Annotated in this window: 54 protein-coding genes and 2 pseudogenes (1 of these 56 running past the window's edge); 28 read left to right on the top strand and 28 right to left on the bottom strand. The window is 65.3% G+C overall.

Annotation, left to right across the window (positions count from 1 at the left end):
• The 7 genes from CSQ99_RS14265 to CSQ99_RS14235 all read right to left on the bottom strand — a co-directional run.
• Positions 1–997: the 5' portion of an ATP-binding protein gene (locus tag CSQ99_RS14265; protein WP_099039682.1), read on the bottom strand. The gene continues 1,757 nt to the left of window position 1, outside the view; 997 of the gene's 2,754 nt are visible here — the first part of the coding sequence; it begins with the start codon at positions 995–997; the stop codon falls past the left edge of the window.
• A 27-nt stretch (positions 998–1,024) separates the two neighbouring features.
• Positions 1,025–1,663 carry an HD domain-containing protein gene (locus CSQ99_RS14260; RefSeq protein WP_099039681.1) on the bottom strand — a complete coding sequence of 213 codons (639 nt, stop codon included), beginning with the start codon at positions 1,661–1,663 and terminating at the stop codon, positions 1,025–1,027.
• Between the two features lie 85 nt (positions 1,664–1,748).
• On the bottom strand, positions 1,749–2,222 hold the full coding sequence (locus tag CSQ99_RS14255) for an SRPBCC family protein (RefSeq protein WP_099039680.1): 474 nt from the start codon (positions 2,220–2,222) through the stop codon (positions 1,749–1,751).
• On the bottom strand, positions 2,219–2,581 hold the full coding sequence (locus tag CSQ99_RS14250; protein WP_099039679.1) for an ArsR/SmtB family transcription factor: 363 nt from the start codon (positions 2,579–2,581) through the stop codon (positions 2,219–2,221). Before CSQ99_RS14250 ends, CSQ99_RS14255 begins: the two co-directional genes overlap by 4 nt.
• A 158-nt stretch (positions 2,582–2,739) precedes the next feature.
• Entirely contained in the window at positions 2,740–3,237 is a 498-nt protein-coding gene (locus CSQ99_RS14245) for a nucleotidyl cyclase domain-containing protein (RefSeq protein WP_141562669.1), read from the bottom strand.
• A 162-nt stretch (positions 3,238–3,399) separates the two neighbouring features.
• Positions 3,400–4,728, bottom strand: coding sequence for a replication-associated recombination protein A (locus tag CSQ99_RS14240; protein WP_099039677.1), 1,329 nt, complete (start codon positions 4,726–4,728; stop codon positions 3,400–3,402).
• A gap of 20 nt (positions 4,729–4,748) precedes the next feature.
• Entirely contained in the window at positions 4,749–5,609 is an 861-nt protein-coding gene (locus CSQ99_RS14235; protein WP_099039676.1) for a DUF3097 domain-containing protein, read from the bottom strand.
• Positions 5,610–5,632: 23 nt separating this feature from the next.
• Between CSQ99_RS14235 and CSQ99_RS14230 the strand changes: the two genes are divergently transcribed.
• Genes CSQ99_RS14230 through CSQ99_RS14215 form a run of 4 tightly spaced genes read left to right on the top strand, consistent with a single transcriptional unit; the run spans position 5,633 to position 8,282 of the window.
• On the top strand, positions 5,633–6,208 hold the full coding sequence (locus CSQ99_RS14230; RefSeq protein ID WP_099039675.1) for a hypothetical protein: 576 nt from the start codon (positions 5,633–5,635) through the stop codon (positions 6,206–6,208).
• Positions 6,209–6,218: 10 nt separating this feature from the next.
• On the top strand, positions 6,219–7,010 hold the full coding sequence (locus CSQ99_RS14225) for an SDR family NAD(P)-dependent oxidoreductase (protein WP_099039674.1): 792 nt from the start codon (positions 6,219–6,221) through the stop codon (positions 7,008–7,010).
• Positions 7,011–7,026: 16 nt separating this feature from the next.
• Positions 7,027–7,506 (top strand): nuclear transport factor 2 family protein, encoded by a 480-nt coding sequence (locus CSQ99_RS14220; RefSeq protein ID WP_099039673.1) that lies wholly within the window; start codon positions 7,027–7,029, stop codon positions 7,504–7,506.
• Positions 7,503–8,282: an SDR family NAD(P)-dependent oxidoreductase gene (locus CSQ99_RS14215; protein WP_099039672.1), complete on the top strand. Its 780-nt coding sequence runs from the start codon at positions 7,503–7,505 to the stop codon at positions 8,280–8,282. The genes CSQ99_RS14220 and CSQ99_RS14215 overlap by 4 nt, the downstream gene beginning before the upstream one ends.
• Here the strand turns inward: CSQ99_RS14215 and CSQ99_RS14210 are convergent.
• The 4 genes from CSQ99_RS14210 to CSQ99_RS14195 are packed head-to-tail and all read right to left on the bottom strand — an operon-like array spanning position 8,279 to position 16,206.
• A complete protein-coding gene (locus CSQ99_RS14210; protein WP_099039671.1) occupies positions 8,279–9,304 on the bottom strand; it encodes a zinc-binding metallopeptidase family protein in 1,026 nt (341 codons plus the stop codon). The two genes, CSQ99_RS14215 and CSQ99_RS14210, sit on opposite strands and share 4 nt — an antisense overlap.
• Complete coding sequence (locus CSQ99_RS14205; RefSeq protein ID WP_099039712.1) at positions 9,297–10,229, bottom strand: transglutaminase family protein; 933 nt, start codon at positions 10,227–10,229, stop codon at positions 9,297–9,299. The genes CSQ99_RS14210 and CSQ99_RS14205 overlap by 8 nt, the downstream gene beginning before the upstream one ends.
• Positions 10,226–12,865, bottom strand: coding sequence for a circularly permuted type 2 ATP-grasp protein (locus CSQ99_RS14200; RefSeq protein WP_099039670.1), 2,640 nt, complete (start codon positions 12,863–12,865; stop codon positions 10,226–10,228). Before CSQ99_RS14200 ends, CSQ99_RS14205 begins: the two co-directional genes overlap by 4 nt.
• The gene (locus tag CSQ99_RS14195) at positions 12,865–16,206 is read right to left on the bottom strand and encodes a transglutaminase family protein (protein ID WP_099039669.1); all 3,342 of its coding nucleotides are present in this window, start codon (positions 16,204–16,206) and stop codon (positions 12,865–12,867) included. Before CSQ99_RS14195 ends, CSQ99_RS14200 begins: the two co-directional genes overlap by 1 nt.
• 195 nt (positions 16,207–16,401) lie before the next feature.
• Between CSQ99_RS14195 and CSQ99_RS14190 the strand changes: the two genes are divergently transcribed.
• Entirely contained in the window at positions 16,402–16,782 is a 381-nt protein-coding gene (locus CSQ99_RS14190) for an MmcQ/YjbR family DNA-binding protein (RefSeq protein WP_099039668.1), read from the top strand.
• Here the strand turns inward: CSQ99_RS14190 and CSQ99_RS14185 are convergent.
• Positions 16,779–17,249, bottom strand: coding sequence for a winged helix-turn-helix transcriptional regulator (locus tag CSQ99_RS14185; protein ID WP_099039667.1), 471 nt, complete (start codon positions 17,247–17,249; stop codon positions 16,779–16,781). The two genes, CSQ99_RS14190 and CSQ99_RS14185, sit on opposite strands and share 4 nt — an antisense overlap.
• Before the next feature lie 94 nt (positions 17,250–17,343).
• On the opposite strand from CSQ99_RS14185, the gene CSQ99_RS14180 reads away from it, so the two are divergent.
• Positions 17,344–18,525, top strand: coding sequence for a thiolase family protein (locus CSQ99_RS14180; RefSeq protein WP_099039666.1), 1,182 nt, complete (start codon positions 17,344–17,346; stop codon positions 18,523–18,525).
• Between the two features lie 52 nt (positions 18,526–18,577).
• Here CSQ99_RS14180 and CSQ99_RS14175 read toward each other — a convergent pair whose 3' ends face one another.
• A complete protein-coding gene (locus tag CSQ99_RS14175) occupies positions 18,578–19,009 on the bottom strand; it encodes a nitroreductase/quinone reductase family protein (protein WP_099039665.1) in 432 nt (143 codons plus the stop codon).
• A gap of 56 nt (positions 19,010–19,065) precedes the next feature.
• Here CSQ99_RS14175 and CSQ99_RS14170 point away from each other — a divergent pair, with 56 nt between their 5' ends.
• Complete coding sequence (locus CSQ99_RS14170; protein WP_099039664.1) at positions 19,066–19,860, top strand: SDR family NAD(P)-dependent oxidoreductase; 795 nt, start codon at positions 19,066–19,068, stop codon at positions 19,858–19,860.
• Here CSQ99_RS14170 and aspS read toward each other — a convergent pair.
• A complete protein-coding gene (gene aspS / locus CSQ99_RS14165) occupies positions 19,857–21,623 on the bottom strand; it encodes an aspartate--tRNA ligase (RefSeq protein ID WP_099039663.1) in 1,767 nt (588 codons plus the stop codon). The two genes, CSQ99_RS14170 and aspS, sit on opposite strands and share 4 nt — an antisense overlap.
• 73 nt (positions 21,624–21,696) lie before the next feature.
• Here aspS and CSQ99_RS14160 point away from each other — a divergent pair, with 73 nt between their 5' ends.
• Positions 21,697–22,578 carry an oxidoreductase gene (locus tag CSQ99_RS14160; protein ID WP_218014590.1) on the top strand — a complete coding sequence of 294 codons (882 nt, stop codon included), beginning with the start codon at positions 21,697–21,699 and terminating at the stop codon, positions 22,576–22,578.
• A gap of 19 nt (positions 22,579–22,597) precedes the next feature.
• Positions 22,598–23,104 (top strand): SRPBCC family protein, encoded by a 507-nt coding sequence (locus CSQ99_RS14155; RefSeq protein WP_099039662.1) that lies wholly within the window; start codon positions 22,598–22,600, stop codon positions 23,102–23,104.
• On the opposite strand, the gene CSQ99_RS14150 is transcribed toward CSQ99_RS14155, so the two are convergent.
• On the bottom strand, positions 23,101–24,606 hold the full coding sequence (locus CSQ99_RS14150) for a carboxylesterase/lipase family protein (RefSeq protein ID WP_099039661.1): 1,506 nt from the start codon (positions 24,604–24,606) through the stop codon (positions 23,101–23,103). The two genes, CSQ99_RS14155 and CSQ99_RS14150, sit on opposite strands and share 4 nt — an antisense overlap.
• A gap of 75 nt (positions 24,607–24,681) precedes the next feature.
• Between CSQ99_RS14150 and ypfJ the strand changes: the two genes are divergently transcribed.
• The 3 genes from ypfJ (at position 24,682) to CSQ99_RS14135 (ending at position 26,992) form a co-directional block, all read left to right on the top strand.
• Positions 24,682–25,569 carry a KPN_02809 family neutral zinc metallopeptidase gene (gene ypfJ / locus CSQ99_RS14145; RefSeq protein WP_099039660.1) on the top strand — a complete coding sequence of 296 codons (888 nt, stop codon included), beginning with the start codon at positions 24,682–24,684 and terminating at the stop codon, positions 25,567–25,569.
• Positions 25,570–25,638: 69 nt separating this feature from the next.
• Positions 25,639–26,175, top strand: coding sequence for a DinB family protein (locus tag CSQ99_RS14140; RefSeq protein ID WP_099039659.1), 537 nt, complete (start codon positions 25,639–25,641; stop codon positions 26,173–26,175).
• A complete protein-coding gene (locus CSQ99_RS14135; protein ID WP_099039658.1) occupies positions 26,159–26,992 on the top strand; it encodes a mycofactocin-coupled SDR family oxidoreductase in 834 nt (277 codons plus the stop codon). Before CSQ99_RS14140 ends, CSQ99_RS14135 begins: the two co-directional genes overlap by 17 nt.
• Here CSQ99_RS14135 and CSQ99_RS14130 read toward each other — a convergent pair.
• Positions 26,989–27,873, bottom strand: a complete 885-nt coding sequence (locus tag CSQ99_RS14130; RefSeq protein WP_099039657.1) for an acyl-CoA thioesterase — start codon at positions 27,871–27,873, stop codon at positions 26,989–26,991. The genes CSQ99_RS14135 and CSQ99_RS14130 overlap by 4 nt on opposite strands.
• Before the next feature lie 76 nt (positions 27,874–27,949).
• Here CSQ99_RS14130 and CSQ99_RS14125 point away from each other — a divergent pair, with 76 nt between their 5' ends.
• The 4 genes from CSQ99_RS14125 (at position 27,950) to CSQ99_RS14110 (ending at position 32,407) form a co-directional block, all read left to right on the top strand.
• Positions 27,950–28,615 carry a TetR/AcrR family transcriptional regulator gene (locus CSQ99_RS14125; RefSeq protein WP_099039656.1) on the top strand — a complete coding sequence of 222 codons (666 nt, stop codon included), beginning with the start codon at positions 27,950–27,952 and terminating at the stop codon, positions 28,613–28,615.
• 102 nt (positions 28,616–28,717) lie between these two features.
• On the top strand, positions 28,718–29,938 hold the full coding sequence (locus CSQ99_RS14120; RefSeq protein ID WP_099039655.1) for an amidohydrolase family protein: 1,221 nt from the start codon (positions 28,718–28,720) through the stop codon (positions 29,936–29,938).
• Between the two features lie 79 nt (positions 29,939–30,017).
• Positions 30,018–31,154, top strand: coding sequence for an acyl-CoA dehydrogenase family protein (locus tag CSQ99_RS14115; protein WP_099039654.1), 1,137 nt, complete (start codon positions 30,018–30,020; stop codon positions 31,152–31,154).
• A complete protein-coding gene (locus CSQ99_RS14110; protein ID WP_099039653.1) occupies positions 31,151–32,407 on the top strand; it encodes an acyl-CoA dehydrogenase family protein in 1,257 nt (418 codons plus the stop codon). The genes CSQ99_RS14115 and CSQ99_RS14110 overlap by 4 nt, the downstream gene beginning before the upstream one ends.
• A gap of 74 nt (positions 32,408–32,481) precedes the next feature.
• Here CSQ99_RS14110 and CSQ99_RS14105 read toward each other — a convergent pair whose 3' ends face one another.
• Entirely contained in the window at positions 32,482–33,498 is a 1,017-nt protein-coding gene (locus CSQ99_RS14105) for an Rv2578c family radical SAM protein (protein ID WP_099039652.1), read from the bottom strand.
• 829 nt (positions 33,499–34,327) lie between these two features.
• Here CSQ99_RS14105 and CSQ99_RS14100 point away from each other — a divergent pair.
• Both CSQ99_RS14100 and CSQ99_RS14095 read left to right on the top strand, forming a co-directional pair.
• A complete protein-coding gene (locus CSQ99_RS14100; RefSeq protein WP_099039651.1) occupies positions 34,328–35,593 on the top strand; it encodes a collagen-like domain-containing protein in 1,266 nt (421 codons plus the stop codon).
• Positions 35,594–35,674: 81 nt separating this feature from the next.
• A pseudogene (locus CSQ99_RS14095) lies at positions 35,675–35,963 on the top strand (gamma-glutamylcyclotransferase family protein); the annotation flags it as partial.
• Position 35,964: 1 nt separating this feature from the next.
• Here the strand turns inward: CSQ99_RS14095 and CSQ99_RS14090 are convergent.
• Complete coding sequence (locus CSQ99_RS14090) at positions 35,965–36,381, bottom strand: hypothetical protein (protein WP_099039710.1); 417 nt, start codon at positions 36,379–36,381, stop codon at positions 35,965–35,967.
• A gap of 246 nt (positions 36,382–36,627) precedes the next feature.
• On the opposite strand from CSQ99_RS14090, the gene urtA reads away from it, so the two are divergent.
• The 7 genes from urtA to CSQ99_RS14055 all read left to right on the top strand — a co-directional run bounded on the left by urtA (position 36,628) and on the right by CSQ99_RS14055 (position 43,149).
• On the top strand, positions 36,628–37,893 hold the full coding sequence (gene urtA, locus CSQ99_RS14085; RefSeq protein ID WP_099039650.1) for an urea ABC transporter substrate-binding protein: 1,266 nt from the start codon (positions 36,628–36,630) through the stop codon (positions 37,891–37,893).
• A 37-nt stretch (positions 37,894–37,930) separates the two neighbouring features.
• A complete protein-coding gene (gene urtB, locus CSQ99_RS14080) occupies positions 37,931–38,815 on the top strand; it encodes an urea ABC transporter permease subunit UrtB (RefSeq protein ID WP_099039649.1) in 885 nt (294 codons plus the stop codon).
• Complete coding sequence (gene urtC, locus CSQ99_RS14075) at positions 38,812–39,924, top strand: urea ABC transporter permease subunit UrtC (protein WP_099039648.1); 1,113 nt, start codon at positions 38,812–38,814, stop codon at positions 39,922–39,924. Before urtB ends, urtC begins: the two co-directional genes overlap by 4 nt.
• On the top strand, positions 39,921–40,754 hold the full coding sequence (urtD, locus tag CSQ99_RS14070) for an urea ABC transporter ATP-binding protein UrtD (protein ID WP_099039647.1): 834 nt from the start codon (positions 39,921–39,923) through the stop codon (positions 40,752–40,754). The genes urtC and urtD overlap by 4 nt, the downstream gene beginning before the upstream one ends.
• Complete coding sequence (gene urtE / locus CSQ99_RS14065) at positions 40,754–41,446, top strand: urea ABC transporter ATP-binding subunit UrtE (RefSeq protein ID WP_099039646.1); 693 nt, start codon at positions 40,754–40,756, stop codon at positions 41,444–41,446. The genes urtD and urtE overlap by 1 nt, the downstream gene beginning before the upstream one ends.
• 102 nt (positions 41,447–41,548) lie before the next feature.
• Entirely contained in the window at positions 41,549–42,076 is a 528-nt protein-coding gene (locus CSQ99_RS30990) for a hypothetical protein (RefSeq protein WP_176561023.1), read from the top strand.
• A 5-nt stretch (positions 42,077–42,081) separates the two neighbouring features.
• Entirely contained in the window at positions 42,082–43,149 is a 1,068-nt protein-coding gene (locus CSQ99_RS14055; protein WP_099039645.1) for an MBL fold metallo-hydrolase, read from the top strand.
• Here CSQ99_RS14055 and CSQ99_RS14050 read toward each other — a convergent pair.
• The 3 genes from CSQ99_RS14050 to CSQ99_RS14040 all read right to left on the bottom strand — a co-directional run bounded on the left by CSQ99_RS14050 (position 43,139) and on the right by CSQ99_RS14040 (position 46,142).
• Entirely contained in the window at positions 43,139–44,128 is a 990-nt protein-coding gene (locus tag CSQ99_RS14050) for an amidohydrolase family protein (RefSeq protein ID WP_099039644.1), read from the bottom strand. The genes CSQ99_RS14055 and CSQ99_RS14050 overlap by 11 nt on opposite strands.
• 62 nt (positions 44,129–44,190) lie before the next feature.
• The gene (gene hisS / locus CSQ99_RS14045) at positions 44,191–45,456 is read right to left on the bottom strand and encodes a histidine--tRNA ligase (protein ID WP_099039643.1); all 1,266 of its coding nucleotides are present in this window, start codon (positions 45,454–45,456) and stop codon (positions 44,191–44,193) included.
• On the bottom strand, positions 45,456–46,142 hold the full coding sequence (locus CSQ99_RS14040) for an MBL fold metallo-hydrolase (protein WP_099039708.1): 687 nt from the start codon (positions 46,140–46,142) through the stop codon (positions 45,456–45,458). The genes hisS and CSQ99_RS14040 overlap by 1 nt, the downstream gene beginning before the upstream one ends.
• A 102-nt stretch (positions 46,143–46,244) precedes the next feature.
• Here CSQ99_RS14040 and CSQ99_RS14035 point away from each other — a divergent pair, with 102 nt between their 5' ends.
• On the top strand, positions 46,245–47,123 hold the full coding sequence (locus tag CSQ99_RS14035) for a peptidylprolyl isomerase (RefSeq protein ID WP_099039642.1): 879 nt from the start codon (positions 46,245–46,247) through the stop codon (positions 47,121–47,123).
• Positions 47,120–48,139, top strand: a complete 1,020-nt coding sequence (locus tag CSQ99_RS14030; RefSeq protein ID WP_099039641.1) for a peptidylprolyl isomerase — start codon at positions 47,120–47,122, stop codon at positions 48,137–48,139. Before CSQ99_RS14035 ends, CSQ99_RS14030 begins: the two co-directional genes overlap by 4 nt.
• Before the next feature lie 13 nt (positions 48,140–48,152).
• On the opposite strand, the gene CSQ99_RS14025 is transcribed toward CSQ99_RS14030, so the two are convergent.
• The 7 genes from CSQ99_RS14025 to yajC form a co-directional block, all read right to left on the bottom strand.
• Positions 48,153–48,443, bottom strand: coding sequence for a DUF4333 domain-containing protein (locus CSQ99_RS14025; protein ID WP_099039640.1), 291 nt, complete (start codon positions 48,441–48,443; stop codon positions 48,153–48,155).
• 51 nt (positions 48,444–48,494) lie between these two features.
• Positions 48,495–50,870: a RelA/SpoT family protein gene (locus CSQ99_RS14020; protein WP_099039707.1), complete on the bottom strand. Its 2,376-nt coding sequence runs from the start codon at positions 50,868–50,870 to the stop codon at positions 48,495–48,497.
• 40 nt (positions 50,871–50,910) lie between these two features.
• Positions 50,911–51,483: an adenine phosphoribosyltransferase gene (locus CSQ99_RS14015; protein WP_099039639.1), complete on the bottom strand. Its 573-nt coding sequence runs from the start codon at positions 51,481–51,483 to the stop codon at positions 50,911–50,913.
• Positions 51,438–53,087, bottom strand: coding sequence for an ABC transporter substrate-binding protein (locus CSQ99_RS14010; RefSeq protein ID WP_099039638.1), 1,650 nt, complete (start codon positions 53,085–53,087; stop codon positions 51,438–51,440). The genes CSQ99_RS14015 and CSQ99_RS14010 overlap by 46 nt, the downstream gene beginning before the upstream one ends.
• Positions 53,088–53,140: 53 nt before the next feature.
• Complete coding sequence (gene secF, locus CSQ99_RS14005) at positions 53,141–54,418, bottom strand: protein translocase subunit SecF (RefSeq protein ID WP_099039637.1); 1,278 nt, start codon at positions 54,416–54,418, stop codon at positions 53,141–53,143.
• A 4-nt stretch (positions 54,419–54,422) separates the two neighbouring features.
• Positions 54,423–56,246, bottom strand: coding sequence for a protein translocase subunit SecD (gene secD, locus CSQ99_RS14000; RefSeq protein ID WP_099039636.1), 1,824 nt, complete (start codon positions 56,244–56,246; stop codon positions 54,423–54,425).
• Between the two features lie 72 nt (positions 56,247–56,318).
• Entirely contained in the window at positions 56,319–56,672 is a 354-nt protein-coding gene (gene yajC, locus CSQ99_RS13995) for a preprotein translocase subunit YajC (protein ID WP_099039635.1), read from the bottom strand.
• 140 nt (positions 56,673–56,812) lie between these two features.
• Between yajC and CSQ99_RS13990 the strand changes: the two are divergent.
• Positions 56,813–57,224: pseudogene (locus tag CSQ99_RS13990) on the top strand (VOC family protein).
• Positions 57,225–57,351 lie beyond the last annotated feature (127 nt).

Here is a 57,351-nt window from a genome sequence, read left to right as displayed (position 1 = left end):
ACAGCGGCGCACCGCGGTATACCGCAGAGCGGATGAGTGGGTGCCGGAATCGAACCCTGTTACCGAGCGAAACGAAGTCCTCCGCACGGGCGGCTTCCACCGCGTCCTCGGAGATGCCGAGTCGGCGGGCCGTCGCGGCGAGCCATTTCCGATCCCCCGTCGGATCTGCCGCGGCGACCAGCAGCAGGGTTTTCGTCTCCGTTGGTAACTCGGTAAGACGTTGGCCGAAAGCGCGTTCGAGGCGGTTTGTCAGCTGATGCGCTTGCGCCAACCCGAAACCACCCGCGAGCTCAGCCGGCGAAAGAACTCGGTGTAACTCCGTCAATGCCAGTGGATTCCCACCGGCCTCGGCGATGATGTTCTCGCGCACCTGCTCGTCGAGCTGACCGGGGACCGTCTTCATCAGCAGCGTGCGGGCGTCATGGTCACCGAGCCCGGCCACCTCGAGTTCGGGCAGATCGGAGATGAGGCGGTCGTCTCGGCGTCTGCAGGCCGCGAAGAGCATCACGATGGGATCGGCGAGAACCCTTCGCGCCACGAAGGCCAACGCCTGCAGGGACGCCGCGTCAACCCACTGCGCGTCGTCGATGACGCAGACCGTCGGCCGCTCGCCGGAAGCCGCCGAGAGCAAGGTCAGCACACCGAGACCGACCATCAATCGATCGGGGTGGTCCCCGTCTTCGAGTCCCAGCGCCACGCGAAGGGCCCGCTGCTGGGGTGCAGGCAGCCGATCAAGGCGCCCGAGGAATGGCGCGCACAGCTGTTGCAACCCCGCGTACGAGACCTCCATCTCCGATTCGAATCCGGCAATGCGAATCGTGCGGAAACCCGACGCCCGGGCCAATGCGTATTCGAGCAGCGACGTCTTGCCAATCCCCGCCTCGCCGCGCAGCACGACCACGCCGCTTCGGCCTTCTCGCGCTCGCGTCAGCAGGTCAGCGAGGGCCTGCTGTTCACGCTGCCGCCCCAGCAGGCGGCGTGGGCCGTTGTCATTCATACCAACGCAATTTTGGGCTTATCCAGATCAACCTGGCAATGCGTTCGCATCGATCAGGCTGACGAAGTCGGTCCGTTTGAACGTCGGGTCGAAGTGTGCCAGCACGTCATCGTTCATGGTTCCGAAGGTGGTGTCGGGCCGATTTTTCATGCCGTCGTGGAAGGCCTGCAAGATGCCTGCCTTGAAATCGACACGAGGATGGGCGGCGATCACCTCCTGAATCTCGGCGGACGAAAGCGCATCCAGATTGAGGCCGAGGACATCTGTCTCAACACCCGCAGTGACCAAGGCGATCTCCGGCCCGAGCCGGTCGGGAATGCCGGGCGTGGTGTGCAGGGCGATTCCCAGCCAGACGTTTCTGGCGTCGTGTTCGGAGATTCCGTGGGCGCGCAGAAAGGCCTGGGCCGCGTCGGCGCCGTCGAGTTCGAAACGCTGGTCGGTGCTGCAGTACTTCTCCGTCAGCCCGAGGTCGTGAAACATCGCCCCGACATAGAAGAGTTCAGGATCCGGCACGAGGCCGCGGCGGCTGCCCTGCAGGCTCCCCCACAGGTAGACCCGTCGGGAATGGTTGAACAACAGATCGTCTGCGACGTCCCTGACCAACTCGGTGGCTTCGCGGACCAGTTCGGTGTCGGGAATGACTATCCCGGCGATCTCTTCTGACATGACTCAATGGTCCGCGGCCCGCCACCCCCGTCGCACCCGTAAAACCCCCCGGAAAATGGCCCGGGGGCACGGGCACGTAGCTGATTTACAGGTTCTTGAGCAGCACGTCGAGCTTCTGGTAGCCCTCGGTCATTCCGCCCTCCATACCCGAGGACAGCAGTGCGTCGCGTGCGTCGGTGTTGGGGCAGATCGACCGGCCCCGCAGCCGGGAGCGGCCATTGCCGAGGTCCTCGAACCACATGTACTCGATGTTCACCATGTCGGGCGCGCCCTCGAATTCGAAGGTCTGCAGGATGAACTCGTTGTCGCGCACGGTGTGAAACGTGCCGTTGAAACCGAACGTCCCTTCGTCGTTGGAGTGGGTGTAGCGGTACCCGCCATGGCTTTTGAAGTTCCACTCGCTGATCTCCATCTCGAGACCGTGCGGACCGAGCCACTGCTTCATCAACTCGGGCTCGGCATGGGCGCGGAACAGCGCCTCGACGGGTGCGTCGAACTCCCGGGTGAACTCCATGGCCAGGGTGTCGACGGGAGCGTTGAGGTCCAGTGCGTTCGTCATTTCTTCTTTCCTTTCTCCGGTGTGTCGGTCATGCCAGCCAGCAGGGAGTCCAGCCGGCGGTAACTGCGTTCGGCATCGAGCCGATATCGGTCGATCCATGCGGTCAGCCGCTCCAGCGCGGCGGCGTCGAGATGGACCGGCCGCCGCTGTGCATCGCGGGTCCGGGTGACGAGACCCGCCTGCTCGAGCACCTGAATGTGCTTGGACACCGCCTGTTTGGTGATGTCGAACGGTGCGGCCAGCTCGTTGACCGTGGCCGGCCCCCTGGACAGCCGCGCCACGATGGCGCGCCGAATCGGGTCCGCCAGCGCCAGGAAGGCACGGTCGAGTCGCACATCCGCATCTCCATCACGCTCCATTATCAACCTTATATTTGATCAACGCATTGGTTGATTATCAATGTAGGGCGATGCGACACGGCTGTCAAGACCAGTGCTCGCCGCTATCCGACGGTGGTGGCAGAAGTGCGCGCTAGGTGCTGATCAACTACCGCACCTCGACCATCATGGAATACGCGTTAGAGCGGCAATTGCTTGTATTTGCGCAGGCCGGAATGGCACAGCTCGACAGGCCAGCACTGACCGTCGCGGTGGTCACCAAGCTCCTTGAACGACGCACCGGGCGGGAGGCGGTCGGCAGCCAACGACGCGGTCGCGGGCGACAGCACCGTCTGACCGCCGCAGGCCATGTCGCGCAGCCACGCGGCTCCCTTCATGGCGACAGGTTCGCCGCCGTCGGCCGAACCTGTATCGGCACTGTGCAGGCCGATCCGCAATGCGAACGGATCCAACGATTCCAATTGCAGGTACAGTGCGCAAGCCACCGCGTCGGACGCGCATCTGAATGCGACGACGAAACTGTCAGACGACCCCGGCCCTGCCTGCACGACACCGTCGTTCAGTGCCACAAAGTGGGCCACTGTCGCACGCAGCCATGGCAGCGCGGGGAACATTTCCTCGGGCTCGGCCTCCCACAGCGGTGCGGGCCCCTCGACGCCCGCTATCAGAAACGTCACCATTCCAGTTGGTAGCTTCTCGGCAACACCCACATCTCCCCCGGCCAGATTCCGTCGTGCTGCTCAGCACGCCCGCATCTTGATTCACGCGACTATCACAGTAGCTGCTTGCCAGAGGAGCACAGTCACCGTCGAACTGAGATGTCGGCGTGAATTCGCCAACTAGCGCTTCTTGCGGATGATCGCGCGCAGCTTGTCCAGGCGCGTCGCGATTTCACGTTCGGCACCGTGGGTGGTCGGCTGGTAATAGTCGACGCCGACCAGCTCGTCGGGTGGATACTGCTGGGGCACAACACCATCGGGGTCGTCGTGGGCATACTTGTAACCGATGGCGTTGCCCAACTTCTCGGCGCCGGAGTAGTGACCGTCGCGCAGATGCGTGGGCACCTGACCGGCTTTGCCCGCACGGATGTCACCCATCGCTTTGCCCAGCGCCGTGGTGACCGCGTTGGACTTCGGCGCGGTTGCCAGGTGAACGGTGGCATGGGCCAGCGTCAGTTGGGCCTCTGGCATCCCGATCAGCTGCACCGTCTGCGCTGCGGCGACCGCGGTCGGCAGTGCCGTCGGATCGGCCATGCCGATGTCCTCACTGGCCAGGATCATCAGGCGTCTGGCGACGAAGCGCGGATCCTCCCCCGCGACCAGCATTCGCGACAGGTAATGCAGGGCGGCGTCGACGTCGGAGCCGCGGACCGACTTGATGAACGCACTGACAACGTCATAATGCTGATCGCCGTCGCGGTCGTAGCGGACAGCGGCCTTGTCCAGCGACTGCTCGATGACCTCGACCGTCACGTCCTCCCCCGACTCGGCGGCGACCTCCAAGGCCGTCAGCGCGCGGCGGGCGTCACCCGCCGACAGCTGGACGAGGAGTTCAACGGCGTCGTCGGTGACTTTGACCTTGCCGCCGAGGCCACGCGCATCATCGATCGCCCGGCGCACCACGTTGCGCACGGCATCGACGTCGAGCGGCTGCAGCTGCAGGATCAGCGAGCGCGACAGCAGCGGTGCGACAACGGAGAACGATGGGTTCTCGGTGGTGGCCGCGACCAGCAGCACGACGCGGTTCTCGACGGCGGACAGCAGCGCGTCCTGCTGTGTCTTGGAGAACCGGTGCACCTCGTCGATGAACAACACCGTCTGCTCGCCGTGCGCGGCGGCCCGTCGAGCCACGTCTATGACGGCACGGACCTCCTTGACGCCTGCTGATAGCGCCGAAAGCGCCTCGAACCGGCGGCCCGTCGCCTGCGAGATCAGCGACGCGAGCGTCGTCTTACCGGTACCCGGCGGACCGTAGAGGATGACCGACGCTGCTCCGGAACCCTCGACCATCCGGCGCATGGGCGAGCCCGGCTGCAGCAGGTGGTCCTGGCCGACGACCTCGTCGAGGGAGGCGGGCCGCATCCGCACCGCCAACGGCGTCGACGCGCCGACGTGAGCAACCCCCGACGAGCGCTCTTCGCCGGGGACGTCAAACAGACCGTCGGCCACGCTCTCTGCTTACCACGCGGCTATGACGCGACGGTGGAACCGTCATCCAACGGAGGTTGGGTCACGAAGTCGATCAATTCCTCGACGCGACCGATGAGCGCGGGCTCGAGGTCGTTCCAGTCCCGCACGCGGCCCCTGATGCGCTGCCACGCCCTCGCGATGTCGGCCTGCTGGGCGTGTGGCCAGCCCAACTTGCTGCACACGCCCTTTTTCCAGTCGGTGCCCTTGGGGATGACCGGCCACGCCTGGACACCGATCCGGCCCGGTTTGACCGCCTGCCAGATATCGATGAACGGATGGCCGACCACGAGCGTGTGCGCACCACCTGGCCCGCGGCGAACCGCATCTGCGATCCGGGCTTCCTTCGAGCCGGTGACGAGGTGGTCGACAAGCACCCCCAACCGTCGGCCGGGCGCTGGCCGAAACTCCTCGACGATCGCCGCGAGATCATCGACGCCACCGAGGTATTCGACGACGACGCCCTCGATGCGCAGGTCGTCACCCCACACCTGTTCGACGAGTTCGGCGTCGTGGCGGCCCTCGACGTAGATGCGGCTCGCGAGCGCAACCTTTGCGCGGGCGTCGCGCACGGCCACCGAGCCAGATGCGGTACGGGATGCTTTCGGGGCAGGCCGCTTCGGCGGCGTGAGGATCACCGGCCTGCCGTCGATGAGATAGCCGGGGCCGACCGGGAACGGCTTCCGGCGGCCCTTGCGGTCCTCGAGTTCCATCCGGCCGTACTCGACGCGCATCACCGCGCCGACGAAACCTGTTTCGGCGTCTTCGACGACCATGCCGATCTCCACCGGCAGCTCGGTCGAGCGGGGTCGTTGGCGGTGCGGATTGGTCGCGAGAACGTCGGAGCCATAGCGGTCAGCCACCGGGCGATCGTAGGGTCAACTCCGTGCTGCTGAACCGCGACACGGCCGAGGGAATCGCTAACGGCAACATCACACTTGTGCTGCGCGCCTGGGACGTGCCCAGGGCCAAGGCAGGCGGTACGCAACGCACGGTCGCGGGCACGATCCGCATCGACGACGTCGCGGAGTATCCCGGCAGCCACCGCGTCACCGCCGCCCAGGCGCGCGCCGCCGGTTATCCCGACACTGCGACCGCGCAGCGGGACCTGGACCGCCGCCCGGCCCGGCACACGTATGCGATCGCGGTGTCCTTCCTGGCGCCCGACGAACGACCCGACCTCGCCGCCGACGACCGGCTGTCGGCCGCCGACGTGGCCGCGATCGCGGCGCGCCTGGACCGCTGGGACGCGGCCACCGAGCCGTGGACGCGCCAGTACCTGCAGATGATCGGGGCCAGCGAGGCGGTGCGTGCACCCGATCTGGCCGACCGCGTCGGGATGGACGTACGCCGGTTCAAACGCCGCGTCCGCCAACTCAAGGGGCTGGGCCTGACGATCAGTCTCGACGTGGGCTACCGCCTATCGGGACGCGGCAGAGCCTTTCTGCGGCTGTCAGGGTAGAGATAGGACCGTGACGGAACTAGCCAAGTACGGACCGTGGGCGGTGGTGGCCGGCGGCTCTGAGGGTGTCGGCGCGGAATTCGCGCGGCAGTTGGCCACCGCGGGAATCAACCTCGTCCTGATCGCCCGAAAGCCGGTACCCCTTGGCGAGACCGCGGATTCATGCCGCAGCCTTGGCGTCGAAGTACGAACGCTCACTGTCGATTTGGTCTCCGCCGATGCCGTGGCTCAGATCGCCGACGCCACCTCGGACATCGAGGTCGGCCTGCTGATCTACAACGCGGGCGCCAACACCTGCAGCGAGCCCTTCCTCGACGGCGAGTTGGGTGACTTTGCACGGGTGATCGATCTGAACATCGGCACCATGCTCGCGCTGGTGCAGCTTTTCGGTAGGCCCATGCGAGAGCGCCGGCGTGGCGGCATCCTGATGGTCGGCTCGATGGCCGGCTACCTGGGCTCGATGCGGCACACCGTCTACGGGGGGGTGAAGGCCTTCGGGCGCGTCTTCGCCGAGAGTTTATGGCTCGAGCTGCGCGAATACGACGTCGACGTACTGGAACTGGTGCTCGGTGTCACCCGCACGCCTGCCATGGAGCGCGTCGGGCTGAACTTCGACGTGCCCGGCATGCGTGTCGCCGAACCGGCGGACGTGGCGCGTGAGGGTCTGGAGCGACTACCCCATGGCCCGGTCCACATCGCTGGCGGCAACGGCGACGACGTAGCGCGCCGCAATGATCCCGATCGCGCCAAGGTGGTGCTCGGCACGCACAAGTTCATGCAGAAACTGATGGGATCCCGCTAGCCGATAAGGAGTTCGGATGAACGACGAGCGGATTTTCGAGCTGCAGCGACGGCTCGAACGCATCGAGGAGGAGCGCGCGATCGAGCGGGTCATCGCGTCGTATGGTCCGCTGGTGGATGCCGGAGAGGCCGACGCCGCGGCGGAGCTGTGGGCCACCGACGGAAGCTACGACGTCGAGGGCTGGCCGATGCGTAGTCGCGAGGACGTCGCCGCCATGGTGCGTTCGGATGCCCACCAGGGTCTGATCAACCGCGGGTGCAGCCATTTCCTCGGCCCGGCGGTGGTGACCGTCGACGGCGTCGACGCGGTGGCAGTGTGCGAGTCGGTCCTGCTGGTCCACCGCGGCGACGGCTTCGTCGTCGCACGGGCGGGCGCGAATCACTTCCGGCTCAAACTCATCGACGATCGATGGCAGATCGTGGAGCGGACGACGCGGACCCTGGATGGGAAATCCGAGGCGCGCGACCTGTTGGCTACGGGGGTCGCCGGTTCATGAGCGGACAACTCGAGGGCAAGGTGGCCCTGGTCACCGGCGCGGGCGCGGGCATCGGCGAAGGCATCGTCCGGCGCTTCGCCGACGAGGGCGCAAAGGTGGTGGTCGCCGAGATCGACTCGGCCGCAGGCGAAGCTGTCGCGGAGTCGGTAGGCGGCACCTTTGTATCCACCGACGTGTCCGATCGGCCCCAGGTCGAAAATGCGGTGCAGACCGCTCTTTCGACGTACGGATCCGTCGACATCGTGGTCAACAACGCGTGGGGCGGTGGCGGGATCGGTCGGGTCGAGAAGAAGACCGACGAACAACTGTCACAGGGCATCGCCGTCGGCTACTACGGTCCGTACTGGGCGATGCGCGCGGCGTTCCCGCACATGAAGGAGAAGGGCTGGGGGCGGGTCATCAACATGTGCAGCCTCAACGGTGTCAATGCGCACATGGGTTCACTGGAGTACAACGCGGCCAAGGAGGCGCTGCGCGCACTCACCCGTACCGCGGCCCGGGAGTGGGCGCCGACCGGAGTCACGGTCAACGCGATCTGCCCGGCAGCCAAGAGCCAGGCCTTCTTTCGTGCGATCGGCGAGTACCCGGAACTGGAAGCGCTCGCAGATGCGGCGAACCCCATGGGCCGCATGGGCGATCCCTACGACGACATCGCACCCATCGCGGTATTCCTGGCCGGCGACGGCTCGCGTTATCTCACCGGCAATACGTTGTTCGCCGACGGCGGCGGGCATATCAACGGCGCGCCATGGGCGCCCGATCTCGACGCCGACTAAGAGGTGACCTCTTCGATGACGGTGTGGACGAACCGCATCTTCTCCAGCACGGCGGCGGGCAGCACGAACGGGTAAAGGTCTTCTTTGCCCATCGAGCGGTTGATCATGTTCAACGACCAGGACAGTGGAAGCCACATGTCGATGATCGTTTGGAATCCACTCGGCCCCAGCACTCCTCGCTCGAATGTCGCGGACGCGGGAGCGAAGCTGAACGCAGCTGCGGTGTCCAACGTGTCGCGGATGTGTAGGTAGTGGGCGAAGGTCTCGGCCCAGTCCTCGGCGGGATGCATGGTGGCATAGGACGAAACGAACTTCTTCTCCCAGTTCGGTGGTGCGCCCTCGTTGTAGTGACGGTCCAGCGCTGCCTGGTAGTCGGCGTCGGCGTCGCCGAACAGCTTGCGAAACTGCTCTTTGTAGTCCTGCGACGGATCGACCAGCCGGTAATAGTAGTAGTGGCCGATCTCGTGGCGGAAGTGGCCGAGCATCGTCCGATACGGCTCGTCCATCGCCACTCTGAGTTGCTCTCGGTGCACGTCGTCACCCTCGGCGAGGTCCAGTGTGATCACGCCGTTCTCATGACCGGTGAACACCTTCTCGAACTCACTGGACAATAGATCGAATGCGAGTCCGTAATCCGGATCTTCGTCGCGCCCGACGATCGGTAGCTTCATCTCGTGCAGTTCGACGATCAGCCGTCGTTTTGCCTTCTCCGCGACGGCGAACGCCACCATGGCCTTGGTGTCGGACTCGTTCGGTCGGGTCCGCGTCAGGGCGCACGACGCGCACAGGCGTCGGGTCGGCGCCTTTTCAACCAGCCAGTTGCACTTGGCGATATATAGATTCGCGCACAACTGATACTCGCTCGAGTCGACGGCGCCGGCGTGTTCGCTCTCTTCGCCGGGTGCGATGACCAGGAGCGCCATATCCTCCAATGAGAAACCCAACGAACTCTTGCAGGACAGGCAGAGCGAGTTCTCAAACGACAGTCGCTGGCCACAGTTGGGACAGGTGAAGTCACGCATGCAAGACGCCACCCTCGAAGGGCGCCACGTCCACCGCGACGTCGATGACACTTTTCTCGGAGTCGGTGTAGATGATGCCGCGCAGCGGCGGCACGTCGGCGTAATCGCGACCGAAGCCGACGGTGATGTAACGCTCGTCGACCATCTGGTCATTCGTGGGATCGAAACCGAGCCATTGGTTCTGCGGCGTCCACACCGACGCCCATGCGTGAGTGGCGTCGATTCCCACCATGCGTTCCTTTCCCGGCGGCGGGTCGGTCGCCAGGTATCCGGATACATAGCTGGCGGCCAACCCATTGGCACGCAGGCAGGCGATGGCCAGCCGCGCGAAGTCTTGACATACCCCCTCCCGGGCTGTCAAAACCTCGCCTACCTGAGTCGACACCGTCGTCGAGCCGGACCGGTAGGTGAAGTCGGTGTAGATCCGCGACGTCAGGTCGCGCACCACCTCGATGAGTGGGCGTTCAGGCACGAAACTCGGTGCGGCATAGTCACGCAGCTCGTCGGTGATCTCGTGCGTCCGCAGATCGAGGGTGAACTCGGTGGCCAGGGCGCCGTCCGGGCCGACCGGCCGGGAAATCTCCCACGGCGCGCGGGCCGATCCGCCGTCGTAGAGGTCGGCCGGCGTCGGATCCACCTCAACCACCGAACTGCTCGTGATCGACAGGGTCTGGTGCCGCTCGGTGACATGGAAGTAGGAGCTGATGTTGCCGTAGGCGTCGCGGCTGGTGGAGCTATCCGCCGCCTCCGGGTTGATCGCCAACTCGTGCGAAAGACAACGTTGCCGCGCAGAGTCGCGCGGTGTGAGAAAGCCGCGCCCGTAGCTGCTGGTGACGACGTCGGAGTACCGGTACACCGTGCGGTGCGAAACCTGGTAGCTCCGGCTCGATCTCGACGCGGTAGGCCCGTCGGGGAACGCTGTCACGGCATCACCCGGCGTTCGTCGGGCCCCCACAGCGGCTGCATGCCGCCGGGCAGCGACAGGTGCGTCGCGGTGATGACGCGCGACAGGTCCCGCAGATCGGCGTGCATATCGCTGAGCAAGGAGGTGAGGTCTGCCCGGCGGCCGTCGGCCGTCACCTCTTCGAGGTCGGCGGGCTCGATGCGGCGCAATCGGGTGAGAATTTCCTCGACCAGCCGCTCGGGCCGCGAAGAGCCCGACGATCCCGGTAGCGACTTGAGTCCGATACGCAGCCGCTCGAGCTGGTAGGCCAGCGACCGCGGATTCTCCGCGTCGAACAACACCAGGTCGGCCATCGCGGCGACATCAACGATGCCCGGATTACGCCGCCGATAGATGACCGAGGACTCACAGGCCACCAGTGTGGATTCCGTGATGGTCTGCTCAGCCCCTGGGCTTCGGGCGGTGGCGAGTGTGGCACGCAACAATGCCGTCAATCCCAACCCTCGTTCGATGCGTTTACCGACGTCCATCATCGTCCAGCCGACGTCGTGCACCATAGACTCGGCGGCGACCCCCGACAAGGCCAGCATGCCCGCCAGTGTGAGGCTGCTCGTCGAGGAGAGGAAGGCCTCGCCCTCGGCTTTCGAATCTGGCGGTGAGTCGGGAGCATGCAGCAGCGCGCGCTCGACCGAAGCCAGAACCATCCAGGTGTCGTTGGACATCTGGTCGCGCACTGCACGTGCGGCAAGGCCGAGACGTTCGACGGATTGCGCGAGCGAGCCCGAACGGTGCCGGTCGGCGGTCAGCGACCACAGCGTCGACGGTGCCGTCGCCACCATCTCGGCGTAGTCGCCGTCGCCGGTACTGGTTCCGGTGATCGAGCCGAGGGCGGTCAGCAGCACCGGGACGCACTCGCTGCCTGGCAGCTCCCGGCGGTATCGGAACTCGTGGTAGCGCTCACGGGTCACGGTGAGCAACCGGGCCATGTTCTCTGCACGCTCGGCGTAGCGGCCCATCCAGAACAGATCGGACAGCACACGCGGCGAGCTGACCGCTCCAGTGGGGCTCGGCGTGATGGCGGGCAGGTCTACGGCCGGCCCGGTGGGGGTGCGTTCGGCTGTCACCCGCGACGGCGTACGCACCCAGATGTCTTTGCCTGCAACGGTGTTCAACGTGAATCCGGCGTTCCCTGGTGCAACCAGGTATCCCAGCCCGCCGATCATCGGCGCGTATCCGCTTCGCTGCGACACCGTGAACAACCGCATGCCCACACTGGCGGCCGACAGTCCGCCCGGGTAGTAGTCGGTCGGCGCCGAGGAGAATTGTGGCAGTTCCTGGCCGACCCATTGCCATGGCGTCGCTTCGATGCGCACCCCGAGCGCCTTGCGCTGTGCGGAGGTGAGGGCCGGCCCGACGATGGTGTCCCCGCCCGTGACCGGACGAAGCAGCAGCGACGATAGGTTGCTCAACAGGTGCGAACGTTCGGTGTTGATGCCGCCCCAGTACAGCGGCGCTGTGCGCAGCAGCGGTGTCTCCCCTAGTAGCCGCTCGGCAAGCTCAGGTAGAAACCGAAGCAGCCCAGGACTTTCCAGGATGCCGCTACCCAACGTATTGACGACGGTGACCGCGCCGCGTCGCAGCACCTCGACGAGTCCGACGACGCCCAGTCGCGAATCCGGGCGCAGGTCGAGTGGGTCCGCGTACTCGGCGTCCACTCTGCGCAACACCACATCGACGCGCTTGAGCGTTCCCATCGATCGCATCCACAGCTTGCCGTCGCGCACCACCAGGTCCGCGCTCTCCACCAACGGAAAGCCCAGCACACTGGCCACGTAGGCCTGGTCGAACGCTGTCTCGGAATGAATTCCGGGGCTGAGCACCACGACCACCGGTTCTTCCGCCGATTCAGGCGCGGCGTCGATCAGCGCGAGTCGCAGCGCCTGCGCCCATGGCGAGGCCGGACGCGGCCCGATGCGCTCGTACAAGTCGGGTATGGCGTGTGCCACCACCCGGCGATCGGCCAGCGCGTAGCCCGCGCCAGACGGTGCCTGCGTCCAGTCGGCGTTGACCACGAAGCTGCCGTCCCGCGCGCGACTCACGTCGCAGCCGTGCATGAACAGCTGGTGCCGCCCCGGCACCACGATGCCCCGCGCCGCTCGGATGTAGCCGGGGTGGGCGAACAGCAACTGCGGCGGCAGCACACCACTGGTCACCGATACGCGCGGGCCGTAGAGATCGGTCAGCACGGCGTCGAGCAGCCGCGAGCGCTGCAGCACACCGGCTTCCAGGATGTCCCAGTCGGGCGAGCTGATCACCAATGGCAACGCGTCGAGGTGCCACCGCCCTGGCTCCGACGAGCCGTGCCCATTGGTGACGGCGTCGCCGTTGCGATCGACTTGGACGTAGGTGATGCCGTCGTTGTCGACGAGGCTGCGCACCGTTGACCGAAGCTGGTTCAGACCGCCGCGTCCCCGTTCGCCGATCGCCTCGGCGAGCTCCAGCCAGGCCGGGCGGATACTGCCGGCCGGATCGACGAATTCGTCGTACCCGCTGACCGTGCCGCCGCGTACATCGAACAGCGCGTGCTGCGCTCGCGCGCTGCGATACCTGGATAGCAGATTGTCGATGTCGTGTGGACTAGCCGCGGGTAGGACCATCAGTGCAGAACGGTACGCACTCGGCGCAGATCCAAGATCCCCGGCGCGCCCACGTCGGTCGATTGGCGCGCCTGCTTCTCGCGGATGTCTGACATGTCGACCTTGCCCGGTGTGAAACCGGTGGTCTCGAAGCGGCGGCCGCGCCGCGACTCGGCCTCAACGGCGTTGACGGGCGGCCTTTCGTAGGAACGGCCACCCGGGTGTGACACGTGGTAGGTGCAGCCGCCGCGTGACGTGCCGGTGGCAATGTCGAGCAATTCGAACCGCAACGGTCCGTCGACGGTGATGCTCGGGTGCAGCGCGCTCGGCGGCTGCCACGCCCGGAACCTCACGCCGCCCACCTGAACATCGGGGTTGTCGGTGGCAAGCAGCGGCACCGGATGGCCGTTGGCGGTAACCACGTAGCGCTGGCGGTCAGCGCCGATGAGACGTACCTGGATGCGCTCGACGGACGAGTCGACGTAGCGCGCCATCCCGCCCGCGGTGGCCTCCTCCCCCAGCACATTCCACGGCTCGATCGCTCCGCGAAGCTCGATCTCCACGCCATCGAAGACTGCCGTTCCGATGCGGGGGAACCGGAACTCGGTGAACGGATCGAGCCAGCTGGTATCGAAGTTGACGCCGTGCGCCCGCAGATCAGCGGCCACGTCCGCGATGTCGTGAATCAGGAAGTGCGGCAACAGATACCGTCCGTGCAGATTGGCGCCGTGGCGGATGAGTGGTGCCCGCAGCGGTTCATCCCAGAACCATGCGACCAGCGCTCGCACCAACAATGACTGCACCATTGCCATCTGGTAGTGCGGCGGCATCTCGAACCCGCGCAGTTCGAGCAGACCCAGTCGGCCGCGCGGCCCGTCGGGGCTGTAGAGCTTGTCGATGCAGAACTCGGCCCGGTGGGTGTTGCCGGTGATGTCGGTCAGCAGGTGGCGCAAAGCCCGGTCGATGATCCACGGAGCGGAGCTTGCGGAGCGACCATGTGCCGGCGGAGCTTCTCCCGCCGACAGCCGCGCGATCTCGGCGAACGCGATCTCGAGTTCGTACAGTGCGTCGGCGCGGCCTTCGTCCACCCGGGGCGCCTGCGACGTCGTTCCGATGAACCGGCCCGAGAACAGGTAGGAAAGCGACGGGTGACGCTGCCAATACGTCAGCATCGACACCAGCAGGTCGGGACGGCGCAACAGGGGCGAATCCGCGGGCGTGATGCCGCCCAGGGTGATGTGGTTGCCGCCGCCGGTGCCCCCGTGGGAGCCGTCGACGTCGAATGACTCGGTCGACAGCCTGGCCAATCGAGCCTCACCGTAGAGCGTTTCCAGCTGCTGTTTCTGCTCGGCGAAACTGGCCGTGGGCGCCACGTTGACCTCGATGACCCCGGGGTCAGGGGTGACCGTCGTCGACGTGATACGCGGATCTGGCGGGGGGCCGTACCCCTCGAGGACGACCGGGCAGTCGGTTTTGGCCGCGGCGGCCTCGACCCGGCGGATCAGGTCGACGAAGTGCTCGGCCTCGTCCGTGGGCGGCAGATAGATGTAGAGAATTCCGTCACGAACCTCGGCAACGACCGCGGTGGTCGGCATGGCGTCGGCGTCCACGACTTCCGCGTCGTCGGTTTCGGATTCGACGGGCAGTTCGTCGCGGTGCGCCAGAGGATCTGCGGCGTGCGTCGGTTCCGGCGGATGCCAGCTGATCGACTTGAGCGGCAACCGGAGCCCGGCCGGCGAGTCGCCGTCGAGCAGCACGATTCGCCCGCGCCGCAGCCGCCAGTCGGCGCTGGCCCATCCGGAGCCGTCGTCGGCTCGATGCAGCGGCAGGACGTAGGCGGCCGGTTCGGCGACGGTTTCCTCCACCCGCGCGATCAGGGCGGCGCGGGCATCGGCGGTGTCGGCTTCCAAATCGTCTGCGGCGGCGACAGGTTCGCCCTCGGGCAGGCGCACCGCGGCGCCGAGTCGGCTCAACGCATCCTCGTACGCGGACCGCACCTGGGAGGCGGGCAGGCCGAGCCCGTCGGCGAGTGCACCGAGCACACGCAGCCCGGCATCGGGCGCCACCTCGATCGTCGGGGGCGTTGACTGCCACGGGTCGACAAGCAGCGCTTCGTCGCGCCACAACGGCTCACCATCGGTGCGCCAGTAGAGTCCAATCTGCCAGCGCGGCAACGGTTCTCCCGGATACCACTTGCCCTGATTTCGATGGACAAGGCCCTGCGGCGCCCACACCTTCTTCAGTCGCGCGGCAAGATCGGACGCCAGTCGGCGTTTGTGCGGCCCGTCGGCGTCGGTGGTCCACTCGGGGTCGACCTGGTTGTCGATCGAGACGAACGTCGGCTCGCCGCCCATCGTCAGGCGTACGTCACCCGCGGCCAGCCGCTCGTCGACGCGGCCGCCGAGCTCGCAGATGGCGCCCCAGGCGGCCTCGGTGTACGGGAGAGTGACCCGCGGGTCCTCGTGGATGCGCGTGACGATGTTGGCGAAGTCCAGCGTCGTCTCACACGGCCCGGTGGCTCCCGTGATGGGGGCCGCGGACTCCGGGTGTGGCGTGGCCGACAGCGGGATGTGGCCCTCGCCGGCGAACAGCCCCGATGTCGCGTCCAGCCCGATCCAGCCGGCGCCGGGGATGTAGACCTCGGCCCATGCGTGTAGGTCAGTGAAGTCGGCGGCCGGGCCCGACGGTCCGTCGAGCGCCTGGACATCCGAGGTGAGCTGCACCAGATAGCCGGACACGAAGCGGGCGGCGAGTCCGAGCTGACGCAGGATCGACACCAGCAGCCAGGACGAGTCCCGGCATGAGCCGATGCCCGTGCGCAGCGTGTGGTCCGGCGTCTGGACACCGGGTTCCATCCGCAGGCTGTAGCCCACATCGGCATTGATCGCACGGTTGAGCGCGACGAGGAAGTCGATGGTGCGGGTCCCCGGCGCGACGGAGAAGTTGCTCACCCACGCCTGGACGAGGTCGCCGGGCCCGGACCCCTCGTCGGCCTCGTCGACGGGCCGCAGGTAGGGCTTGAGGTCCTCGGCGAGAGCCTTGGGATAGGTGAAGCCGACGCGCTCGGCGTACTCCTCGATGAAGAAGTCGAACGGGTTGATCACCTTGAGGTCGGCGATCAGGCCGACGGTGATCGTCAGGCTGCGGGCACGTTCCGGAAAGACGAGCCGGGCAAGAAAGTTACCGAACGCGTCCTGCTGCCAGTTGATGAAGTGATCGGCAGGCTCGACAGTCAGCGAATACGCCTCGATCGGGGTGCGTGAGTGCGGCGCGGGGCGTAGTCGAACGACATGGGGATGCACCTCCACCAGCCGATCGAACGTGTAGCTGGTGCGATGCTCCAGCGCCACCTTGATGCCCATCGCAAGATCCCATCACAAGCTAGGAGGGTGCGCAGTGCGGCACTCAGGTCTGGGCCACGCGCGGTATGAGTGTGCCCTTCGGCCGCACCCCGAGCACGAGCACCCCGGCGATGACGATGCCTACCAGGTTCTCCCCGGGCGCTATCACCCGTAAATGCAGCACTGGAGAACCCTAACCGCGCACAATCGTCTCCCGTGGCCACCTGGAAGGACGTCGGACGAATCGTCGGCCAGTTGCCGGAGACCGCCGAAACCTCGCCGCGGAACTGGCGGGTGCGCAAGAAGCTGATGGTGTGGGAGCGGCCGCTGCGCAAGGCCGACTACGTGGCGCTCGGCGACGACGCTCCGGACGGCGACATTCTCGGAGCGCGCGTTGCGGATGAAGGGGTGAAATTCGCGCTCGTCGCCGACGACCCCGACGTGTACTTCACCACGCCGCACTTCGACGGCTACCCGATGGTGCTGGTCCGGCTTGCGACGATCGGAGTGCCCGAACTCACCGAACTCGTCACCGACGCGTGGCTCGCGCAGGCGCCCAAATCGCTGGCGAAGAAGTACCTCGCCGAGGAGCGTTAGCTTCGGACAGCCCTGACGATCAGCTCGTCGGGCGGCACGTGATGCCCCTTCTCGCAACGGATTTCGACGGTGGCCTCAGCGCCGCAATCCGCGTGCGCCAGGCGCAACCGTGAGCGGTTGGGCAGGTGGCGGCGCCCCCACTCGAACATCGCCCACACCACCGGCATGAACTCGGTGCCCGCCTCGGTCAGCACGTACTCGTCTCGGCTGCGCTGCCCCGGCTCCTGATACGGCCGCCGCTCGAGCAGGCCGGCCTCGACCAGTTCCGACAGACGTGCGGCGGCAGCGGCCTTGGTAACACCGACACGACGCCAGAAGTCGTCGAACCGGGTCGTGCCGTAGTAGGCCTCGCGCATGATCAGCATCGCCGTCTTGGTCCCCAAGAGCGCCATCGTCTTCTCGACCGGGCATTCGCCGATCGCCGACCAGGTCTCGCGGTCGGCCAACCGGCCCTCCAGCATCGTCATGGAATTCCCCCTCCCTCTGAGTTGTTCTAAGTATACCTAGGTGATATAGCTGGGTATAGGAAGCATTACTCAGTGGTGAGTACAGGAGGCTGAAATGGCTGGATATGCAGGCCGGGACGCGGTCATCGTCGAGGCGGTACGCACGCCGATCGGAAAGGGCAAGGCCAGCGGCGCACTGCACGACGTGCTGCCCGTCGATCTTCTGGCACACAGCCTGACCGAGCTGGTGAAGCGCACGGGCATCGACCCGGCACAGATCGACGACGTCATCACCGGCGCCGTCTCGCAGGTCGGCGATCAGGCCGTCAATATCGGGCGCAACGCGCTACTGGCCGCCGGCTTCCCCGAGACCGTGCCCGGCACCACCGTCGACCGCCAGTGCGGCAGCAGCCAGCAGGCGATCAGCTTCGCGGCACAGGGCGTGATCGCGGGCGCCTACGACATCGTCGTCGCCGCGGGCGTGGAGTCGATGTCGCGAGTACCGATGGGTTCGAGTGTGCTGCCGGGCAGCGACCCGTTCGGCGCCATGGCGCAGCGCTATCCGGAGGGGTTGGTGCCGCAGGGCATCAGCGCCGAACTGATCGCGGCCAAATGGGGCTTCTCGCGGCAACAGCTCGACGAGTTCTCCGCAGGCAGTCACGAAAAGGCCGCGCAGGCAACCAAAGAGGGCCGTTTCGACAACGAGCTGATTCCGATCGCGGGGCTGGCCACCGACGAGATCATTCGCCCCGGCACCACCGTGGAGACACTGGCGGGTCTCAAGCCCGCGTTCTACAGTCCCGCCTATGAGGCGCGGTTCCCCCAGATCAATTGGGAGATCACGCCCGGCAACTCGTCGCCGCTGTCAGACGGCAGCGCGGCGGTGATGATCACCACGAGTGAGGTCGCCAAGCGGCTTGGCCTGCGTCCGCTGGCTCGTATCCATACGACGACCGTGGTGGGATCCGATCCGCTGTACATGCTGACCGGCGTCATCCCCGCGACCGAAAAGGTGTTGCAGCGGGCCGGACTGACGCTGGCCGACATTGACCTGTTCGAGGTCAACGAGGCCTTCGCGCCGGTTGTGCTGGCGTGGGCACACGATGTCGGCGCCGACCTGTCGAAGACCAACGTCAACGGCGGTGCCATCGCGATCGGTCACCCGCTGGGTGCTTCAGGTGCACGCATCATGAGCACGCTGGTCAATGCGTTGGAGCAGCGTGGTGGTCGCTACGGGCTGCAGACGATGTGTGAGGGCGGCGGCATGGCCAACGCCACCATCATCGAGCGACTCTAGTCGGCGAATTCGGTGCGCAAACGCTCGCTCAGCGATTGTTTGCGCACCGAAATCACGCCTTCTGGAGCTCGAAGAGCGGGATGACGCGGCTGGTGTTGGCCTGGTAGTCACCGAAGACCGGCGACTGCTCGACGATCTTCGGGTACACGGCATCGCGCTCGGCGGGCGGCAACTCGCGGGCGGTCACGTCGTAGTCCGTGGTTCCGACTTCGACGTGCGCCCGTGGGTTGGCGCGCAGGTTGTGCACCCAGTCGGGATTCGTGTCGGCGCCGGCCTTCGACCCGATGATGATCATCTTGTCGTCGATGGTGAGGTACGCCAGCGGCGCGAGTCGCGGTTGGCCGGACTTCACGCCCGTGGTCGTGAGCAGTAGCAGGGTTCCGCCTTCGAACGGACCGCCGACCTTGCCGCCGTTGGCACGGAACTCGTCGACGATATTCGCGTTGAACGCCTTCATGGTCTCGGCGTCGGGTATCTCGGTCATGCTTGAACTATCCCCCGCCCGGCCGGATCTATTCCGCTTCCGAATAATCAGCAGACATGCGGGTGATCATCACGGGCGGCAACAGCGGTGTCGGCGCGGCGACAGCGACGGCGCTCGCCGCCGAGGGCCACAGCGTGGTGATCGCGTGCCGCACCATCGACAAAGCCCAGCGAGTCGCCGCCGAGATGCCGGGCGACGTCGAAGTGCGTGCGCTCGACTTGGCGGACCTGGCCAGCGTGCGGGCATTCGCCGAATCGGTGGAATCCGTTGACGTGCTGGTGAACAACGCCGGGGTCATGGGCATGCCGTTGACCCGCACGGTCGACGGCTTCGAGGCCCATATGGGCACGAACCACCTCGGGCATTTCGCCTTGACCTGTCTGCTCGGCGACCGGATCAAGGACCGGGTCGTCTCGGTCGCGAGTGCGACGTACCTGTTCACCCGGCTCGACCTGGCCGACCTCAACTGGCACACACGGAAGTACTCGAAGTGGAGCGCCTACGGCCAGTCCAAGCTGGCCAACCTGCTCTTCGTTCGCGAACTCGCCGCGCGCGGCGTCCGCGCCTACGCGTCGGATCCGGGTGCGACCGATACCGACATCACCAGGTCGATGGGAATGGGCGAGCACCGGGGAATGCGCAGATTTCTGCACACGCCGGCCCAAGGCGCACGGGCCAGCCTGCAGGCGGTGTCGACCGATCTGCCCAGCGGCACGTATCTCGCGCCGCGTTTCAATCAGTTCGGCCCGCCGAAGGTGACCAAGCTGCGGCCCAAGGCGAGCGATCCCGTGATGGCCCGCAGGCTATGGGAGCGCTCCGCCGAGCTGACGGGATGCGACTGGCCGACCTAGTCGGTCTTGGGCTTGGCGTCGATGCCCGATTCCTTGCGCTGTTGCGCGGTGATCGGCGCGGGTGCATCGGTCAGCGGATCGACACCACCACCGGACTTCGGGAATGCGATGACCTCGCGGATCGAATCGAAGCCGGCGAGCAGCGCAGTGATGCGGTCCCAGCCGAACGCGATGCCACCGTGCGGCGGAGCGCCGAAAGTGAAGGCGTCCAAAAGGAATCCAAACTTTTCCTGAGCTTCGTCGTGGTCGATGCCCATCATCGCGAACACCCGCTCCTGGACATCGCGACGATGTATACGGATCGATCCGCCACCGATCTCGTTGCCGTTGCAGACGATGTCGTAGGCGTTGGCCAACGCCGAACCGGGATCGGTGTCAAACGTCGCTTCCGATTCCGGCTTGGGCGAGGTGAACGCATGGTGCACCGCCGTCCACGCTCCGGAGCCCACCGCCACATCGCCGGCCGCAGCAGCCTCGTCGGCGGCCTCGAACAACGGCCAGTCCACCACCCAGGTGAAGGCCCACGCGTTGGGATCGATCATGTCGAGGCGCTTGGCGACCTCGATACGGGTCGCTCCGAGAAGCGCACGCGCCGCCTTCGTCGGGCCGGCGGAGAAGAAGATGCAGTCCCCCGGCTTCGCCCCGACATGCGCAGCGAGCCCGTCCCGTTCGGCATCGGTGAGGTTCTTGGCGACCGGGCCGCCGAGGGTGCCGTCGTCGGCGACGAGCACATACGCCAGCCCCTTGTGCCCGCGCTGCTTGGCGAATTCCTGCCAGCCGTCGAGGGTGCGCCGTGGCTGCGACGCGCCACCTGGCATGACGACGGCGCCGACGTACGGCGCCTGGAACACTCGAAAGGTGGTGTCGGAGAAGTACTCCGTGCACTCGACGAGTTCCAGGCCGAATCGCAGGTCGGGCTTGTCGGAACCGAACCGGCGCATCGCGTCGACGTAGCTGATCCGCGGGATCGGCGTCGGCAGGTCATAGCCGATCAAAGACCATAAAGCCCGCAGCACCTCCTCGGACACCGCGATCACATCGTCGGCGTCGACGAAGCTCATCTCCATGTCGAGCTGGGTGAACTCGGGCTGGCGGTCGGCGCGGAAATCCTCGTCGCGATAGCAACGGGCGATCTGGTAGTAGCGCTCCATGCCCGCCACCATGAGCAACTGCTTGAACAGCTGCGGGCTCTGCGGCAGCGCGTAGAAGTTGCCCGGCTGCAGCCGCGCGGGCACCAGGAAATCGCGCGCCCCCTCAGGTGTGGAGCGCGTCAGCGTCGGCGTCTCGATCTCGACGAAGTCATGGTTGGCGAGTACGCCGCGCGCCGCCGCATTCACCTTGGAACGCAAGCGGATCGCGTTTCCCGGGCCATCGCGCCGCAGATCGAGATATCGGTACTTCAGCCGGGATTCCTCGCCGGCCTGCTCGTCGAGCTGGAACGGCAGCGGTGCGCTCTCCCCCAGCACGGTCAGCGACGTGGCGTTGACTTCGATGTCGCCCGTGGAGATTTCGGAGTTCGCATTACCCTCGGGTCGGATCTCGACGACTCCGTCGACAGCGATGCAGTACTCCGCACGCAGCCGGTGCGCGTTCGCCAGCACGTCCGCCTCGCGGAACACCACCTGCGATACGCCGGACGCATCGCGAAGGTCGATGAATATGACACCGCCGTGGTCGCGACGGCGCGCAACCCAGCCGGCAAGCGTCACCTGCTGACCGGCATCGGTGGACCGCAACGAACCGGCGGCGTGACTGCGCAGCACGAACTCTCCTCGCAAACGGGGATGGACCGACTGCACAGTCTAGAGGTGCACCTCCACGGGTAATTTCGTCAGCGTGAGGATCGCAGTGGTTGGACCGGGCGCTATCGGCACCACAATCGCGGCTCTGGTCTACGCCGCTGGTCACGAGGTCATAGTGGGTGGGCGTACGCAGCGACCGTCATTGGAATTGCGTCCCGACGACGGCGACCCGATCGTGGTGCCTCACCCAGTCCACACCGACCCCGCCCAGGTCGACGGGCCCCTCGACGTGGTGCTGCTCGCCGTCAAGGACACCCAGAACGCGCAGGCCGCGGCCTGGCTGGCCCGATTGTGCGACGAACGCACGGTGGTATGTGCGCTGCAGAACGGCGTAGAGCAGGTCGAGCGCGTCGGAAGGTTCTGCCCCGAGTCGACCGTCGTCCCGTGCGTGGTGTGGTTCTCCGCCGAGACACAACCCGAGGGGTGGGTGCGGCTACGCACGCCAGTTCGGCTGGTCCTACCCGAAACAGTGGCTGCGAGGCGACTCGCCGAGGTGTTGCGCGGTCCCCGGCTTTCGGTCGACACGGATCCCGACTTCGTGACCGCAACCTGGCACAAGCTGCTGGTCAATGCCGTCGCAGGGCTCATGGTGCTCACCGGGCGCAAGTCGGGGATGTTCCGCCGCGAGGACGTCGCCGCCATGGCCCGCGGCTACGTCGCGGAGTGCGTGGCCGTAGCGCGCGCCGAGGGCGCCAACCTCGGCGACGAGATGATCGACCAGACGGTTCGCCTCTTTACCCAGGTGCCCGAGGACATGACGACGTCGATCCTCACCGATCGAGAGGCGCACCGCCCGCTGGAATGGGATATCCGCAACGGCGTCATCTCGCGCAAGGCCGCCGAGCACGGGTTGGCCACCCCGATCAGTGATGTCCTGGTTCCGTTGTTGGCCGCGGCCAGCGACGGGCCCGGCTAGACACAGTCGGCTACCGTGTATGGCCATGCATGCTTGTGAGCTGGTTGACCTCGACTTCATCGACGGTGCGCCGTTTCGGTTCGTCAGCACCGTAGACCTGAAGATCACGCCCGAGCAGCTGTTCGAGGTGCTCGCCGACGCCGAGTCCTGGCCGCACTGGGCGACCGCGATCACCAAGGTCACATGGACCAGTCCCGAGCCACGTGGCATCGGCACGACACGGACGGTGAACATGCGCGGCGGCATCGTCGGCGACGAGGAGTTCCTGGCTTGGGAACCCTGCACCCACATGGCTTTTCGGTTCAACAAGGCATCCAGCAGCTCCATCTCGGCTTTCGCCGAGGACTACCGGGTGGTGCCGACGGCCGACGGCTGCCACCTGACGTGGGTGATGGCGATGAAGCCCAAAGGCGCTTCGGGTCGCATCGGTATGACGCTGGGCAAGCCGCTTATGGCACGCACGTTCCAGAAGTTTCTGTACAACCTTCGCGACTACTCCGACAAGCGGTATGCAACCACCGCTTAGCCCAGGCGGGCCCAGACCTTCCGGCGCGCGGCGTCGGGGTCCTCGGTCACGGTGTCGCGGGCGGTCATGATGATGCGGGTGACGCGGCGGTCGGTGTCATAGGCCGGCCAGTCGTGGCCATTGGACCACTGGATCTCGCCGGTGTCCCACCCCTTGGTCGCGAAGTCCAGCCAGGCGCTCTGCATCCGCCGACCGACCGGCGGTTGTAGCCGACGCCCGAGCGGATGGAGCTTGCGCCCGATAAACGACGCATAGCTGTGCTGGATATGCACGATCTCGCTGCCGTGAGTGGCGCCCAGACCCAGCATCCGCAGACTCCAGCCGACATGGTCGAACCGGTACATGTGCGTCGGCGCGATCGCACTGTACGCGTCGGCGAACGCCCATGCCGGGCCGCCGAACATGACGTCGGAGCCGAACGCGATCAGCGCCCTCCGCTTCGGATACTCCGGATATGCGGCCAATACCTCGTCCCTGGCATCCGGTGCGACGCGATCGAGATAGGCGCCGATGGAGGCCGTGGTGGTCGGCAGCATCGGCGGCTTGGTCCACGCGAACATCGAAGCCTCGTGGCTGTTGGTACCGATGATCAGCGGCATCCGCTCAACCGCGCCCGCGCGCGCCGCCTCCACCGGATGGCTCGGCAGCAGGTCGACGCCGTAGGTCAATCCGTAGGCAAGGTTCGGTGTGCTCGACGCGCTCTTGAGCTGAAGCATGCCGGCCGCCCGGCGCAGCTGCCGCTGCGGCAGCTGCTTGACCTCGCCGACGTCAACGCCCAAGCGCTTGACGAATTCGTGCGCCTGCCTGGCCCGGGTTTCGCGTTCGCCGATCAGCGGCAACGCCGGACTCTGTGCGATCGCCCGGCTGAACAGTCCTTTGGCCGCGGGGCTGGCCAGTAGTGCCAGCACCGACGTGGCGCCCGCCGACTCCCCGAAAACGGTCACCCGGTCGGGGTCGCCGCCGAACGCGGCGATGTGCGCGCGGACCCAGTGCAGCGCCGCCATCTGATCGCGCAGCGCAAGGTTGTCATCGAATCCGTCGCCGATGTCGCTGAGCTCGAACCCGCCGAATACCCCGATCCGGTAGGTGATGTTGACGACCACGACGTCACCGTTGGCGGCCAGCCGCGAGCCGTTGTAAAGCTGAAACTGCCCGGCGCCGTATACGAACGCGCCGCCGGGAATCCACACCATCACCGGAAGCGAAGCACTGGTGTCCGGTGACCACACCGTCAGCGTCAGACAGGCTTCGTCGCGAACTTTCGGATCGTCGCGGCCGCCGCCGACGAACGATTTACTCTGCGGCGGCAGCGGCCCGTGTTCGAGCGCGTCGAGGGCACCGGTCCACGGCTGTTGCGGCACCGGAGCCAGGAATCGTCGATCCCCCACCGGCTGCTCGGCGTAGGGCACGCCACGCCAGACCCCGACACCGCCTTCGGTCGTACCGCGTATGTCCCCTAAATCCGTACGCACGACTGTCGAGTGTCCGACAACGACTGCCACGCCTAAATCGTAGTGTGCAAAGCTGAATGCAACTGGGTGCCAGACCCGTGCGGCGAGCGCAAACGAGGTAATGCGATGACCTTCAACGAAGGCATGCAGATCGACACGAGCACCACCTCCACCAGCGGTGGCGGTCGCGGGCCGGGACGCGGCATCGCGGTGGGCGGCGGCGTCGGTGGACTACTCATCCTCGTCGTCGCGCTGTTCCTCGGTGTCGATCCGAGCACGGTCATGCCGACGCAGCAATATGACGCCGGCGGCGTCGAGACGCCCGGCTTCGATACCAGCCAATGCAAGACCGGCGAGGACGCGAACAACATTGTGCAGTGCCGGGTGATCGCGACGGGCAACTCGGTGGACGCGGTGTGGCAGCAGCTGCTGCCGGGTTATCAGCGGCCGCGGATGGAGATCTTCACCGATCAGATCCAGACCGCCTGTGGGCCTGCGACAAGCGACGTCGGACCCTTCTACTGCCCCGGCGATCAGACCGCGTACTTCGATGTCGGATTCTTCGATGTGCTCAAGAACCAGTTCGGTTCCAGCGGTGGTCCGTTGGCCCAGGAGTACGTGGTGGCCCACGAGTACGGCCACCATGTGCAGAACCTTCAGGGTTCACTCGTCAACGCGCAACGTGATCCGGAAGGCGCAACGGGCGGCGGCGTGCGCACCGAGTTGCAGGCCGACTGCTACGCAGGCATCTGGGCCCACTACGCGACCATCACCAGGCAGGAGAGCACCGGGGTGCCGTTCCTGGAGCCGTTGAGCGACAAAGACATTGCCGACGCCCTATCGGCCGCGGCATCGGTGGGCGACGACCGCATCCAGCAGGCCGCCACCGGACGTGTCAATCCGGAGGCATGGACCCACGGCTCGTCAGAACAACGGCAGAAGTGGTTCACCCAGGGTTACCGCACCGGCGACGTCAACAGTTGCGACACGTTCTCCGCCGGCAATCTGGGGTGATTTCGCCGCCAGCTGATCCGGTTTGATCGCCGTGCGCCGGATCAGCGACACGGCTGCCACACTGAGAGGGTGACGCCCGAGCGTGACCCCATCGAGCCCGACACCAAGGACTGGACCTGGGTCCTTTCGCGCCCGTGCCCCGAGTGCGGCTTTGCCCCGAACTCCTTGCACCACACCGACGTCGCCGCCCACATCCGCGTCGACGCCAAGCAATGGGTGCCGCGGCTCTCCAAACCCGGTGTCAGCGTTCGGCCGCAGCTGACCGTGTGGTCGACACTGGAGTACGGCTGCCACATCCGCGACGTGCACCGCATCTTCAACCGTCGGGTCCGGCTGATGCTCGACGAGGACGTGCCGCTGTTTGAAAACTGGGACCAGGATGAGACGGCGCTGGCCGATGACTACGGTTCGCAAGACCCCGCCACCGTCGCCACCGAGTTGGTCGACGCCGCCGGTGTCGTCGCCGACACCTACGCCGGCGTACCGCCCGACGCGTGGTCGCGGCGCGGTCTGCGCAGCAACGGCAGCGAGTTCACAATCGCATCAATTGCGATCTACCACTTGCATGACATCGTCCATCACGCGCACGATGTCGGTCATGGCTGAAGACACACCGCTGGCGGGCAAGGTCGCCTACGTCACGGGAGCGGCGCGCGGACAAGGACGTTCACACTGCATTCGGTTGGCGAGGGCAGGTGCTGACATCATCGCGATCGACGCCTGCGCGCCGGTTGCCGAGCACAATGGCTATGCCCCGGCGCTGCCAGAAGACCTCGCCGAGACGGTGAGTCTGGTCGAGGGTGAGGGCCGCAAGATCCGCGCAGAGGAGGTCGACGTTCGCGACCTCGAAGGCCAGCAGCGGGTGGTGGCCGACGCGATCGAGCAGTTCGGCCGGCTCGACATCGTCGTCGCCAATGCCGGCGTCCTGAATTGGGGTCGACTGTGGGAGATTTCGGCCCAGCAGTGGCAGGACGTCATCGACATCAACCTGACCGGCGTGTGGAACACCATCAAGGCGGTCGTCCCGGCGATGATCGAAGCCGGAAACGGCGGGTCAATCATCAACATCAGCTCGGCGGCGGGCATCAAGGCCGTTCCCGGCGGCGGGCATTACTGCGCAAGCAAATTCGGTGTCGTCGCGTTGACCAACTCACTGGCGATCGAGCTGGGCGAGTTCGGAATACGGGTGAACTCGGTGCACCCGTATGGCACCGACACACCGATGGGCAACGACGTGTCGATGTACCAGATGTTCGCCGACCATCAGACATACATCCACAGCTTCTCGCCGGGCGCCCTGCCGACCGACTCGCTCGCCGCACCGGATCTGGTGTCCGACATCGTCGTGTGGCTGGCCGGCGATGGCGCGTCACTGGTGACCGCTGCTCAGATTCCCGCGGACAAGGGCTATCTCAAGATCTAGAGCCGCGACTGCTCCTTGATGCTGGTGTCGGTGGTGCGCAGCGGGCGGATCAACGCGTCCTGACCAAACGATGCGATGAGCTCACCGCTCTCGGTGTGAACGGCGCCGCGCACATACGACATGCCCGCACCCACCTGGGTGCTCTCGTGGGTGTAGAGCAGCCAGCCGTCCCACGTGAACGGCTCGTGGAAGCTGACCGTCACCGTCATCGGCGCCGTCGACACGGTCAGGTGCGCCTGCGCGGTCCCGATGCCCTCGTGTGCGCGCATCGTCGTCGAAATACCAAGGTGCCCGGTGAAATACGCGATCAGTGCTTTCGCCAGATCGTCCCTCGCGGGGATCGGGTCGTAATGCAGCCACGCATACAGTTCCGGCGGCCCGACCTCATCGGGGCTGTTCACGTCGACGACGTCGACCAGGCGCAGTTCCCGTCCGGTCATCGGCATCGACGCCACATTCGCGTCGGCGGGCCCTGTGACATCGGGCCGCGGCAGGTGGTGGCGGATGACGTCGGCGGTGGGAACGTCGGTCAGCACGGTCGCCGTGATGCATCGCTTGCCGTTCTGCTTGGCGGCGACGATCGCGGTCGCGGTCGACCGGCCTTCGTTGACCACGTCCAACTCGATCTCGACCGGTCCCGCGCCGACCAGGACCGCGCGAGCGAAGACCGCGGACACCGAGCGCACCGACTTCTCCGGAAAGCGTTTGGCCACAGCGACAATCGTTTGGGCAAGTACCTGCGTACCCTCGACTACCTGGCGATCGTCCTCCCCGGCGGGCCCGGTCTCGGCGATGAATCTGTTCTCACCGTCGGGCTGCACGTCGAACAGGTCGAGCAGGCTCTGAACGGTCCAGGGCGTCTGCGCTGAGTCTGTGGTCATGGGAGGGAACACTAACCGAGGCCGGACAAAAGCGGTAACGTCGTTACCGACATTGCACGCGACCAGGAAGGTGCCCATGGCGAAGCGCAGCGGTCGGCCGCCAGGTGGAGGAGCCCGCCCGGCGACGTCGGACGCTGCCGTCGACCTGGATCCGGAGTCGCGCCCGAAGCGATTCATGAAGTCGGCATTGGCAATTCTCGGCGAGACCGGACGCACCGACTTCACCGTGCTGGAGGTCGTGGAACGGTCCAAGACGTCCCTTCGATCGTTCTACCAGCACTTCTCCACCAAGGACGAGTTGCTGCTCGCGCTGGTCGACAAGATCATGTCGGAATCGACGCGCAAGTGGCGTGCGGATACGGCCGGCCTGCCCGCCGTCGATGCCCTGCGGATACTGATCGACCGCATCTGCACGCCGGCGGAAACCACGACACAGGACAAGGTCAACCGAGGCCTGACGTTCTACAACGACCGCCTGGCCGAGGCGCTGCCCAGCGAGTACGCGCGAGTGCTCTCGCCGGTGCACGAGCTGATCAAAGACATCATCCACGCCGGTATCGACGAGGGCCGTTTCCGGACCGACATCGACATCGACGCGACGGCGGCGCTGATCATGCAGTCGGCGCTCGGGGCCATGCGGTTGCGGGTGCTCGGCGCCGAACTCAGCGGCGTCCCCGTGGATGCCGACCACATCTACGACTTCTGCGTCAGCAGCCTCACCGGCCGTCGCGACCCCGTCTGACCTGCACCGGCACCCGGTGAATCCGGTGTGCTGTTTTCGCTGGTCCAGCCGTGGTAATGTCGTTACCACGACAGCCACGACGAGACTTCCAGGAGGCGGAATATGACCCGCGAGCTCCCCTATCCGGTGTTCGATGCCGACAACCACTTCTATGAGCCCAAAGAGGCGTTGACGCAGTTCTTGCCGGATCACCGCAAGGGCGTCATCGACTACATCGACGTCCGCGGCCGCACCAAGATCATGGTGCGCAACGTCGTCAGCGACTACATCCCCAACCCGACGTTCGAGGTGGTCGCCCGGCCAGGCGCGCAGGAGGAGTACTTCCGCCACGGCAGCGGCGGCAAGAGCTTCCGCGAGGTGATGGGAAAGCCGATGAAGGCGATTCCAGCCTTCCGAAATCCGGAGGCACGCATCGAGGTGATGGACAGCCTCGCGTTGGACTACACCCTGATGTTCCCGACGCTGGCCAGCCTCGTCGAGGAGCGACTCAAGGACGATCCCGACCTGATCCTCGACATCGTCCACGCGTTGAACCAGTGGATGTACGAGACCTGGCAGTTCAACTACGAGGACCGCATCTTCTCCACGCCCGTCATCAATCTTGGCAATGTCGATCGCGCTCTCGAGGAACTGGATTGGTGCCTGGAGCGCGGCGCCAAGACCGTCTTGGTCCGGCCCGCGCCGGTGCCCGGCTACCGCGGCACCCGCTCCATGGGAGTCGAGGAATTCGACCCGTTCTGGGACGCCTGCGTCAAGGCCGGCATCCCTGTCTCGATGCACGCCTCGGACAGCGGATACTCCGAGTACCTGAACGACTGGGAGCCCGGCGACGAGTTCAAGCCGTTCGCGCCCACGTCGTTCCGCATGGTCGCGATGGGTAAGCGGCCCATCGAAGACACGATGGCGGCGCTGGTGTGCCATGGTGCGCTGACACGCAACCCGGGCCTTCGCATCTTGTCGATCGAGAACGGCGCCGACTGGGTGCCCTACTTGTTCAAGCAGTTCAAGAACGTCTACTCGAAGATGCCTCAAGGCTTCCTCGAGGACCCGATCGAGGCGTTCCGGCGCTGCGTCTACGTCGCACCGTTCTGGGAGGACGACTTCGCCCAGATGGCCGAGCTGTGTGGTGTCGACCGCGTGATCTTCGGTTCCGACTGGCCACACCCCGAAGGCCTGTCGCAGCCGACGCACCTGATCGACGACCTCCAGGGCCTCGATGCCGAAGGACAGCGAAAGATCATGGGTGGCAACATGATCGACCTGTTCAAGATTCCGAACGAGATCGTCCACAAGCCTGGCGTTCCCGCGATGGAATTCGCCTGACCCCTACCGCCTCAATCGTGACGTGCGTGCCGGTACTCCGACACGCACGTTCACGCGTTATTGAAAGCGAGTTCGCGCCGTGACCGACGCCCCAAACCCAGAACGGCTGCTGTTCGCGTCCACTACCCAGTCGTTCCTCGAAAAGGGTGCCTCACTGGGTCGGCTGCGTGAAATGCAAGACGCCGGAACATCGTTCGATATGGACTGGTGGCGGCGCGCCACCGAACTCGGCTGGACCAGCCTGCTGGTGCCCGAGGAACTCGGCGGTGGCAGTGTGTCCGGCGATGGCGTCGCCGACCTCGCGCTCGTCGCCGAATTGTCCGGCCGGACCGTCGCACCCGGTCCACTACATCCGGTCAGCATCGTGCTGGCGGGTTTGGCGGAAGCCCCGGAGAACCACGAGCAGACAATCGAATCCCTGGTCTCCGGTGAGGTCGTGGCCTCGTGGGCGGTCTACGAACCGGGCAAGCAGTGGTCGCCTCTCGATGCCGCCGTGACCGCGACGCGCACCGACACCGGGTACCGCATCGACGGTGTGAAGGACCGTGTCGAGGCCGGCGCCGAGAGCGCGGTTCTGCTGGTGGTGGCGAATTGCGACGGCGCGGTGCGACAGTTCGTGGTTCCAACGGACGCACCGGGCGTCAGCGTCGAATCCCAGCGATCGATCGATATGGTGAAGACCTACGCCCGAGTGCAATTCGACGGCGTCGAGGTGGATGCGTCCGCCGTCGTCGGCTCCGCCGAACAGACCCCGGCCCTCATCGCGAGGCAGAGCCAGATCGCCGCGATTCTCCAGTGCGCCGAAATTGTCGGGATACTGGAGACGGTGCTCGACTTCACCATCCAGTGGGGGTTCGACCGGCATTCGTTCGGCAGGCCGATCGGCTCCTACCAGGCCCTTAAACACAAGTACGCCGACCTGAAGATCTGGTTCGAGTCGTGCCGCGCGACGACGAAGGCCGCGGTGATCGAGGTGGCCGCGCGCTCGGCCGGAGCCGGGATGGCGGTCAGCGTCGCGAAATCCTATGTGGGTGAACGTGCACCGGGCATGCTGCAGGATTGCGTCCAACTGCACGGCGGCATCGGCGTGACCTGGGAACACGATCTGCACATCTTTCTGCGGCGGGCAACGCTGTACCGCTCGATGTTCGGCACACCCGAGGATCACAATCTCCGCGTGTACGCGCTCACCAAGAACCTGGAGCACGCATCATGACCGACACCGCCTCCGCACCAACGGAAACAACCGAGTCGGTCGAAGAGTTCGCAACGCGGGCCCGAATCTGGTTGGCCGAGAACATGCCGCCGATCGATCCGGCCGACCCGCCCGAGCACGACCGCGGCGAAGAAGAACCATGGGATCGCGCCAGGGAGCTGCAGAAGAAACTGTACGAGGGCGGGTTCGCCGGGATCTGCTTCCCTCGCGAGTACGGCGGCCTCGGTCTGCCGATCGCCTATCAGAAGGCGTTCAACATCGAGTCACGCTGCTATGAACTTCCGGTCATCCTGAACACCCCGACCTTCACGATCTGCGCCGCGACCATCCTCGATACCGGGTCCGAAGAGCAGAAGCAGCAACACATCTCGGCCGCGCTACGCGGTGAGGAGGTGCTCGTACAACTGCTGTCGGAGCCCAGCGGCGGGTCGGATCTCGCAGGAGTCATCACCCGCGCCGACCGCAAGGGTGACACATGGGTGATCAATGGTGCCAAGACCTGGAGCACCAGCGCGTTCGCCGCCGACTACGGGCTGATGCTGGCCCGCACCGACTGGGACGTCCCCAAGCACGAAGGCCTGACGATGTTCCTCGTGCCGATCAACAGCGAGGGAATCACGCTGCGGCGCATCAAGCAGGTCAACGGGTCGGTCGAGTTCTGCGAGGAATTCTTCGACAACCTCGAACTCGCCGACGACGCCGTCGTCGGCGAGGTCAACGGCGGCTGGCACGTGGCGTCGAGGCAGCTGTACCACGAGCGCCGGGCCGTCGGCGGGGGTTCGGAGTTCGCGAGCGGCATTGGTGCCGAAGGCAAGTCCGACGTACCGATCGATTACGTCGCACTGCTGGAAGCGACCGGGCAGGCCGACAGCGAGCGAGCGCAGGAGGCCGCGGGCCGGGCGTTGGTGCACCGGGCGGTGCGCGAGCAGCTGATCGACCACGTGTATCACGGTGTCCTCGACGGCTCGCTGCCACCGGCCGCGGGTTCGATCATCCGCGTCACCCACGCCGAGGTACATCATCTGGAGTTCGACACCGTGCTGTCGCTCACCGGAAGTTCCGGCGTCGTCGATGCCGGCGACGACATGATCCGTTTCGGCGAGCGCTACCTGTCGCGACAGGCGGCGGCGCTCGGCGGTGGCACCACCGAGATCGCGCGCAACATCATTGGCGAACGCGTGCTGGGCTTTCCGCGTGAGCACGCCGCCGACCGTGGCGTGCCGTTCAATCAGGTCAGGCGCAACAAGGGTTAGGCGCCCAATACGCGAAACTGAATTCCAGCAGCGAAAGTTCGAGTGAAGCTGCTGGAATGCCATTTCGGCGACGATTAGAACAGCGTGGGCTGGAGCACCTCGGCGCAGTCGACCGCCGGAGCCGCCACCGCCCGGAACGGCCGACGGTCCGGTGCCAGGGCGTGCTTGGCGATCAACGGGGTCACCCGGTCGTGCAGCATCTTCTTGTAGTCCGACGGCAGATACGCTCCGCGCCTGTACAACTCGCGGTACACCCCAACCAGCTCGGGGTGGGACCGCGCCAACCACGCCATGAACCACCCGCGGGTCGAACCTCGCAGATGTAGCCCGAACGCGGTCACTCCCGTGGCTCCCGCCGCGGAGATCTGACCCAGCAATGCGTCCAGATGCGCCGCGGAATCCGTCAGGTGCGGCAGCACCGGCGCCACCATGACGTGGCAGTCCAGGCCCGCGTCGCGGATGGCGGAGATGAGCCCGAGGCGGGCCTGTGGTGTCGGTGTGCCCGGCTCGACGTCCTTGTGTAGCTCGGGGTCCCCGACGGCCAGCGACACCGCGACGCTGACGTCGACGCGCCCGGCCGCGGCGGTGATCAGCGGCAGGTCGCGGCGCAACAGCGTACCCTTGGTCAGGATCGAGAACGGTGTACCGGAATCTGCCAGCGCGGCAATGATTCCCGGCATGAGCGCATAGCGCCCCTCGGCGCGCTGATACGGGTCGGTGTTGGTACCCAGCGCAACCGTCTCCCGTTGCCACGACCGGCGAGACAGCTCGCGGCGCAGCACGTCGGCGACATTCGTCTTAACCACGACCTGGGTGTCGAAGTCGGCGCCGGAATCGAATTCCAGATATTCGTGGGTGGGCCGGGCGAAGCAGTAACGGCAGGCGTGCGAGCAACCTCGGTACCCGTTGACCGTGAATCGGAAGGGCAACATCGATGCGTTAGGGACCTTGTTGAGTGCGGATTTGCAGAGGATCTCGTGAAAGGTCATGCCCTCGAACTGCGGCGACCGCACACTGCGGACGAAGCCGATCCGCTGCAGGCCGGGCAGCGCTCCGTCGTCGACGCTGACGCCCTGACGATCCCACCGCATCCAGTTATTCGAACTTATGTTCGATGGCATGTCAAGGTGGTTACGCGCTCGCCACGGCGTCGATCAGCAGCTTCGCGGCCACTGCGGCTCCGTCGGCACCACCACACCGCGCAACGAAGACACCGCCCCGAACGGTAGCCAAAACTGTTGCAAGCTGATTATCGGCAAAGCAAGTCGCAGACGGTCTGCCCACCCGGGTGGCAACGAGACCCAGCTTGCACGCTAGAAATCCCGCATCGGAGCCTGTTCCAGCCTCCTCCGGGCGACGTCACAAAAAGTGTGACGAAGTTTGCAGAGACAGATTTTCGACACCGCCGAGCAAACATCGAGGCGGCGTCGGCCCGGCGTGACGACGGCCGACCGCCTGCGCACGTCGAACCTCCCCCTACCAGTCAGGATGCAGGTCCGGAGCACCAATGTCGGTGCTAGAACATAACTAGCAAAGTTGTTTTCTCGGTTACCGAAAACATCGAGGCTGGCTAATTTCTACGCATGCGTCGATTTCGTACTAGACGTAAATGGCCTTGAACTGCTGTCTTCCGGCGTGGATATTCGCGTGATAGCTTCCTGCAAGGCGGCGGGTCGAGCCAACAATGAAGGCTTCTGGCTATTGTCAAGATCGTTGCTAGATATGCCGGTGCACGCGGATTTGCAGTCACAAGGAGAAGCTGCGCAGCTCACTCAAAGAGGCGGGTGGCTGCGCAGGACTCCTCTATACGTCCTCGAAAGGGAGTCAGAAATGTTGGATCGCGCTGTAGCTGCGGGTCTAGAAGGAAGCGGTGGTCGACGTCGACGCGTCGCCGCGCGAGTCCGAAATGCTGCTCTAGGAATGGTTGCCGTGCCGCTCGCGGTGTCGGTACTCACTGCAGCCCCCGCCTCGGCGGGCGCGGTAATCCAATACGACCCGAACCCAACCGATATCTATGCGTTTCAGGCGGGCACCGTCCTGCCCTGGCTGATCGGAGATCCCGCAATCGGCGGTTCGAAGGGATCCATCGGAGGCTGGACTTGGGCCCACTCCGGACCGACCGGCACCCAGGCCGGCGTCAAGGGAGTCCTTCAGCAAAACACACACCTCGGGCCTGCCTTCTTCAACCTCGACGTGATCAAATCCGCCGTGTTCACTTACACGCCGGCCACAACCACGACTACGACGACGCCGGGTGGGCACGGGCCGTGCGACCACCCCGAACATCAAACGACGACAACGACCACGAAGGGCCCGAAGGCCGAACTCAACCTCGTCGACATCGGCAACTGGTCGGTGGGTGTGAAGGGGTTCGTCGAGTGGTATGGCCAACTCGGCTTCACATCTGACACCGTCGTCGATGAGAACGGCATCAGCTTCAACTGGAAGGGCGTCAACAAGCAATACCTCTCGATCGGTGGCGGGCTGCTCGTCCTCGGGTTCGATTTCCAGCCGTCCTTCGGCTTCAACATTCCGACACCCGGAGTGAATCTGGCGGCACCACTCGCGCCGATCCTGGCACCTGGTTCTACGACTGCGGGCACCACGACAAGCCTTGCTCCTAACGCCAAGACCGAGGACGAGGCCGCCAAGCCAGGTCATGACGCCGAGAAGCCGGGCGATGACGGTTCCAAGCCGGGCCAGAACATTGAGGCGACGGACTATGAGACCGTCAAGCCGGGGCAGGAAGGCGTGACTCCAGGCACCGAAGGTCTTCAAGGCCAAGAGGGTGTCAAGCCGGGCGCAGAAGGTGCGATTCCGGGTCAGCAAGGCGGCACTCCAGGTCAGCAAAATGGCACACCGGGTCAGGGCGCGCCGGGCAACGAAGACGCGACCCCGGGTCAGCAAGGCGGCACTCCAGGAAACGACGGAGCCAAGGGTCGCGACGGAGCCAAGCCGGGCGACAACGGAGCCAAGGGCAACGACGGAGCCAAGCCGGGCGACAACGGAGCCAAGCCGGGCAACGACGGAGCCCAGGATCGCAACGGTGACAAGCCGGGCAACGACAACGATGGTGCCAAGAACAACGACGGTGCCAAAAACACCGACGGCCCCAAGAACACCGACGGCCCCAAGTCGGGCGTCGGCGCCAAGGGCGGCAACGATGGCGGCTCCGACTCGAAGTAGGAACCGCAACCGCACCTTCGACGTGCATGAAGGCGGCGGCCGGGCAATGTGCCCGGCCGCCGGTTTCTCGTTGACTCCCCTATGGTGTCGCTCGTGACCGAACTGCTGTTCTCGTACGGCACGCTGCGGCCGCCCGGTGTTCAGCACGACGTCTTCGGCCGCGAACTCGATGGCTGGCCTGACGCGATCGTCGGTTACGACCTCGACTACGTGACGATCACCGATCCGCGTGTCATCGCGTCGAGCGGCAGTGACCGCCGTGAGCGACGGCGAACTGATGGCAGCCGACGACTACGAGGTCGACGACTACAAGCGGATTGCGATCCCGCTGCGGTCAGGCGATCACGCTCGGGTATACGTGTTCGCCGGACTTACCACTGACCGAGCTGACAGAAGGCCGTGGTGGGACCTGTGTTCTGGACGGCCAGTTGTCCGTCGACCCAGATCTCGCAATGCGCGTTCGGCGGGGCCTCCATGGCATGGCCGGCCCGAGCGACGCTGATGTACGCCCACTGCGGGTCTGCGAGAGTCGCGGTGGTCTCCCACGGCACAACGAAGCTGCCTCTGGTCGAGTAGGCGGATGCGTCGGCATTGAAAGCCTGCAAGTCCGCGGGCGAACTGGTCACGTAGTTGATGTCGAAGCTCAGCGGGGCGTCCGCGGTGACAACGTACTTGACGTTTGGCCCCGCAGGCGCCGGTGGCTGCGCGACAGCAGTTCCCTGACTGACTGCAATCGAGCTAGCGGCCAATACGAACGCCGCCCCGACCATCGATGTCGCTTTTCGCATGTTGGTCACATCGCCGCACCGTACCGGACTGTTACAGGCGCGTCAGACCGCCGCCCTCCCTACCCAATCAACGGCAAACAAACACGTGACGGCCGACAGGTTAATTTATTCGTCACACGCAGACATTTCGCAGAAACACAGCCGCTCTAACGTCCCGATTCGACACCCCTGCGGTGTCAGAAATTCTGCACTCCGCCTCGACGCTCATCCACCGATGTGCGCTGTTGATATAGGGAAAGGCTGTCAATGCGACTACCACGACGCTCCTCGATGAGAAGGTCGGCGCTAGCGACGGGAAGCATCGTCGCCGCGAGCGCTCTGCTGTTGGCGGGCTGTGGAAGCAAGGCGACCGAGTCTGACTCGGCAAACGCCGAGTCGTGCGTGGACACCTCGGGTTCGACCATCAAGGTCGGCTCGCTGAACTCGCTCTCGGGAACGATGGCGATCTCCGAGGTGACCGTCCGCGACGCCATCGCGTTGGCGGTCGAGGAGATCAACGCGGCCGGCGGCGTGATGGGCAAGCAGATCCAGGTCGTGGGCGAGGACGGCGCGTCGGAGCCGACGGTGTTCGCCGAGAAGGCCGAGAAGCTGATCAGTAGCGACTGCGTGGCAGCAGTTTTCGGCGGGTGGACCTCGTCGAGCCGCAAGGCCATGCTGCCCGTGTTCGAGAGTGCGAACTCGCTGCTGTACTACCCCGTGCAGTACGAGGGGCTGGAGTCGTCGAAGAACATCTTCTACACCGGCGCCACGACCAACCAGCAGATCGTGCCGGCGTTGGACTACCTGAAAGAGAAGGGCGTCAAATCGCTCTATCTCGTCGGCAGTGACTACGTGTTTCCACAGACGGCGAACCGCATCATCAAGGCCTACGCCGATGCCAACGGCATCGAGATCAAGGGTGAGGACTACACACCACTGGGCTCCACGGACTTCTCCACGATCGTCAACAAGGTCCGCACCGCTGACGCCGACGCGGTGTTCAACACGCTCAACGGCGACTCGAATGTGGCGTTCTTCCGCGAGTACAAGAACGTGGGACTCACCCCGCAGGAGATGCCGGTGGTTTCGGTATCCATCGCCGAGGAAGAGGTCGGTGGCATCGGTGTGGAGAACATCACCGGCCAACTGACAGCGTGGAACTACTACCAGACGATCGAAACACCGGTTAACGAGGCATTCGTCAAGGCCTACAAGGACAAGTTCGGCGCCAACAAGCCGACGTCGGATCCGATGGAGGCGGCCTACGTCTCGGTCTATCTGTGGAAGAACACCGTCGAGAAGGCAAAGTCGTTCGAGGTCAGTGCAATCCAGGAGAACGCAGGAGGCGTCACGTTCGACGCGCCCGAGGGCCTGGTCACGATCGACGGCGAGAACAACCACATCACCAAGACGGCACGCATCGGCGAGATCCGCGCCGACGGCCTGATCTACACGATCTGGGAGTCTCCCGGCCCGATCGAGCCGGATCCGTACCTCAAGTCGTACCCGTGGGCCGCTGGTCTCTCCGGCTGATTGCCGGCCGAGCAAAGCAACGGGGAGCCACAGAGGTATGGATGTTCTAATCGGACAACTGGCAACGGGATTGAGCCTCGGCTCAATCCTGTTGCTGGCCGCCCTCGGACTGTCGCTGACCTTCGGTCAGATGGGCGTCATCAACATGGCGCACGGCGAGTTCATCATGGCCGGCTGCTACACCGCCTACGTGGTACAGCAGTTGATCTCCAGTGCCGGTGCGTCACTGCTGATCTCGCTGGTCGTCGGATTCTTCGTCGGCGGCGCCATGGGTGCACTGCTGGAAGTCACCTTGATCCAGCGGATGTACCACCGGCCGCTTGACACGCTGCTGGTCACATTCGGTGTCGGTCTGATCCTGCAGCAGATCGCACGCGACATATTCGGTGCTCCCGCGGTCAACGTCATCGCCCCGGCCTGGCTGTCGGGCGGTGTGGAGATTTTCGGCGCCGTAGTCCCCAAGACCCGCATCTTCATCCTCGTGCTCGTCGTGGCGTGTGTAGCGGCGCTGGCCACCGCACTCAAGGTCAGCCCGATGGGCCGTCGCATCCGGGCTGTCGTGCAGAACCGCGACCTGGCCGAAACCAGCGGCATCTCCTCACGCAAGACCGACATCACCACGTTCTTCATCGGTTCGGGCCTCGCTGCCGTTGCCGGTGTCGCGTTGACGCTGATCGGTTCCACCAGTCCGACAATCGGGCAGAGCTATCTGATCGACGCGTTCCTGGTCGTCGTGGTCGGTGGGCTGGGCCAGATCAAGGGCACCGTCATCGCCGCATTCTCGCTGGGATTCCTGAACTCGTTCATCGAATACAACACCACCGCGTCGCTGGCCAAGGTGATCGTGTTCGTGATCATCGTGATCTTCCTGCAGGCCCGACCGCAGGGCCTCTTCACGGTTCGCACAAGGAGTTTGGTGTGAGAACAATTCTCGGGCGCTGGCAGACATGGGCGGGCTTCGCCGTCGCAGCCGTGGTGTTGTTCGGAGTGGCGCCGGTTGTGCTGTCCGACTTCCGGCTGTCTCTGCTCGGCAAGTTCCTGTGCTTCGCGATCGTTGCGGTCGGTATCGGGCTGGCCTGGGGCCGGGGCGGAATGCTGGTCCTGGGCCAGGGCGTCTTCTTCGGCCTCGGCGGCTACATGATGGGCATGCATCTCAAGATCGCCGACGCCCAGATCTTCGGCAACGACGTTCCCGATTTCATGCAGATCGCCGGGGCTCGGGAACTGCCCGCTTATTGGCAGCCGTTCGCCTCCCCTGCCTTCACACTGCTGGCGATCGTGCTTGTGCCGACGGCGATCGCCGCAGCATTGGGTTTCGGTGTCTTCAAGCGCCGCGTCAAGGGTGCCTACTTCGCGATCCTGTCTCAGGCACTGGCCGCGGCGCTGGCGATCCTGCTCGTCGGGCAGACCAGCATCGGTGGAAGCAACGGGCTCAACAGGTTTCGTACATTCTTCGGTTTCACCCTGACCGACCCGGCCAACCGGCGGATGCTGTACTTCATCGCCGCGGGCGTGCTGCTCCTGGTCGTCGCCGTGGTTCGACAGCTCATGCAGAGCCGATACGGCGAATTGCTGGTGGCGGTGCGCGACGGCGAAGAGCGGGTGCGTTTCCTCGGCTACGATCCCGCCAACATCAAGGTCGTCGCCTACACGGTCGCCGCGCTGTTCGCCAGCATCGCCGGCGCGCTGTTCGCCCCGATCGTCGGCTTCATCGCACCGTCACAGGTCGGCATCCTCCCGTCGATCGCATTCCTGATCGGCGTCGCGATCGGCGGGCGCACGACACTGCTGGGACCCGTACTTGGTGCTATCGGTGTGGCGTGGGCGCAAACCCTGTTCTCCGAACGCTTTCCGTCGGAGTGGACATACGCCCAGGGTCTGCTGTTCATCGTCGTCGTCGGGTTCTTCCCCGCCGGCTTTGCCGGGCTGGCGGTGTTACTCAAGCGCCGCCGCAAGGCCAACGCCGAACCGGAGCCGGAGAAGACCCCTGGATCCGACACCGACGCAGAGAAGGTGGGGGCCAGCTCATGACCGAGGCTGAAGCGAGCGTCGCGGGTAAGGAGCCCGTCGAGGGCGGCAACGCCGGCATGGGCACCCAATACCTCGAAGTCCGTGGCTTGACAGTCGATTTCGATGGATTCAAGGCGGTCACCGACGTCGACCTGACGCTGTTCCAGGGCGACCTTCGCTTCCTCATCGGACCCAACGGTGCGGGAAAGACGACGGTGATCGATGCGATCACCGGGCTGGTGTCTGCGTCCGGGTCGGTGAACAAGTCCGGCGTGGAACTGCTCGGGAAGAAGGTGCACCAGATCGCGCGCCGCGGGGTGGGACGTACCTTCCAAACCGCCAGCGTGTTCGAGCAGTTGACCGTGCTGCAAAACCTCGACATCGCGGCAGGTGCCGACCGGTCGGTGTGGACTCTGCTGCGACGCCGCAACGGCGTACTCCCGGCGATCGAACAGGCGCTGCACACCATCGGGCTGACCCACCTCGCCGATAAGCCCGCCGGGGTGCTCGCCCACGGGCAGAAGCAGTGGCTCGAGATCGGCATGCTGCTGGTCCAGAACGCCGACGTGCTGCTGCTGGATGAACCTGTGGCCGGTATGAGCCATGAGGAACGCGAGGAGACCGGCAACCTGTTGCGCCGCATCGGCGCTGAACGCACGGTCGTCGTCGTCGAACACGACATGGATTTCATGCGGGCGTTCGCGACATCGGTGACGGTGTTGGCGCGTGGGCGGGTGATTGCGGAGGGTTCGGTGGCCGAGGTCCAGGCCAATCCGAAAGTGCAGGAGGTCTATCTGGGTACCGCCGCGGCAGGAGCCGACGGCATCGAACTCGTGGAGGAGAACTCCTGATGCTGCAGCTTCTGGAAGTCCACGCCGGATATGGCCGCTCCGAAGTCATCCACGGCGTCAGCATCGAGGTACCGACCGACGGAGTCGCCGCCGTGATGGGACACAACGGCGCAGGCAAGACGACGTTGCTTCGTGCGGCGGTTGGCCTGCTCAAATGCACTTCGGGAAAGGTCATGTTCGACGGCGAGGAGATCACCAAGCTGCGGCCCAGCGCACGCGTTTCACGCGGCTTGGCGTATGTGCCGCAGGGGCAGCAGTCCTTCGGTCAGCTGACGACGGCCGAGAATCTTCAGGTGGTCGCCGACGGCCGCAAGAACGGCAAGCAGCTCATCGACGAACAGCTTGATCTGTTCCCCGCGTTGAAGGAACTTCTCACGAGGCGCGCCGGCCTGCTGTCAGGCGGCCAGCGCCAGCAGCTGGCGATCGCACGCGCACTGATCACCACCCCCAGATGCTTGATTCTCGACGAGCCGACCGAGGGCATCCAGCCGTCGGTGGTCGCCGAGATCGAGGCCGCGATCACCGCCTTGACGCAGCGCGGCGACCTCGGGGTGCTGCTGGTCGAACAGCACATCGGCTTCGCACTGGAATCCGCGCAACGCTATTACATCCTGGAGGCCGGCCGGGTCACGTCCAGCGGTACCGGCGGCTCGGCGTCAGAAGCCGACGTCCGCGCCGCCATGGCCATCTAGCTGCCCACCTCCACCGCGACTGACCGTGGCGGTACGCGACACGCCATCGATTTCTGTACAAACGCGGTCGCTCGCGGACAATTAGTGGGCATGCTGTGCAGGATGAACGCACCCACAGAGGCCAAGGTACTCATCGACACGGGCGGGCTGGTCGTCACCGACGACGGCCGCCGGGTCAATGTCTTCGACCGCTGCACGGGGTCGCTGATCACGCTGGCATTCGTACTGGGCATTTTGACCCTCGTCGTCGGCGGTTTCGGAGTCGTCGCGCTCATCGTCGCGGATCCCTCCAGAGCGCTCGGCGCCATATTCGTCGCGGTCGGTGTCGTGTTCGCGGCGGTGTTGTTCATCGTGGTCCGCAAGATCCGTGATCGCCGTAGTCAGCCATTACACACTTGCCGCTCAGTCGCCGTGATCGACCGCAAGCTCGGGCTGTTCAGTTACGGCGGCGGCGCTATCGTCCCGCTCGACCAGGTGCAGTTCGCTCGCCGGATGCAAATCGGTTCCAGCTCACCCAAACTCGTCGCACTGACACCTGGCGGAACGAAAATTCTCAAGCGCGGCAACCCTTTCGACGGCGGCGTCGGCAATGTCGACGAGGTTCTCAGCGCGGTCGTCCGCGGCGGCTGATCCCGGTGCAGGTCTCGAGGCGGTCAGTACTCGCGCTGTTCGCAACGGCTGTCGGCGGGGCCGCGTTCGGCGTGTCGGCATGCCGATCAGCGCCGTCAACCACGCAAGCAGCGTTACCGGAGAACGCACTCATCACCCTCGGCGTCCAAGCCGGACCGCCACCGGTTCCCAACAAGATCGGCATCTCGTCCGCGCTGAAGATCGGCGATGACGTCTACCAGATCGACTGCGGCCTCGGCTCGTTGAACGCTTTCACCAATGCCGGGCTCAAGTTCGACCAGTTGCGAAGCATGTTCATCACGCACCTGCACACCGATCACACGGTCGACTACGGCAGCTTCCTGTTCTCCGGCGGCTATACGGCTTCCAAAGGCAAGGCGCCGGTGACCGTGTATGGGCCAGGCGCGGCGGGTGGACTGCCGCCCAGCCAGGTCGGCAACCCGGATCCGGCAACGATCGACCCCGCGCACCCGACCCCGGGATTGGCCGAGATGACCAAGTCCCTGCAGCAGGCGTTCGCCTACACGAACAACATCTTCATCCGCGATATGGGGACCGACGACCTGCAGACGCTGTTCACCGTCACAGAGATCGCGGTGCCGCCAGAAGCCAACTACCAGAACAGATCACCGACGACGGATCCCTTTCCGGTGATGTCGGATGACAACGTCACCGTCACCGCGACGCTGGTTTCTCACTACGACGTCTATCCCGCGTTCGGCCTCCGCTTCGATCTGAAGAAATCCGGTGTTTCCGTGACGTTCTCCGGCGATACCACCAAATCCGACAACCTCATCACGCTGGCGAAAGACACCGACATTCTCGTGCATGAGGCGCAGTTCAGTCTCGATGACTCCTACTACGGCAACCGGTTCCCGCCGAACTACCTGAAGAGTTCGCACACCTCCGCCGTGCAGGTGGGTGAGGTGGCTGCGGCGGCCAACGCCAAGCACGTCGTCCTCAGCCACTACGAGCCCACCGATCTACCCGACTCCCAATGGACCGATGAGATCGGAAAGAACTTCTCGGGTGAGGTCACCGTCGCGCGCGACGGCCAGGTTTTCACCCTCTGATTGAATCCGGAAGTCGATCACCGAAGAGTCGAATCGCGTTCTCGGAGCTGACTTTCCGGTGCGTGGCGTCGTCCATAGGATAAGACGCCATGAACTCCGCCCCGGTCTGATTGTCGTCCATCGGATAGTCCACCGAGAACATCACGCGGTCGGCGCCCATGACCTCGAGCGTGCACGCAAAGGCCGGCGGGCAGAAGTTGCCGCTCGTCGTGACGTGGAAGTTGTTTCGCAGATAGTCCGAAGGCAGGTGTTGCAGCCGGTGGCCAGAGCCACTTCCGCCGAGACCGTAGTAACGATCGATCCGGTAGGCGGCGAACGGGAGCATCTCACCGAGGTGCCCGATGATCATCTGCAATTGCGGGAACTTGTCGAAGAGTCCCGAGTAGATCAGCCGCAGCACGTGTGTCCCCGCCTCGGCGGCGAATCCCCACGACGCCAGGTGCAGGCCGTCTTCGACATATGGAGCGAACCACGCCTCCATGACCGCGGGATGCGGAGTCGTCGGGTGAAGGTAGATCGGAGCATCCAGCGATTCGGCGCAGGCGAACAGGGCCTCATATGCCGGATCGTCGAGATAGCGCCCCTGACAGTGCCCGTTGATCAAACCGCCCACCAGGCCCAATTCCGTAACGGCGCGCTCGAATTCAGCGGTCGCGGCGTCCGGGTCCTGGGTGGCCAGCGCCGCGAAGCCGCCGAATCGGTTCGGGTTCGCCCGCACGGTCTCGGCGAGGTCATCGTTGGCGCCGCGGGCGAGCCCGATGGCGCGCGCGACGTCGGTCATCTCCTGCACCCCGGGGTCGAACAGCGACAGGATCTGGAAATCGATGCCCGCCGCATCCATCTGCTCGATTCGAAGTGGGCCGCGGTCGTACAGCCGGTCGTAGGCGACGCGGTTGTTGGTACGCAGCCATGTGCCCACCACGTTGTCGGTGCTGGCCGGATCCCAGGCGAAATGCTCTTCGAGTGCGATCAGCGTCATGACACCTCCGCGGTCGGGTCGGCATAACCCTACGCGGACGCCGTGCACAGAGTGTGAGCGCGCTAACCCCGGTTGAGCCGCGAAAATATCGCGGCCAATACGTCATCGACGGGGACGTCGATCTGCTCACCTGTGCCCAGGTTCTTAACCCCGATGGTGCCCGCCTCGATGTCGCGGTCTCCGGCGACCAGAGCGATCGACGCACCGGAACGGTCCGCAGCGCGCATCGCGCCCTTGATTCCGCGGTCTCCGTAGGCGAGGTCGACCCGCACACCCGCGGCGCGCAACCGCGCCGCCAGCACCGCCAGCGTGATCTTCGCCTGCTCCCCGAGCGGCACGGCGAACACGTCGACACGGGCCGTCCCGCCGACCGTCTTGCCTTCGGCCGCCAGGGCCAGCATCGTCCGGTCCACGCCGAGTCCAAAGCCGATACCGGACAGATCCTTTCCACCGAGCTGGTGCATCAGGCCGTCGTACCGGCCGCCCCCGCCGATACCCGATTGTGCGCCGAGTCCGTCGTGCACGAACTCGAAGGTGGTCTTCGTGTAGTAGTCCAGGCCGCGGACCATGCGCGGATTGATGACGTACGTCACCTCGAGTGCATCCAGATGTGCGAGGACGGTGTCGAAGTGCTGCTTGGCAATGTCGGAGAGGTGATCGAGCATCACCGGTGCGTCGGCGGTCATCTCCCGCACGTGGGGGCGCTTGTCATCGAGTACACGCAGCGGGTTGATGGTTGCCCGGGTGCGCGTTTCTTCGTCAAGATCCAACTTGAACAGGAAGTCCTGCAACAGTTCCCGGTATTGCGGGCGGCACGTGTCGTCACCCAGCGAGGTGATCTCCAGCCGGAAGCCGTCGAGCCCGAGCGACCGGAAGCCGGCATCGGCAACGGCGATCACCTCGGCGTCAAGGGCGGGATCGTCGACGCCGATCGCCTCCACCCCGACCTGCTGCAGCTGTCGGTATCGACCGGCCTGTGGACGTTCGTAGCGAAAGAAGGGCCCGGCGTAGCAGAGCTTCACCGGCAGCGGTCCACGGTCTAGCCCGTGCTCGATGACCGCACGCATGACCCCTGCGGTGCCCTCCGGGCGCAGCGTCACCGAGCGGTCGCCTCGGTCGGCGAAGGTGTACATCTCCTTGGACACCACATCGGTGGACTCCCCCACCCCGCGCGCGAACAGCGCGGTGTCCTCGAAGATCGGGAGTTCGACATCGCCGTAGCCGGCGCGGCGGGCCGCGTCCAGCAGACCGTCGCGGACACCGACGAACTGCGCCGAAGCCGGCGGCAGATAATCCGGGACGCCCTTGGGCGCCTGAAAGTCACTCACTAGTTCAAGCCTTCGAGGAAAGGGTTGGTGCGGCGTTCGTCGCCGATCGTGGTCTTCTCGCCGTGCCCAGGTAGTACCACGGTGTCGTCGTCGAGCACCAACAGTTTTGTCACGATCGAGCCGAGCAGATCTCGCCCGCTGCCGCCGGGCAGGTCGGTGCGGCCGACCGACTGCCGAAACAGAGTATCGCCGGTGAAGACCAACGAGCCCGTGCCCGTCCCGATATCGGCGTCGACTCGGAACACCACCGAGCCGCGGGTGTGCCCAGGCGTGTGGTCGACCGTCACGGTGACACCCCCCAGCTCCACCTTGTCCCCGTCCTTGTCGAACTCGATGACCTGCTTGGGTTCGGAGAACAACGCGCCGAACGCAGAGCGGGCCAAGCCCCCGAAAAGACCCCGACCGAAATCCTTGATCGGATCGGTGAGCATGAACCGGTCATCAGGGTGGATGTAGGCCGGGCAGCCGTACATGTCGGCCACCTTCTGTGCCGACCAGATGTGGTCGATATGTCCGTGGGTGAGCAGCACCGCTGCTGGTGTGAGGCGGTTCTCGTCCAGAACCCGCCGCAATGGGCCCATGGCCCGCTGACCCGGATCGACGATGATCGCGTCCGAGCCGGCGCGATCAGCCAGCACGTAGCAATTGCACGCCAACATGCCCGCCGGGAATCCGGTGACCAACACGACGTCCAGTTTTCCATCCTCGATGGCGTGGTCGGCAACCCCACACTCAGCAATGCCTGGCACACTCGTTGCCGACCGATCTATACGAGGAGGACAGCGGCGGTGCCGACCAACGAACAACGGCGTGCGACAGCGAAGCGCAAACTCGAACGACAGCTGGAGCGCCGGGCGGCCAAAGAGCGCAAGCGCCGCATTCTCATGATCGTCGGATCCGTCGCCGGCGCGATCATCGTCGTTGGCGGCGTGGTGGCGGCCGTCGTCCTCACCAGGGATGACAAGGACAGCGAGAACACCGCTTCGACCGAAACACCGACCACGTCGAGTGCGGCACCGACCGGCCCCGGCACGCTGCCCGCGTTCGCGGCGCCGCCCGGTCTCGGTGACAACTGCCAGTACGCAGCCACCCCGGACCAGGCGAGCAAGGAGGTCAAGCCGCCGCGCACGGGCAAGGTGCCCACCGATCCTGCGCAGGTCAGCGCCAGCATGGAGACCAACCAGGGCGATATCGGCCTGATGCTGGACAACGGCAAGTCACCGTGCACCGTCAACAGCTTTGCCAGCCTCGCGAATCAGGGATTCTTCAACGACACCACGTGCCACCGGCTGACCACCTCGGAGTCGCTGTCGGTGCTGCAGTGCGGCGATCCGACCGCCCAAGGCACGGGAGGTCCCGGTTACCAGTTCCCCAACGAGTACCCGACGAACCAGTACCAGCCGGATGACCCCGCACTGACGGAGCCGGTGCTGTATCCCCGCGGCACGCTGGCCATGGCCAATGCCGGGCCGGGCACCAACGGCAGCCAGTTCTTCCTGGTGTACAAGGATTCGCAGCTACCGCCCAACTACACGGTGTTCGGCACGATCGACGAGACCGGGCTGGCGACGCTGGACAAGATCGCCGCGGCGGGCACTGCCGACGGGGCCCCCGACGGTGCGCCGAAGTCAGAGGTCAAGATCACCCAACTGCAGCTGGATCCGTGACCAACCCGCCACCGCCCTACGGTGCCTATCCGCCGCCGTACGGCGGCTATCCCCCGCCCTACGGTGCGTACCCGCCGCCGTACGGCGGCTATCCGCAGCCGACGAACGCCCTCGCAGTCGCCTCACTGGTGTGTGCGTTCGTGTTCGCACCCTTGGGGATCGCGTTCGGGCACATTTCGCTATCGCAGATCAAGAAGAACGGTGAAGGGGGCCGCGGACTTGCCATCGCGGGCCTGATCATCAGCTATTTGTTCACCGCGTTCATGATCCTCGTGCTCGTGTGGGCGGTGGTGTTCATGATCGCCCTGGGCCGAAGCCTCGAGGAATTCGACGGAACGACCTCTCAATACACGGCAACGCCGACCCAGCCGGTAGACGCCCCGCCACTGCCGGCGTTCAAGCCGCCCGCCACCCTCGGATCCAACTGCCAATATCCGGCGACGACGGAACGGGCCAGCAAGCCCGCCAAGCCGCCCCGCACCGGTCGGGTGCCGACCGATCCCGCGTTGATCACTGCCAGCATCATCACCAACCGCGGGGGGATCGGGCTGCAGTTGGACAATGCCAAGACTCCTTGCACCGTCAACAACTTCGCCAGCCTGGCCCAGCAGGGCTTCTTCGACGGCACGACGTGCCACCGGCTCACGGCCACCCCCGCGCTCGGAGTACTGCAGTGCGGCGATCCGAGCGGAACCGGGCAGGGTGGTCCCGGCTACCGGTTCCCGAACGAGTACCCGACCAACCAGTTCCGGTTGACCGACCCGCTTTTGGGGTTGCCGATGTTGTACCCACGCGGCACGCTCGCGATGGCCAACGCGGGTCTGGGCACGAACGGCAGCCAATTCTTCCTGGTCTACAAGGACTCGATGATGCCGCCGACCTACACCGTGTTCGGCACCGTCGACCAGACCGGACTGGCGACGCTGGACAAGATCGCCGCGGCCGGTGTGGCCGACGGCAGCGAGGACGGCGAACCCGACCAGGACGTGACGATCAAATCGGTGCGGCTGAGCTGAGCCTGATCGGGCTTCAGCTGGGACGGGTCTCGATGTAGAACTCGACGTTCTCGCCGTCGACCTTGGTGATCCGCATGTCCGCGGTGTACTCCGTGCCCTCAGGCCCGGTGAACTTGCACTCGAACTTCGTGCCTTCTTTGGCTTCGACGCCTTCGGGACACTTCACGTCGGTGGGTGTGAAACCCGTTTGCTTCTTTACCAGATCAACGACTGACTTCGCCGCACCCTCGGGCTTGATGGTCGAGCCGCAACCGGAGATAAGCACGGCGACAACGGCAAGAGTCGCCACAAGAGCGGTGCGCATCGCCGAATTATGACAGAAATTGACGCTCTCGCGATTCTTTGCTCAAAACCGTCATGCGGCAGACGTCACGCGGTAGACGTCATACACGCCCTCGACGTTGCGCACCACGTTGAGCAGGTGGCCCAGATGCTTCGGATCGCCCATTTCGAAGGTGAACCGGCTGATTGCCACCCGGTCGTCGGACGTCGTGACCGACGCGGAGAGGATGTTGACCTTCTCATCGGCCAGCACCCGCGTCACATCCGACAGCAACCGGTGTCGGTCGAGCGCCTCCACCTGAATGGCGACCAGGAAGACCGACGACGGCGACGGTGCCCACTCCACTTCGATGATCCGCTCCGACTGCTCCTGCAGCGACGTCGCATTGGTGCAGTCGGTGCGGTGCACGCTGACTCCACCGCCACGGGTGACGAACCCCATGATGACGTCGCCAGGAACGGGAGTGCAGCACTTGGCGAGCTTCGACAGCACCCCTGGCGCACCGGGTACGGACACACCCACGTCGTCGGAGCTGCGGTGACGTACCGGCATGGTGGCCGGTGTCGAACGCTCGGCGATCTCGTCGGCGGCGTCTTCGTCTCCACCGAGTTGAGCAACGAGGCGCTGCACCACATGTCGGGCCGATACGTGACCTTCGCCCACCGCGGTGTAGAGCGCGGACACATCGGCGTAGCGCAACTCACGGGCCAGTGACGCGACCTGCTCGGCATTCATCAATCGCTGCAACGGAATTCCAGCGCGCCGTACTTCTCGGGCGATGGAGTCCTTGCCGGTTTCGAGCGCCTCCTCGCGTCGTTCCTTGGCGAACCACTGGCGGATCTTCGCCTTCGCCCGCGGCGAGACCACGAACGTCTGCCAGTCCCGCGACGGGCCGGCGTTGGGCGCCTTGGATGTGAAAACCTCTACTTGGTCGCCGTTTTCGAGCTTGCGCTCCAACGCGACCAGCCTGCCGTTGACGCGTGAGCCGATGCAGCGATGACCGACTTCGGTGTGTACGGCGTATGCGAAGTCCACCGGGGTGGACCCGGTGGGCAACGTGATCAGATCGCCCTTCGGGGTGAAGACGAAGATCTCTTGCACAGCGAGGTCGTAGCGCAGCGACTCGAGGAACTCACCCGGGTCGGCGGCCTCCCGCTGCCAGTCGAGTAGCTGGCGCATCCAGGCCATGTCGTCGATCTCGGCGGCTGCGTAGCTGGCCGGAAGTCCGTTGCGGCCCTTGGCTTCCTTGTAGCGCCAGTGCGCTGCGATGCCGTACTCGGCGGTCTTGTGCATATCGATGGTGCGGATCTGGACTTCCAGCGGCTTACCCTCGGGACCGACGACGGTGGTGTGTAGCGACTGATATACGCCGAACCGTGGTTGGGCGATGTAGTCCTTGAATCGTCCGGCGATCGGCTGCCAGAGCGAATGCACCACGCCCACCGCCGCATAGCAGTCGCGGACCTCGTCACACAGAATGCGCACACCCACGAGGTCGTGAATGTCGTCGAAGTCGCGGCCCTTGACGATCATCTTCTGGTAGATCGACCAGTAGTGCTTGGGTCGGCCCTCCACCACCGCGTTGATCTTCGACGCATTCAGCGTCGAGGTGATCTCGGCGCGCACCTTGGCCAGATAGATGTCGCGCGACGGTGCCCGATCGGCGACCAGCCGCACGATCTCCTCGTACTTCTTCGGATGCAGGATCGCGAATGACAGATCCTCGAGCTCCCATTTGACGCTCGCCATACCAAGCCGATGTGCCAGTGGCGCAATCACTTCCAGCGTTTCACGAGACTTGCTCGCCTGCTTCTCCGGCGGCAGGAAACGCATCGTACGCATGTTGTGCAGCCGGTCGGCGACCTTGATCACCAGTACCCGCGGATCGCGGGCCATCGCGAGGATCATCTTGCGGATGGTCTCGCCCTCGGCCGCGGTGCCCAGCGCGACCTTGTCGAGTTTGGTCACGCCGTCAACGAGGTGGCCAACCTCGGTGCCGAACTCCTCGGTCAGCGCCTCGAGCGTGTAGCCGGTGTCCTCGACGGTGTCATGCAGCAGCGCGGCGATCAGGGTCGTGGTATCCATCTCGAGCTCGGCCAGGATGTTCGCGACGGCCAGCGGATGGGTGATGTACGGATCGCCGGAGCGACGCAACTGATCGGCATGACGCTCGTCAGCGACCTCGTAAGCGCGCTGCAACAAGGTCAGGTTGGCCTTGGGATAGAACTGCTTGTGGACTGCGACCAACGGTTCCAGCACGGGGTTGAGGGCGCCGCGCTGTGCCGTCATCCGGCGGGCCAGCCGGGCCCGCACCCGACGCGATGCGCTGGTCGCCGCTTTCGAGGTATCGGCCTTGGGGATTTCCAGAGGCTGCGTCTCGGGCATATGCGTTTCCGGCAGCGACTGCACAGCCTGTCCGTTGCCGGGAGCATCCCCGTTCGTAGCCATGGTCACCTCCTGAAATCGCTCAGACTTTTCAGGATACGGCTCAGATCGTGAGCAGGGACGTCACCGGCAGCGGTTCGAGCACGTCGCGGCCATTCAGCGCGGTGAGTTCGAGCACAACCGCAGCACAGGGAACGATCGAGCCGCAGTGCTGGAGCAACCGGTGCGTCGCGGCGACTGTCCCACCGGTCGCGAGAACGTCGTCGATGATGACGACCCTGCGCCCGGCCAGTTCGATGCCGTCGGCCGGTAGCTCCAGCGTGGCCGAGCCGTATTCCAGCTGGTAGGTCTCGCTGTGCACCGGCGGAGGCAGTTTGCCGCCCTTGCGGACTGCCAGCACACCGATCCCGAGCCGCAAGGCGACCGCCGCGCCCAGCAGGAACCCGCGCGCATCGATGCCCGCCACCAGGTCGGCGCCTTCTGCGGTCTCGGCGAGAGCATCGGTGACCTTGGCCAGTCCGTGCGCATCGGCAAGCAGCGGCGTCAGATCCTTGAACTGGATACCCGGCTCGGGAAAGTCGGGCACCTCCCGCAGCAGGGATTCGACGAGAGCCGCGATGTCTCGGGTGCTCACCCGCCCAGCGCCCAGCGATCCATGTTCCATCCCGCACCCCATCGAGTCGGACTGCTGCTCACCGCGTACATGTCTTTCGACGTCAACACGGTCCGCTGCTGACGATAGAGCGGAATGGTCGGCATGTCAGTCCACAGGATCGATCCGCCCTCACCGAGTAGCCGCGACAGTTCCTTGGGGTCGGAGGTCACCGCGATCGCCGCGATGATTCCGTCGACGCGCTCATTGGTATATCGGGACAGATTGTTGCCGTTCCCCGAATGCAGGTCGTAGGCGTCCATCGAATTGGATCCGGTCGACCCGCTGCCCGCCGCACCGCCTGTGCTGGCGAGCAGGACGTCGATCTCGTTGTCACGCAACGTCAGCGGGCCGGTCTCGTCGGTCGCGACGTCCTGCACGGTGATGCCGGCCGGCGCGCACGCCTTGGCGATCGCACCGACGGTCGCCGCCAGCCGGGCGTTGGGGCTCTGATAGCCGATACGGACGGTCAACGGCCGGCCGTTCACCGCGGCGCGCGCGGCTTCGGGATTGGCGACGCTGAACTGCCCGCCCTCGACCGCACTTTCGGCTGCGCTGTACGCGTCCTCCGTGACGGGGTTCAGACGCGAGTTGGCGATCGGCACCGCGGCGTTGCGGGCGATCACGTCTCGTGGAGTGCAGTGGGCCAGTGCGCGCCGCTCCGGCGGCTGGGACAACGGCCCCTGCGACGCGAAGATGAGCTGCTCGATACCCGCGGACGCGGCCTCGGTCCGGATGTAGTCGTCAGGCAGGTTCAGCGTGCCCGATGAGCCCGCCGAGACATCGACCACGTCGTAGGCGCCCTGGTTGATGCGATCCTGGATGTCTGCGCCACGCGGCCATACGGTGATCCTCGAGGTGACGGGCGCGGCTCCCCACCACTTGTCGTTGGCGACGAGCACGACGGCGCCGTCATCGGTTACCGAATCCAGCTTGTAGGGGCCCGACGACGGGAACTTCTTGATGTCGATGTCCGGCGTCAGATTCCAGGTGGTGTTCCACACCTTGGCGATCCGGTCCACCGTCGCGGCGTCGTTGTTGTTGACGGCGGTGGTGACACCGCCGTCCGGAAGGCCGAGCACATCGGCGATCACATGCGACGGCATCATCGACGTGGCGGCGAACAACTGGCCGTAGTCGACGAATGCGCGATCCTGCGCGAACGACACCCGAGCCTTCTTCTGCCCTGGTGCACATTCCACCGACGCGACGTCGGTGTAACCCGCGCGGCTGGCCGCATCGAAACCGGGGAAACGGCCGGATTGTGACGCCCAGGCCAGCACCATGTCGTCGCACGTGATCGGCTTGCCGTCGGAGTACACAGCGGCGTCGTTGATTTCGTAGTCGAGTACCAGCGGCGCCCGTCCGACGACCGAGATCTTGCCGAAGTCGTGATCGCCGACGATCTGGCCGTCGGGACCGTGGTAGTTGAAACCGGTGAGCACCCGCGCGAACGCCTGCGGACCACCGGATGCGGCACCGGCCACGGTGTTGACGTTGTAGGTCGTGAGCAGGCCGTCCATGGCGAAGTCGATACTGTCGGCGGGGCCGCGAGAACACGAGGACAGACCGGCGGCCACGACCGTCAGCGCGGCGGCCAGCACACCGGCGCGCCGACTCCATGGCATGGCCACTCCCCTAACTGACCGGGGACCCACCCGCTTGCGGAGGATCATCTGGCTTACCGTCGCCGGGCGTCGCGCTTACCCGACGGTCGTCCGGTCCGGCTGTTCGTCGGGCGGTTGGGCCGCGCACCGGGCGCTGGCTTGTCAGGCGGCGGCGTGGCGCTTGTCACCGGCGAGGACACTGCCGCCGTGGCCGGCGTCGCCGCCGAATCGTCGTTTTCGGAATCCGACACCCTCGCGGCACTTCCCTTGCGGCGATTCATCACTCGGCGCGTGTGGTTGCGCACCAGCGCGGTGCGTTCTCGCAGCGTCACCAGCAGCGGCGTCGCGAAGTAGATCGACGAATACGTACCGACGATCACACCGACCAACTGCACCAGGGCCAGGTCCATCAGCGTGCCGACGCCCAGCAGCCAGACCGCGATCACCATCAGCGCGACGATCGGCAGCACCGAGATGACACTTGTGTTGATCGACCGCATGAATGTCTGGTTCACCGCGAGATTGGCGTGCTCTGCGAACGTTCGGCGAGTGGTGTGCTCGAAACCCTCGGTGTTCTCCTCGACCTTGTCGAACACGATCACGGTGTCGTAAAGCGAGAAGCCGAGGATGGTCAGCAGACCGATCACCGTGGCAGGTGTGACTTCGAATCCGACGATGGAATAGACACCGGCGGTGACGACGAGGTCGAACACCAGGGTCGCCAATGCGGCGACGGCCATGTAGCGCTCATATCGCACCGTGATGTAGAGGGCCGCCAGTGCGAGGAACACCACCAGGGCGATGAGTGCCTTCTCGGTGATCTGCCCACCCCAGGTCTCCGACACCGCGGAGTCGCTGATGGCGTTCTTGTCGGGCTGGCCGTCGGGTCCCCGCGGCTGGAATGCGTCGAAGAGTGCCGTGCGCAGCGTCTCGATCTCTTGGTTGTCCAGCGTTTCCGAACGGATCTGCACCGTGGCGGATTCGCCGCTGCCGACGATCACCACCGCGTCGGCATCCGTGCCCAACGACTTGCTGAACACATCTTCGACCTGTTGGGCGCTTACGGTGCCGGACGCGCCCTGCGCCGGCATCGACACCTTGGTGCCACCCTCGAAGTCGATGCCGAAGGTGAAGCCGCGCAGCAGAATGCTCGCGAGGCACACGGCGACGATCAAGCCGCTGATCATGAACCACAGCTTGCGCTTGCCGATGACCTCGAACGCGCCGGTGCCGGTGTAGAGCCGGGTGAAGAAGCCGTGCTGCGGCGTTGCGGTCTCGAGGCCGGGCGCCTCGACGGCTTTCGACGTCAGGTCTTCTTTGTCTTTATCGATGTCTTCGTCCTTGGCGGCCATGTCGCTATCCCCGTCCCGTCACGTGTGCGGCCGCTCGGCGCTCGCGGGCGATCTGCTGCACTGCGCCCAGACCGTTCAGGCGCGGCTTCGCCATCGTCGGCGACTTCGACGCCATGTACACGATCGGCCAGGTCACCAGGAACACCACCACCACATCGAGGATGGTGGTCAGGCCCAAGGTGAAGGCAAATCCCTTCACCTGGCCGACAGCCAGGATATAGAGAACGGCAGCGGCCAGGAATGTGACTGCGTTTCCAGACAGGATCGTCTTACGCGCCCTGCTCCAACCGCGGGGCACGGCCGAGCGGAACGACCGACCGTCACGTATCTCATCCTTGATGCGCTCGAAGAACACCACAAACGAGTCAGCCGTCATACCGATACCGATGATCAGACCCGCGATGCCGGCGAGGTCGAGCGTGTAGCCGATCCATCTCCCCAGCAGCACCAGGATCGCGTAAACCATTGCGCCGGAAGCGACCAGCGACAACGCGATCAGGACGCCCAAGATCCGGTAGTACAGCAGCGAATACAGCAGCACCAGCGCGAGCCCGACCGCACCCGCGATCAATCCTGCCCGCAGCGATGTCAAACCCAATGTGGCCGAGACGGTTTCAGCTTCCGAGGACTCAAAGGACAGCGGTAGCGAGCCGTACTTCAGCACGTTGGCCAGTTCGCGGGCCGTCTGCTCGGTGAACTGTCCGCTGATCTGGGTACGGCCACCCGGAATGGGCTCGCGTATCTCGGGAGCGCTGACCACCTGGGAGTCCAGGACGAACGCGGTCTGTGTGCCGACGTTCGCGGCGGTGAAGTCCGCCCAGATCTTGGTGGCGTCGCTCTTGAATTGAACGTCGACGATGTACTGGCCCTGCTGCTGATCGAGACCCGAGCTCGCGTTCTCGATCTGTTCACCGTTGATGATCGACTTGTCGAGTAGATAGACCTCGTTGCCGTCCTGCGAGCATGTGACGAGCGGCAGGTTCGGGTCATCGTTGCCGGCCAATACGTCTTCCTCGCCGCAGCGGGTGGCCTGGAACTGCAGTGCCAGAATCTGGATCTGCTGGTCGGCGCTCTGGCGCAGCTCCTTCTCGTCGGCGATGCGTTGTGAGAGCGGAATGTCACCGGGCGGCGGCGCCGGGGTCTGCGTGCCGGGGGCCGGCGCGGGCCCCTGGCCTGGCGCCGGTGGCGGCGGAGTAGGCGTCGGGGGCGGCTCGGGTGCGGGCTGGGCCGGCGGCTCCTGAGGATAGGGACGGGGCTGCGGCGCGGGCGACTGCGCAGGCGGCGCGGCGGGCTGCTCGACGCTTCCCGGCGCGGGCGCCGATGCGCCGGGATCGGCACCAGGCGGCAGCCCGGGGATTGCTCCGGGCGGCATGCCGGGAATTCCGGGCGGCGCGCCCGGCGGAGCACCTGGTGGTGCGCCCTGCGGCTGCTCGCCCTGCGCCGCCGCGGAGGGCATCGCGTGGACTACCGGCCTGATGTACAGCCGTGCCGTCTGGCCTAGGTTGCGGGCCTCACTGCTCTCATTACCCGGAACGGTGATGACGAGGTTGTCGCCGTCGATGATGACTTCGGACCCGGAGACCCCTAGCCCGTTGACACGATCGTTGATGATCGTCTGCGCCTGGTTGAGGGCATCACGGGTCGGAGGTGAGCCGTCCGGCGTGCGGGCGGTGAGCGTTACGCGGGTGCCGCCCTGCAGATCGATGCCGAGCTTGGGGTCGGGCTTCTTGTCCCCCGTAAGGAACACCAACAGGTATGCGCCGACCAGCAATACCAAAAAGAGCGCAAGGTATCGGGCAGGGTGCACCGGCGTCGAAGACGATGCCACGTTTCTAGGGTCTCCTCGAGATCAGTTCGTCAGCACCGCAAAGGGTACGTGCTCAGGCTGAGTACTCAGCCTTCAGTCCTTCTTGTTGGGACTTTCAGTGATTTCGGTGGCGGTCGACTCCTGGTCGTCGAAGTCGTCGATCTCCTCGAAATCCTCGTCCTCATCGACGTCCGGCCCGATCTTGTCGCGTACGGCCAGCTTCATCCAGGTGGTGACCACTCCGGGAGCGATCTCCAGGTCGACGGTGTCTTCGCCGAGGCCGGAGATCGTGGCTTCCATGCCCGATGTGGTGTGGATGCGGTCACCGACCTGCAGCGACTCGTGCAGATCGATGGTCGCCTGCATCGCCTTCTTCTGGCGGCGCGATGCGAAGAACATGAAGAGCCCCATGATGATGATGAGGGGCAGGAAGATGACCAGATCCATGTCAGCAGCTGTCTTTCGTATCGGTCTCGGTGTCACAGCGCAGACCGGCAGGTCAGGCGCTTCGTCAGTGACCAGTGTGCCATTGCGGCCACAGATCACCGAGTGCCCCCGTCGCTGCGGCGAGGTGTTAGCTTCCTGTAGTGCTCGGGCACCTCGGCATCAACGTTGAAGATCTGAGGGCGGCCAAGGCCTACTACGACGCGGTCATGCCGCTGCTGGGATTCGACGAGTACTTCACCGCCCGAGGACGAGTTCGCGTACCGACCGTCCGGCGGAAAGCCCGGTACGCATCTGTTCTTCTATCCGTCGGCCGAGAACTCGCAGTACACGCGGCACCGGACCGGACTTCAGCATCTGGCGTTCATGATGCGGACCCGATCACGGGTGAACGACGTTCACGAACTCGTCACAGCGCTGATCCCGCAGCTCGGCGGACAGGTCCTACACCGGCCGCAGGTGTTTCCCCAGTATCCGCAGCCGTACTTCGCGACGTTCTGGCTCGACCCATGGGGGCTGATGCTCGAAGCCGTGTGTCATCACGACCGAGATTGAGCGTTTGCGACGAAATCCGTTGCGTCATTCCATGGCAACCGATGAACCCGTTAGAAGCTACCGGAGTTTTCAATCCGATCGGTGCGCCGCCGACTAGGCTCGAACCGCGACGCGTCGGGCGTCGAAT

This window comes from Mycobacterium neglectum (assembly GCF_002591975.1).
Taxonomy (GTDB): Bacteria; Actinomycetota; Actinomycetes; order Mycobacteriales; family Mycobacteriaceae; genus Mycobacterium; species Mycobacterium neglectum.
This window is presented reverse-complemented; position numbering and strand designations above follow the sequence as displayed.

Excerpts from the sequence above, each read along its gene's own strand:
- CSQ99_RS14260 (WP_099039681.1), bottom strand. The coding sequence starts at position 1,663 with ATGTCAGAAGAGATCGCCGGGATAGTCATTCCCGACACCGAACTGGTC.
- CSQ99_RS14255 (WP_099039680.1), bottom strand. The coding sequence starts at position 2,222 with ATGACGAACGCACTGGACCTCAACGCTCCCGTCGACACCCTGGCCATG.
- CSQ99_RS14250 (WP_099039679.1), bottom strand. The coding sequence starts at position 2,581 with ATGGAGCGTGATGGAGATGCGGATGTGCGACTCGACCGTGCCTTCCTG.
- CSQ99_RS14220 (WP_099039673.1), top strand. The coding sequence starts at position 7,027 with ATGAACGACGAGCGGATTTTCGAGCTGCAGCGACGGCTCGAACGCATC.
- CSQ99_RS14215 (WP_099039672.1), top strand. The coding sequence starts at position 7,503 with ATGAGCGGACAACTCGAGGGCAAGGTGGCCCTGGTCACCGGCGCGGGC.
- CSQ99_RS14210 (WP_099039671.1), bottom strand. The coding sequence starts at position 9,304 with ATGCGTGACTTCACCTGTCCCAACTGTGGCCAGCGACTGTCGTTTGAG.
- CSQ99_RS14200 (WP_099039670.1), bottom strand. The coding sequence starts at position 12,865 with ATGGTCCTACCCGCGGCTAGTCCACACGACATCGACAATCTGCTATCC.
- CSQ99_RS14195 (WP_099039669.1), bottom strand. The coding sequence starts at position 16,206 with ATGGGCATCAAGGTGGCGCTGGAGCATCGCACCAGCTACACGTTCGAT.
- CSQ99_RS14185 (WP_099039667.1), bottom strand. The coding sequence starts at position 17,249 with ATGACGATGCTGGAGGGCCGGTTGGCCGACCGCGAGACCTGGTCGGCG.
- CSQ99_RS14180 (WP_099039666.1), top strand. The coding sequence starts at position 17,344 with ATGGCTGGATATGCAGGCCGGGACGCGGTCATCGTCGAGGCGGTACGC.
- CSQ99_RS14175 (WP_099039665.1), bottom strand. The coding sequence starts at position 19,009 with ATGACCGAGATACCCGACGCCGAGACCATGAAGGCGTTCAACGCGAAT.
- CSQ99_RS14170 (WP_099039664.1), top strand. The coding sequence starts at position 19,066 with ATGCGGGTGATCATCACGGGCGGCAACAGCGGTGTCGGCGCGGCGACA.
- CSQ99_RS14155 (WP_099039662.1), top strand. The coding sequence starts at position 22,598 with ATGGCCATGCATGCTTGTGAGCTGGTTGACCTCGACTTCATCGACGGT.
- ypfJ (WP_099039660.1), top strand. The coding sequence starts at position 24,682 with ATGACCTTCAACGAAGGCATGCAGATCGACACGAGCACCACCTCCACC.
- CSQ99_RS14135 (WP_099039658.1), top strand. The coding sequence starts at position 26,159 with ATGTCGGTCATGGCTGAAGACACACCGCTGGCGGGCAAGGTCGCCTAC.
- CSQ99_RS14130 (WP_099039657.1), bottom strand. The coding sequence starts at position 27,873 with ATGACCACAGACTCAGCGCAGACGCCCTGGACCGTTCAGAGCCTGCTC.
- CSQ99_RS14125 (WP_099039656.1), top strand. The coding sequence starts at position 27,950 with ATGGCGAAGCGCAGCGGTCGGCCGCCAGGTGGAGGAGCCCGCCCGGCG.
- CSQ99_RS14120 (WP_099039655.1), top strand. The coding sequence starts at position 28,718 with ATGACCCGCGAGCTCCCCTATCCGGTGTTCGATGCCGACAACCACTTC.
- CSQ99_RS14110 (WP_099039653.1), top strand. The coding sequence starts at position 31,151 with ATGACCGACACCGCCTCCGCACCAACGGAAACAACCGAGTCGGTCGAA.
- CSQ99_RS14105 (WP_099039652.1), bottom strand. The coding sequence starts at position 33,498 with ATGCGGTGGGATCGTCAGGGCGTCAGCGTCGACGACGGAGCGCTGCCC.
- CSQ99_RS14100 (WP_099039651.1), top strand. The coding sequence starts at position 34,328 with ATGGTTGCCGTGCCGCTCGCGGTGTCGGTACTCACTGCAGCCCCCGCC.
- CSQ99_RS14090 (WP_099039710.1), bottom strand. The coding sequence starts at position 36,381 with ATGCGAAAAGCGACATCGATGGTCGGGGCGGCGTTCGTATTGGCCGCT.
- urtA (WP_099039650.1), top strand. The coding sequence starts at position 36,628 with ATGCGACTACCACGACGCTCCTCGATGAGAAGGTCGGCGCTAGCGACG.
- urtB (WP_099039649.1), top strand. The coding sequence starts at position 37,931 with ATGGATGTTCTAATCGGACAACTGGCAACGGGATTGAGCCTCGGCTCA.
- urtD (WP_099039647.1), top strand. The coding sequence starts at position 39,921 with ATGACCGAGGCTGAAGCGAGCGTCGCGGGTAAGGAGCCCGTCGAGGGC.
- urtE (WP_099039646.1), top strand. The coding sequence starts at position 40,754 with ATGCTGCAGCTTCTGGAAGTCCACGCCGGATATGGCCGCTCCGAAGTC.
- CSQ99_RS30990 (WP_176561023.1), top strand. The coding sequence starts at position 41,549 with ATGAACGCACCCACAGAGGCCAAGGTACTCATCGACACGGGCGGGCTG.
- CSQ99_RS14050 (WP_099039644.1), bottom strand. The coding sequence starts at position 44,128 with ATGACGCTGATCGCACTCGAAGAGCATTTCGCCTGGGATCCGGCCAGC.
- CSQ99_RS14025 (WP_099039640.1), bottom strand. The coding sequence starts at position 48,443 with ATGCGCACCGCTCTTGTGGCGACTCTTGCCGTTGTCGCCGTGCTTATC.
- CSQ99_RS14020 (WP_099039707.1), bottom strand. The coding sequence starts at position 50,870 with ATGGCTACGAACGGGGATGCTCCCGGCAACGGACAGGCTGTGCAGTCG.
- CSQ99_RS14015 (WP_099039639.1), bottom strand. The coding sequence starts at position 51,483 with ATGGGGTGCGGGATGGAACATGGATCGCTGGGCGCTGGGCGGGTGAGC.
- CSQ99_RS14010 (WP_099039638.1), bottom strand. The coding sequence starts at position 53,087 with ATGCCATGGAGTCGGCGCGCCGGTGTGCTGGCCGCCGCGCTGACGGTC.
- secF (WP_099039637.1), bottom strand. The coding sequence starts at position 54,418 with ATGGCCGCCAAGGACGAAGACATCGATAAAGACAAAGAAGACCTGACG.
- yajC (WP_099039635.1), bottom strand. The coding sequence starts at position 56,672 with ATGGATCTGGTCATCTTCCTGCCCCTCATCATCATCATGGGGCTCTTC.